64 protein-coding genes (2 of these 64 running past the window's edge) are annotated in these 53,937 nt (G+C 61.9%); 32 read left to right on the top strand and 32 right to left on the bottom strand.

The features are described from left to right. The 7 genes from V5N13_RS05780 to V5N13_RS05750 all read right to left on the bottom strand — a co-directional run. Positions 1-650, bottom strand: the 5' portion of a protein-coding gene (locus V5N13_RS05780; RefSeq protein ID WP_336359985.1) for an NAD-dependent succinate-semialdehyde dehydrogenase. Its footprint begins 748 nt before the window's first position; 650 of the gene's 1,398 nt are visible here — the first part of the coding sequence; it begins with the start codon at positions 648-650; the stop codon falls past the left edge of the window. A gap of 42 nt (positions 651-692) precedes the next feature. Beyond that, positions 693-989, bottom strand: coding sequence for an MOSC domain-containing protein (locus V5N13_RS05775; RefSeq protein WP_336361418.1), 297 nt, complete (start codon positions 987-989; stop codon positions 693-695). 5 nt (positions 990-994) lie between these two features. Next, entirely contained in the window at positions 995-1,135 is a 141-nt protein-coding gene (locus V5N13_RS05770; protein ID WP_336359984.1) for a hypothetical protein, read from the bottom strand. A gap of 32 nt (positions 1,136-1,167) precedes the next feature. Continuing rightward, a complete protein-coding gene (locus tag V5N13_RS05765) occupies positions 1,168-1,869 on the bottom strand; it encodes an SDR family NAD(P)-dependent oxidoreductase (protein ID WP_336359983.1) in 702 nt (233 codons plus the stop codon). 75 nt (positions 1,870-1,944) lie between these two features. After that, a complete protein-coding gene (locus tag V5N13_RS05760) occupies positions 1,945-2,535 on the bottom strand; it encodes an NUDIX hydrolase (protein ID WP_332899902.1) in 591 nt (196 codons plus the stop codon). 23 nt (positions 2,536-2,558) lie between these two features. Then, on the bottom strand, positions 2,559-3,491 hold the full coding sequence (locus V5N13_RS05755) for a diacylglycerol/lipid kinase family protein (RefSeq protein WP_336359982.1): 933 nt from the start codon (positions 3,489-3,491) through the stop codon (positions 2,559-2,561). Between the two features lie 30 nt (positions 3,492-3,521). Next, entirely contained in the window at positions 3,522-4,418 is an 897-nt protein-coding gene (locus tag V5N13_RS05750; RefSeq protein WP_336359981.1) for a diacylglycerol/lipid kinase family protein, read from the bottom strand. Between the two features lie 54 nt (positions 4,419-4,472). On the opposite strand from V5N13_RS05750, the gene V5N13_RS05745 reads away from it, so the two are divergent. Continuing rightward, the gene (locus tag V5N13_RS05745; RefSeq protein WP_336359980.1) at positions 4,473-5,186 is read left to right on the top strand and encodes a CehA/McbA family metallohydrolase; all 714 of its coding nucleotides are present in this window, start codon (positions 4,473-4,475) and stop codon (positions 5,184-5,186) included. Here V5N13_RS05745 and V5N13_RS05740 read toward each other — a convergent pair. After that, positions 5,183-5,596, bottom strand: coding sequence for an Lrp/AsnC family transcriptional regulator (locus V5N13_RS05740; protein WP_332899898.1), 414 nt, complete (start codon positions 5,594-5,596; stop codon positions 5,183-5,185). The two genes, V5N13_RS05745 and V5N13_RS05740, sit on opposite strands and share 4 nt — an antisense overlap. A gap of 102 nt (positions 5,597-5,698) precedes the next feature. Here V5N13_RS05740 and carA point away from each other — a divergent pair, with 102 nt between their 5' ends. After that, on the top strand, positions 5,699-6,769 hold the full coding sequence (gene carA / locus V5N13_RS05735) for a glutamine-hydrolyzing carbamoyl-phosphate synthase small subunit (protein WP_336359979.1): 1,071 nt from the start codon (positions 5,699-5,701) through the stop codon (positions 6,767-6,769). A 104-nt stretch (positions 6,770-6,873) separates the two neighbouring features. Continuing rightward, on the top strand, positions 6,874-7,785 hold the full coding sequence (locus V5N13_RS05730; protein ID WP_336359978.1) for a prenyltransferase: 912 nt from the start codon (positions 6,874-6,876) through the stop codon (positions 7,783-7,785). On the opposite strand, the gene carB is transcribed toward V5N13_RS05730, so the two are convergent. From carB to V5N13_RS05715, 3 genes are all read right to left on the bottom strand, one after another. Further along, positions 7,779-10,871: a carbamoyl-phosphate synthase large subunit gene (gene carB, locus V5N13_RS05725; RefSeq protein ID WP_336359977.1), complete on the bottom strand. Its 3,093-nt coding sequence runs from the start codon at positions 10,869-10,871 to the stop codon at positions 7,779-7,781. The genes V5N13_RS05730 and carB overlap by 7 nt on opposite strands. A 135-nt stretch (positions 10,872-11,006) precedes the next feature. Further along, complete coding sequence (locus V5N13_RS05720) at positions 11,007-11,234, bottom strand: hypothetical protein (protein ID WP_336359976.1); 228 nt, start codon at positions 11,232-11,234, stop codon at positions 11,007-11,009. Between the two features lie 71 nt (positions 11,235-11,305). Next, the gene (locus V5N13_RS05715) at positions 11,306-11,836 is read right to left on the bottom strand and encodes a DUF5815 family protein (RefSeq protein ID WP_332899893.1); all 531 of its coding nucleotides are present in this window, start codon (positions 11,834-11,836) and stop codon (positions 11,306-11,308) included. 90 nt (positions 11,837-11,926) lie between these two features. Here V5N13_RS05715 and V5N13_RS05710 point away from each other — a divergent pair, with 90 nt between their 5' ends. After that, entirely contained in the window at positions 11,927-12,184 is a 258-nt protein-coding gene (locus tag V5N13_RS05710) for a hypothetical protein (RefSeq protein WP_336359975.1), read from the top strand. Between the two features lie 27 nt (positions 12,185-12,211). Here V5N13_RS05710 and V5N13_RS05705 read toward each other — a convergent pair whose 3' ends face one another. Together V5N13_RS05705 and V5N13_RS05700 are read right to left on the bottom strand one after the other, a co-directional pair. Then, a complete protein-coding gene (locus V5N13_RS05705; protein ID WP_336359974.1) occupies positions 12,212-12,619 on the bottom strand; it encodes a DUF7124 domain-containing protein in 408 nt (135 codons plus the stop codon). Between the two features lie 42 nt (positions 12,620-12,661). Then, positions 12,662-13,924, bottom strand: coding sequence for an NAD(P)/FAD-dependent oxidoreductase (locus V5N13_RS05700; RefSeq protein WP_336359973.1), 1,263 nt, complete (start codon positions 13,922-13,924; stop codon positions 12,662-12,664). A gap of 121 nt (positions 13,925-14,045) precedes the next feature. Between V5N13_RS05700 and V5N13_RS05695 the strand changes: the two genes are divergently transcribed. Then, positions 14,046-14,636, top strand: a complete 591-nt coding sequence (locus V5N13_RS05695) for a DUF6149 family protein (protein ID WP_336359972.1) — start codon at positions 14,046-14,048, stop codon at positions 14,634-14,636. A 13-nt stretch (positions 14,637-14,649) separates the two neighbouring features. Here V5N13_RS05695 and V5N13_RS05690 read toward each other — a convergent pair whose 3' ends face one another. Together V5N13_RS05690 and V5N13_RS05685 are read right to left on the bottom strand one after the other, a co-directional pair. Beyond that, positions 14,650-14,856: a hypothetical protein gene (locus V5N13_RS05690; RefSeq protein ID WP_336359971.1), complete on the bottom strand. Its 207-nt coding sequence runs from the start codon at positions 14,854-14,856 to the stop codon at positions 14,650-14,652. A gap of 53 nt (positions 14,857-14,909) precedes the next feature. Further along, positions 14,910-16,217: an NAD(P)/FAD-dependent oxidoreductase gene (locus V5N13_RS05685; protein WP_332899887.1), complete on the bottom strand. Its 1,308-nt coding sequence runs from the start codon at positions 16,215-16,217 to the stop codon at positions 14,910-14,912. A 100-nt stretch (positions 16,218-16,317) separates the two neighbouring features. Here V5N13_RS05685 and V5N13_RS05680 point away from each other — a divergent pair, with 100 nt between their 5' ends. Further along, the gene (locus V5N13_RS05680; RefSeq protein ID WP_336359970.1) at positions 16,318-17,196 is read left to right on the top strand and encodes a homoserine kinase; all 879 of its coding nucleotides are present in this window, start codon (positions 16,318-16,320) and stop codon (positions 17,194-17,196) included. 69 nt (positions 17,197-17,265) lie between these two features. Here the strand turns inward: V5N13_RS05680 and pdxS are convergent, their stop codons facing one another. Next, entirely contained in the window at positions 17,266-18,174 is a 909-nt protein-coding gene (pdxS, locus tag V5N13_RS05675) for a pyridoxal 5'-phosphate synthase lyase subunit PdxS (protein ID WP_332899885.1), read from the bottom strand. Between the two features lie 143 nt (positions 18,175-18,317). Here pdxS and V5N13_RS05670 point away from each other — a divergent pair, with 143 nt between their 5' ends. Both V5N13_RS05670 and V5N13_RS05665 read left to right on the top strand, forming a co-directional pair. Continuing rightward, a complete protein-coding gene (locus V5N13_RS05670) occupies positions 18,318-18,506 on the top strand; it encodes a hypothetical protein (RefSeq protein ID WP_332899884.1) in 189 nt (62 codons plus the stop codon). 49 nt (positions 18,507-18,555) lie between these two features. Next, positions 18,556-19,275 carry a DUF1405 domain-containing protein gene (locus V5N13_RS05665; RefSeq protein ID WP_336359969.1) on the top strand — a complete coding sequence of 240 codons (720 nt, stop codon included), beginning with the start codon at positions 18,556-18,558 and terminating at the stop codon, positions 19,273-19,275. Positions 19,276-19,285: 10 nt separating this feature from the next. Here the strand turns inward: V5N13_RS05665 and V5N13_RS05660 are convergent, their stop codons facing one another. The 4 genes from V5N13_RS05660 to V5N13_RS05645 form a co-directional block, all read right to left on the bottom strand. Beyond that, positions 19,286-20,194 carry an HFX_2341 family transcriptional regulator gene (locus tag V5N13_RS05660; protein ID WP_336359968.1) on the bottom strand — a complete coding sequence of 303 codons (909 nt, stop codon included), beginning with the start codon at positions 20,192-20,194 and terminating at the stop codon, positions 19,286-19,288. After that, positions 20,194-21,660, bottom strand: a complete 1,467-nt coding sequence (locus V5N13_RS05655) for a sodium:solute symporter family protein (protein WP_336359967.1) — start codon at positions 21,658-21,660, stop codon at positions 20,194-20,196. Before V5N13_RS05655 ends, V5N13_RS05660 begins: the two co-directional genes overlap by 1 nt. Next, complete coding sequence (locus V5N13_RS05650; RefSeq protein ID WP_336359966.1) at positions 21,653-21,874, bottom strand: DUF3311 domain-containing protein; 222 nt, start codon at positions 21,872-21,874, stop codon at positions 21,653-21,655. Before V5N13_RS05650 ends, V5N13_RS05655 begins: the two co-directional genes overlap by 8 nt. Positions 21,875-21,950: 76 nt before the next feature. Further along, positions 21,951-22,298 carry a tRNA-binding protein gene (locus V5N13_RS05645; RefSeq protein ID WP_336359965.1) on the bottom strand — a complete coding sequence of 116 codons (348 nt, stop codon included), beginning with the start codon at positions 22,296-22,298 and terminating at the stop codon, positions 21,951-21,953. A 192-nt stretch (positions 22,299-22,490) separates the two neighbouring features. Here V5N13_RS05645 and dnaG point away from each other — a divergent pair, with 192 nt between their 5' ends. Further along, entirely contained in the window at positions 22,491-23,786 is a 1,296-nt protein-coding gene (dnaG, locus tag V5N13_RS05640; protein WP_336359964.1) for a DNA primase DnaG, read from the top strand. Here dnaG and V5N13_RS05635 read toward each other — a convergent pair. Continuing rightward, a complete protein-coding gene (locus V5N13_RS05635; protein ID WP_336359963.1) occupies positions 23,775-24,182 on the bottom strand; it encodes a GNAT family N-acetyltransferase in 408 nt (135 codons plus the stop codon). The genes dnaG and V5N13_RS05635 overlap by 12 nt on opposite strands. After that, positions 24,179-25,498: a DUF92 domain-containing protein gene (locus V5N13_RS05630; RefSeq protein ID WP_336359962.1), complete on the bottom strand. Its 1,320-nt coding sequence runs from the start codon at positions 25,496-25,498 to the stop codon at positions 24,179-24,181. The genes V5N13_RS05635 and V5N13_RS05630 overlap by 4 nt, the downstream gene beginning before the upstream one ends. Before the next feature lie 98 nt (positions 25,499-25,596). Between V5N13_RS05630 and V5N13_RS05625 the strand changes: the two genes are divergently transcribed. Next, positions 25,597-26,205, top strand: a complete 609-nt coding sequence (locus tag V5N13_RS05625) for an undecaprenyl diphosphate synthase family protein (protein WP_336359961.1) — start codon at positions 25,597-25,599, stop codon at positions 26,203-26,205. Between the two features lie 90 nt (positions 26,206-26,295). Here V5N13_RS05625 and V5N13_RS05620 read toward each other — a convergent pair whose 3' ends face one another. Both V5N13_RS05620 and uppS read right to left on the bottom strand, forming a co-directional pair. Further along, entirely contained in the window at positions 26,296-27,183 is an 888-nt protein-coding gene (locus V5N13_RS05620) for a DMT family transporter (protein WP_336359960.1), read from the bottom strand. A 75-nt stretch (positions 27,184-27,258) separates the two neighbouring features. After that, positions 27,259-28,182: a polyprenyl diphosphate synthase gene (gene uppS / locus V5N13_RS05615; RefSeq protein WP_336359959.1), complete on the bottom strand. Its 924-nt coding sequence runs from the start codon at positions 28,180-28,182 to the stop codon at positions 27,259-27,261. Positions 28,183-28,312: 130 nt separating this feature from the next. Here uppS and V5N13_RS05610 point away from each other — a divergent pair, with 130 nt between their 5' ends. The 12 genes from V5N13_RS05610 (at position 28,313) to V5N13_RS05555 (ending at position 36,004) form a co-directional block, all read left to right on the top strand. Next, positions 28,313-28,507: a cold-shock protein gene (locus tag V5N13_RS05610; RefSeq protein ID WP_332899871.1), complete on the top strand. Its 195-nt coding sequence runs from the start codon at positions 28,313-28,315 to the stop codon at positions 28,505-28,507. 2 nt (positions 28,508-28,509) lie between these two features. Continuing rightward, complete coding sequence (locus V5N13_RS05605; protein WP_332899870.1) at positions 28,510-28,704, top strand: cold-shock protein; 195 nt, start codon at positions 28,510-28,512, stop codon at positions 28,702-28,704. Between the two features lie 2 nt (positions 28,705-28,706). After that, on the top strand, positions 28,707-28,901 hold the full coding sequence (locus V5N13_RS05600; protein ID WP_332899869.1) for a cold-shock protein: 195 nt from the start codon (positions 28,707-28,709) through the stop codon (positions 28,899-28,901). Positions 28,902-28,990: 89 nt separating this feature from the next. Continuing rightward, positions 28,991-29,389: a DUF5778 family protein gene (locus V5N13_RS05595; protein ID WP_336359958.1), complete on the top strand. Its 399-nt coding sequence runs from the start codon at positions 28,991-28,993 to the stop codon at positions 29,387-29,389. 157 nt (positions 29,390-29,546) lie between these two features. Beyond that, the gene (locus tag V5N13_RS05590; RefSeq protein ID WP_336359957.1) at positions 29,547-30,995 is read left to right on the top strand and encodes a DUF7289 family protein; all 1,449 of its coding nucleotides are present in this window, start codon (positions 29,547-29,549) and stop codon (positions 30,993-30,995) included. Between the two features lie 43 nt (positions 30,996-31,038). Further along, positions 31,039-32,094, top strand: a complete 1,056-nt coding sequence (gene ahbB, locus V5N13_RS05585) for a siroheme decarboxylase subunit beta (protein WP_336359956.1) — start codon at positions 31,039-31,041, stop codon at positions 32,092-32,094. After that, positions 32,091-32,747, top strand: a complete 657-nt coding sequence (locus V5N13_RS05580) for a precorrin-2 dehydrogenase/sirohydrochlorin ferrochelatase family protein (RefSeq protein WP_336359955.1) — start codon at positions 32,091-32,093, stop codon at positions 32,745-32,747. The genes ahbB and V5N13_RS05580 overlap by 4 nt, the downstream gene beginning before the upstream one ends. Next, positions 32,740-34,059: a glutamyl-tRNA reductase gene (hemA, locus tag V5N13_RS05575; RefSeq protein WP_336359954.1), complete on the top strand. Its 1,320-nt coding sequence runs from the start codon at positions 32,740-32,742 to the stop codon at positions 34,057-34,059. The genes V5N13_RS05580 and hemA overlap by 8 nt, the downstream gene beginning before the upstream one ends. Before the next feature lie 102 nt (positions 34,060-34,161). After that, positions 34,162-34,596, top strand: coding sequence for a CBS domain-containing protein (locus V5N13_RS05570; RefSeq protein ID WP_336359953.1), 435 nt, complete (start codon positions 34,162-34,164; stop codon positions 34,594-34,596). A gap of 49 nt (positions 34,597-34,645) precedes the next feature. Next, a complete protein-coding gene (locus V5N13_RS05565; protein ID WP_336359952.1) occupies positions 34,646-34,921 on the top strand; it encodes a 4a-hydroxytetrahydrobiopterin dehydratase in 276 nt (91 codons plus the stop codon). Then, positions 34,918-35,289: an LWR-salt protein gene (gene lwrS / locus V5N13_RS05560; RefSeq protein WP_336359951.1), complete on the top strand. Its 372-nt coding sequence runs from the start codon at positions 34,918-34,920 to the stop codon at positions 35,287-35,289. Before V5N13_RS05565 ends, lwrS begins: the two co-directional genes overlap by 4 nt. Before the next feature lie 40 nt (positions 35,290-35,329). Then, positions 35,330-36,004: an HAD family hydrolase gene (locus V5N13_RS05555; protein ID WP_332899860.1), complete on the top strand. Its 675-nt coding sequence runs from the start codon at positions 35,330-35,332 to the stop codon at positions 36,002-36,004. Here the strand turns inward: V5N13_RS05555 and V5N13_RS05550 are convergent. From V5N13_RS05550 to V5N13_RS05540, 3 genes are all read right to left on the bottom strand, one after another. Beyond that, positions 36,001-36,213, bottom strand: a complete 213-nt coding sequence (locus V5N13_RS05550; RefSeq protein WP_332899859.1) for a hypothetical protein — start codon at positions 36,211-36,213, stop codon at positions 36,001-36,003. The two genes, V5N13_RS05555 and V5N13_RS05550, sit on opposite strands and share 4 nt — an antisense overlap. A gap of 66 nt (positions 36,214-36,279) precedes the next feature. Further along, positions 36,280-38,172: a molybdopterin biosynthesis protein gene (locus tag V5N13_RS05545; RefSeq protein ID WP_442905063.1), complete on the bottom strand. Its 1,893-nt coding sequence runs from the start codon at positions 38,170-38,172 to the stop codon at positions 36,280-36,282. After that, entirely contained in the window at positions 38,160-39,377 is a 1,218-nt protein-coding gene (locus tag V5N13_RS05540) for a molybdopterin molybdotransferase MoeA (protein WP_336359949.1), read from the bottom strand. The genes V5N13_RS05545 and V5N13_RS05540 overlap by 13 nt, the downstream gene beginning before the upstream one ends. Positions 39,378-39,467: 90 nt before the next feature. Here V5N13_RS05540 and V5N13_RS05535 point away from each other — a divergent pair, with 90 nt between their 5' ends. The 5 genes from V5N13_RS05535 to speB all read left to right on the top strand — a co-directional run bounded on the left by V5N13_RS05535 (position 39,468) and on the right by speB (position 43,949). Further along, entirely contained in the window at positions 39,468-39,824 is a 357-nt protein-coding gene (locus V5N13_RS05535; protein ID WP_332899856.1) for an Hsp20/alpha crystallin family protein, read from the top strand. A gap of 15 nt (positions 39,825-39,839) precedes the next feature. Next, positions 39,840-41,498 (top strand): ABC1 kinase family protein, encoded by a 1,659-nt coding sequence (locus V5N13_RS05530; RefSeq protein WP_336359948.1) that lies wholly within the window; start codon positions 39,840-39,842, stop codon positions 41,496-41,498. 162 nt (positions 41,499-41,660) lie between these two features. Continuing rightward, positions 41,661-42,728 (top strand): aminotransferase class I/II-fold pyridoxal phosphate-dependent enzyme, encoded by a 1,068-nt coding sequence (locus V5N13_RS05525; RefSeq protein ID WP_336359947.1) that lies wholly within the window; start codon positions 41,661-41,663, stop codon positions 42,726-42,728. 42 nt (positions 42,729-42,770) lie between these two features. Then, on the top strand, positions 42,771-43,148 hold the full coding sequence (locus V5N13_RS05520; protein ID WP_332899853.1) for a translation initiation factor IF-5A: 378 nt from the start codon (positions 42,771-42,773) through the stop codon (positions 43,146-43,148). Further along, positions 43,149-43,949 (top strand): agmatinase, encoded by an 801-nt coding sequence (speB, locus tag V5N13_RS05515; RefSeq protein ID WP_336359946.1) that lies wholly within the window; start codon positions 43,149-43,151, stop codon positions 43,947-43,949. 11 nt (positions 43,950-43,960) lie between these two features. Here the strand turns inward: speB and V5N13_RS05510 are convergent, their stop codons facing one another. Next, complete coding sequence (locus V5N13_RS05510) at positions 43,961-45,241, bottom strand: RNA-guided endonuclease InsQ/TnpB family protein (protein ID WP_336359945.1); 1,281 nt, start codon at positions 45,239-45,241, stop codon at positions 43,961-43,963. 368 nt (positions 45,242-45,609) lie between these two features. On the opposite strand from V5N13_RS05510, the gene V5N13_RS05505 reads away from it, so the two are divergent. Further along, the gene (locus V5N13_RS05505) at positions 45,610-46,371 is read left to right on the top strand and encodes a Nif3-like dinuclear metal center hexameric protein (protein WP_336359944.1); all 762 of its coding nucleotides are present in this window, start codon (positions 45,610-45,612) and stop codon (positions 46,369-46,371) included. A 1-nt stretch (position 46,372) separates the two neighbouring features. Here V5N13_RS05505 and V5N13_RS05500 read toward each other — a convergent pair whose 3' ends face one another. Next, on the bottom strand, positions 46,373-46,582 hold the full coding sequence (locus V5N13_RS05500) for a hypothetical protein (protein ID WP_336359943.1): 210 nt from the start codon (positions 46,580-46,582) through the stop codon (positions 46,373-46,375). An 87-nt stretch (positions 46,583-46,669) separates the two neighbouring features. On the opposite strand from V5N13_RS05500, the gene V5N13_RS05495 reads away from it, so the two are divergent. Beyond that, positions 46,670-47,686, top strand: a complete 1,017-nt coding sequence (locus V5N13_RS05495; RefSeq protein ID WP_336359942.1) for a deoxyhypusine synthase — start codon at positions 46,670-46,672, stop codon at positions 47,684-47,686. Between the two features lie 282 nt (positions 47,687-47,968). Next, entirely contained in the window at positions 47,969-48,454 is a 486-nt protein-coding gene (locus V5N13_RS05490; RefSeq protein WP_336359941.1) for a histidine kinase, read from the top strand. Between the two features lie 6 nt (positions 48,455-48,460). On the opposite strand, the gene V5N13_RS05485 is transcribed toward V5N13_RS05490, so the two are convergent. Further along, entirely contained in the window at positions 48,461-48,646 is a 186-nt protein-coding gene (locus tag V5N13_RS05485; RefSeq protein ID WP_336359940.1) for a hypothetical protein, read from the bottom strand. A gap of 235 nt (positions 48,647-48,881) precedes the next feature. Beyond that, the gene (locus tag V5N13_RS05480; RefSeq protein WP_336359939.1) at positions 48,882-49,730 is read right to left on the bottom strand and encodes a type II CAAX endopeptidase family protein; all 849 of its coding nucleotides are present in this window, start codon (positions 49,728-49,730) and stop codon (positions 48,882-48,884) included. A gap of 516 nt (positions 49,731-50,246) precedes the next feature. Here V5N13_RS05480 and V5N13_RS05475 point away from each other — a divergent pair. After that, the gene (locus V5N13_RS05475; RefSeq protein ID WP_336359938.1) at positions 50,247-51,356 is read left to right on the top strand and encodes a glutamate-cysteine ligase family protein; all 1,110 of its coding nucleotides are present in this window, start codon (positions 50,247-50,249) and stop codon (positions 51,354-51,356) included. Between the two features lie 74 nt (positions 51,357-51,430). Here the strand turns inward: V5N13_RS05475 and V5N13_RS05470 are convergent, their stop codons facing one another. Further along, on the bottom strand, positions 51,431-52,282 hold the full coding sequence (locus tag V5N13_RS05470) for an alpha/beta fold hydrolase (protein WP_336359937.1): 852 nt from the start codon (positions 52,280-52,282) through the stop codon (positions 51,431-51,433). Positions 52,283-52,439: 157 nt separating this feature from the next. Between V5N13_RS05470 and V5N13_RS05465 the strand changes: the two genes are divergently transcribed. Beyond that, positions 52,440-53,937 carry the 5' portion of an amino acid permease gene (locus V5N13_RS05465; protein ID WP_336359936.1) on the top strand. 875 nt of this gene lie beyond the right edge of the window, so only the first 1,498 of its 2,373 coding nucleotides appear in the window; it begins with the start codon at positions 52,440-52,442; the stop codon falls past the right edge of the window.

Below are 53,937 nucleotides of genomic sequence, written 5' to 3'. Positions count from 1 at the left end.
GCCGTTTCGGCTACCGAGCGCCCGGCAGCCTCACTCCCGGTGAGCGTGACGGCTGCAACCCGGTCGTCTGCGATGACATCGCCAACCTTCGCAGAGCCGACGAGGAGCGTCTGGAAGACGCCCTCGGGGTAGCCTGCCTTCCGGAACACGTCTTCGATGGCGAGGGCGCACTCGGGGACGTTCGAGGCGTGTTTGAGCAGGCCAACGTTCCCCGAGGTCAGGTGCGGGGCGGCAAATCGGAACACCTGCCAGAACGGGAAGTTCCACGGCATGACCGCGAGCACCGCGCCGAGTGGCTCGTAGGTGACTTTCGACTGGGCGTGTGGCTCGCTGCCGATGACCTTGTCCTGTAACTGTTCGCCCGCGTGCTCGGCGTAGTAGTCGCACACCCACGCGCACTTTTCGACCTCGGAGACGGAGGCGGCGATTGGTTTGCCCATCTCTCTGGTCATCACGTCTGCGTACTCCTGTTTGTTCTCGCGAAGCACGTCTGCGGCGTTCGAGAGCAACTGTTGGCGCTCTCGAGTCGACACGTTTCGCCATTCCGCGAAAGTGTCCATCGCGGTATCGAGTGCCGCGTCCACCTCGTCGTCGCTGTGTTCGTCGATTGTACTCAGCGGCTCGCCGGTGGCTGGATTCACGCGTTGCATGTGTTATGCTTGAACAAACAGACGGGTAACTCTGCTGGCGGCCTACAGCGGCTCGACCGCATCACCGACTCGGATGACGCCGTCAGAGAGGATGCGCACTTCGAGGCCGCCGCGGTCTGTCATGGCGACCTGCAGCCCGTCGCGCGCGGTCAGTGATTCGAGGTGGGCACACGGCGGGCAGTCTGCGAGTCCCTGACAGCGCACCTCGCCAATCGTGAACTCCGCGCCGATGAGCGAGTCTAAGTCGATGCCGGAGACGGTCACGTTGCGCCGGTGTTCGCCGGGTTTGAGTTCGACGCCGAGGTCCTCGCCCGCCGCGGCGAATGCGGCCCCGTCGATGAGCGTCAGGTCTGGTTTCTCGTCGCCGGGGAGAAATGGCGGTCACCGCGCAGTCCCCCACCGGCGACAGCATCGGCGGAGTCAACGGCTTCGGCGGGGGCGCTTTTCTCGCGGGCGATGTGGATGTCGGTGACGCGTCCGGCCATACGTAGCGGGAGACGGGAATCGAGTTAGGTGTTTACCAGTCGATGACTTTCCGTGAACGCCAAAACTTACCTGACGGACTTCCCGGCGCGAAGCGCGCGAGCCACGCCGGCGTGTCCGCGCCTTCTTCGACGCTTCGAGACGCCCCTGACCCGCCCATGTCGGTGCGCACCCAGCCCGGACACACCGAATTTGTAAGCAGCCCACGTCGGTTGTACTCGCCGTGCAGATATGCCGTGAGGCCGTTGATACCGGTTTTCGAGATGCGGTAGGCCGGATAGCCGCCAGACATGCGCTCACCGAGTGCGCCCATCCCCGAGGAGAGATTCACGATGCGGGGCGCGTCAGTTTCGAGCAGGAGTGGGAGACAGGCCCGCGCCACCAACGTCGCCCCGCGCAGGTTGACCGAGAGCGTGTGGTCGAGCGCGTCGATGTCGATTTCGTGGAGCGCGCGTCCGCTTCCAACCACCCCAGCGTTGTTCACGAGGATGTCGAGTTTGCCGTGTTCGTCGCGGAGTCGGTCTGCGGCGGCTTGAATTTCGCCTCCATCGGTCACGTCGAGGCGAATCGGATGCTGGGTGTCTACGGTCACGTCGTCCACGTCGCGTGCCCCGGCGTAGACGGTCGCGCCGTGGCTTGCGAGTATCGACGCCACTTCCTCGCCAATGCCACGTGTGGCCCCGGTCACGAGCGCGACCTGCCCGTCAAGCGTGTCGTAGAGTTCGGGTTCGTTCATGGCTGAAAGAGGCACGGAATCAGCAAAAGCGTGTGGCGCGAGCGTTCATCTCTCGCGCTCAAAAAGGTGCAGGTGCTACTGTTTGAAATCACGCCGCATCGCAATCTCGAACCACGGACAGAGACGCAGTTGGCGGTAGAACCGTGGGTTCTCGTGGAGGTACTCGTATGGAACCCACATCAGCCCGGCCACTTCTTCGTCGTTCACGTCGAGGCTGGTGTCTTGGAGGGTGCACTTGAGCACCGAGCAGACCTCCCATTCGAGGCCTTCGTTCTCGTAGTAGCGCTTGTACTCGAACTTGTCCGTGACCCGGAGGTCGTCGTACTGGTCTGGCGTGATGCCGAGTTCCTCTTCTAAGCGCTCCATCGTGGCTTCCTCTTGGGTCTGGCCATCGACGGGGTGGGAGGCGACGGTGCCGTCCCAGTGGGTGTCCCAGAGGCGCTTGCCGAAGGCGCGCTGGGCGAGCAGGATGTTGTCGTCTTCGTCGAAAACGAGCGCGGTGAACGCTCGGTGTCGGATGCCGTCGCCCATGTGGGCGTCGAGTCGGTTGACGAGTTCGAGTTCGTTGTCGTCTTCGTCGACCGCAATCACGTCCTGCATGGCATTTTTGTGGCGTTCGCCCTCGGCCTCGGCCGCAGAATCCTCAGGAGAGTTCGTGGTGCTCATGATGCTACAGACAACGACCCCTTTCAAACACCCTTCGGATTTGGTTTGACACCCCACTCTTCGGGGGAGGGGTCGTAGGTCGGCCCGACGTGGAATCGCATCGCACCGCGACGACTTTGCGCAGACAGCGTGTTCAGTTTCAGCATCTCACCGTCGAGACTGAAGTGGACGGGGTCACCTTCGTGGGTGAGCGTGAGTTGGGGCACTTTGAGCCGCGTGAGATGCGACGCCCCGCGCTGGAGCAGACGGTTTGCCGCCCCGTGGGTCAGATAATCAATCGTCGGCACGCGCTTGAGGATAACGACGTTCAACAAGCCGTCTTCCATGTTCGCTTGTTTTATCTGCTCGCCGGGAAAGCGCCGTCCGTTGCCGATGAGGAGCATGATGGCTTCGCCCTGCCAGAGCACGTCGCCGTTCTCGCTCGCGCGCACGTCGATTTGCAGCCCGTCGAACGTCTGCGTCTGCTGGAGCGTGTTCATGACGTAGGCAAGCACCCCGAGGCGGCGTTTCTGGGCGGGCGTCGTTGCGGCACTCGCTTCGGCGGTGACGCCCGCGACACACGAGTTGATGAACGGGCGGTCTGCTGCCCACCCGAGGTCGAGCGTCCGGACGTTTTCGTTTTCGAGCACCCTGAATGCGTGGGGAACGCTTTTGATGCCGATGTTGTCAGCAAAATCGTTGCCCGTGCCGGCGGGAATCACGCCAAGTTCCACGTCTGAGAGGGCGTCAGCCTCCTCGACGCCGCGCACGACTTCGTTGAGTGTGCCGTCGCCCCCACAGGCGACGACGAGGGCTGCGTCCTCGGCCGCGTCGCGCGCGAGGGTGTGGGTTTCGCCTTTCTTCGTGCTGTTCCAGATTTCGTAACCGCGCTTTTCGCCAATTTCGCTCGCTCGCTTGCTGCGCTTTCGGTCGCCACTGTTCGGGTTTCGGACGATAATCCGTCGCGCGTCGCTCATGGGCAAAAATCAGGCGGCGGTGTGAAAGGTCTACGCCTCATCCGGCACTGGCTCGTATCCCTCGCCCACGAACACCGAGAGCACTTGTGGAAGTGTTTCGATGGTTAAGTGGTTGGTTTCGAGCATCTCGCCATCGAGACTGAAGTGTGTGGTTCCGTCGAGAACGGAGATGGTGAGCGACTTGCTTTTCAGCCGATGCAGGTGGGCGGTTTCACTCCCCAAAAACCGAGATACTGCCGCCTCGCCCATCAGTTCCATCGTCGGTCGTTCTTCTGCAATCGTCACGTCGAGCAGGCCGTCTTCGACGTTCGCCTGGGTGCCCCCATTTGCGGGGAAGCGCCGGGCGTTGCCGATGAGGGCGACGAAGGCCTTTCCCGACCACGACCCGGTGACGGCGTTGTCGGTTTCGATGGCGAGGCGCATCCCCTCGTAGTCGTTCATCGTCCGGAACGTCGTGAAGACGTACGCGAGGATGCCGTATTTCGATTTAAGCTCGGGCGTGGTCTCTGCGCTCGCCTCTGCGGTCAGCCCCGCGACACAGGAGTTGACGAACGGACGGTCGTTTGCGAGCGCAAGGTCGATGTGGCGCACCTCGCCTGCGTCCACGAGGTCGAAGGCGGTTTCGATATTCGGAATGCCGAGTTGGCTGGCGAAGTTGTTGCCCGTGCCAGCGGGAATCACGGCGAGCGTCGTGGTGTCGAGGCAGTCGGCTTCGTAGAGGCCGGTGACGACCTCGTTTATTGTGCCGTCGCCACCACACGCGGCGACAATGTCGGCGTCAGGACCGAACTCGCGAGCGAACTCGACCGTATCGCCTTCCTGTTCGGTTTCGTGGAGGGTGAAGCCGTGTTCGTCGGCCAGTTCGCGCACCTGTGGCGCGTGGTCGCCGCTCCCGCTAATCGGGTTACAGATGCAGATGCGGGACATTGCCACAGGGCAGACGCCAGAAGACAAAAGGGCTGTTGGCCCCCATCGATAGCTGTGTACGCCATCGACCTCCACTCGCACACACGATTCTTCCACGGCCATCGAACGCTCGGGGACGCGTTTGACCCCCTCGGGGTTCGCCTGCTCACGAAGGCCGCAGAGCTGCGCGGGTTGGACGCGGTGGCGACGACCAACCACGACTACTACACGCCGTTTTCCGGGTCGGTGGACATCCTCCCGGGCATCGAAGTTTCGTCGTCGAAGGGCCACATCCTCGTCGTCGGCCCGAACCCCCCAACCGAGACGACGCCGGGCGAACTCACGCCCGAAGAGGTGGTCGATATCGCTCATTCTCGCGGCTGTGCGGCCATCATCGCCCACCCGTACCGCAACAGCACCGTCCGCGACGTGAAAGCCGACTTCGACGCCATCGAAATAAATGGCAAGCACCCGCGCACGCACGAGTGGGTGCGGCGACTCGCGCGCAAGCGTGACCTCCCGCTGGTCGGTGGCTCAGACGCACACTACCCGGTCGAAGTCGGCCGCGCCTACACCACGGTCGATGTCGAGACTCCGACGCCAGAGAATATCGTTGCGGCCATCCGCGACGGCCGGGTCGAACCCCACGTCTCCATCAATTTCATCAACCGCCTCGCCCACCGTGGCTACAAACTCACTCACGGTCACAAAGGCTGGATGACGCCGCCGGACGCTGCGACGCCGGGGATTGGCGACCCGCCGGGCGAGACGCCGAGGGAGTCGGACTAGCCGAGACGCTCGTCGAGAATCAGCCGCGTTTTCGTCCGCACGACCTCGTCCATCTCGCGTGCCTGCGTGATGAGTTCGTTTACCCCCTGCGTGTCCGCGGCGTCCACGATGAGGACGATGTCCTCTTCGCCCGACACCTGCCAGACGAAGTCCACTTCCTCCCATTCGGCCATCTTGTCCGTCACCGTGCGCGTGTCCACGTCCACGGCGACGCGCACCTCTATCATCGCCTTGATGTTGCCCGTGCGGGTGGTGACGGTGAACCGTTCGATGACGCCGTCTTCGGTCATCCGATCGACGCGATTTCTGACGGTACCCTCAGACGTACCGACGGTTGACGCAATCTCGGTGTACGGCGTTCGGGCGTCGCGGCGCAGAATACTCAGAATCTCTCGGTCAAGCGCGTCCATGGAGATTAGCACCTACACTGTGGCAACACTTGACGATTACGAAATTCGTAGCGATTCTACGAAAGCAACACTTATGGTGGGGGCTTTCATACGTATCTCGTAATGTCGGACGCCTACGTGGCACTGGAGGGCGGTCGCGTCGTTGAGGCGCGGTCGCGTGCTCCGGGTCAAGCCCGCGGGGAACTGGTCTTTACAACAGCGTACACTGGTTATGAGGAGAGTCTCACTGACCCCTCGTACGAGGAACAAATCCTCACTTTCTCATACCCACTCATCGGTAACTATGGCGTCCGAGCGGAACGATTCGAGTCCGACCGAGTCCACCCTCGTGCTGTCGTTGCTCGTGAGCTCACCGACGACGTCGCAGACTGGCTCACCCACGAGGGCGTTCCAGCCGTCGATAACATCGACACGCGCGACCTCGTCATCACCATCCGCGAAGGCGGGGCCATCAAGTGTGGCATCTCCGCTGGACCGGACGCCTCCCCCGAGAAAGCACTCGAAGCACTCGACGAGTGCAAGGGGATGAGCGAGCACACGAACATCGGCGCACAGGTAAGCGTGACAGAACCGAAAGTCGTGAACGCAGACGGCGACGGCCCGTCGGTCGCGCTCGTTGACTGTGGCGCGAAAGGCAGCATCATCGACTCGCTCGCAGAGCGCGACGCCGTCGTCCACGTCTTGCCCCACGACGCGACGCCGGAAGACGTGACGGCCGTCGACGCGGACATCCTGTTCATCTCGAACGGACCGGGTGACCCCGCGAACTTCACCGACGCACAGGCACTCGTCAGCGAGTTCGTCGGTGACCTGCCAATCGCAGGCATCTGCCTCGGCCAACAGGTCGTCGCGGGCGCACTCGGCGGCACGACCGAGAAGATGGCCTTCGGGCATCGCGGCGTGAACCAGCCCGTCCTCGACCTTGAGACGAAGCAGGTCGTCATGACGACGCAGAATCACGGCTACACGGTCGCAGACCCCGGCGACAAACTCGACGTGACCCAGATTAACGTCAACGACGACACGCCGGAGGGGCTCGAAAACGAGGAACTCGACATCCTCACCCGTCAGTACCACCCTGAAGCCCATCCCGGCCCACTCGACACGCTCGGGTTCTTCGACGACGTGCTCGCGATGGCGAAGTCAACACGCCGTCTCGTCACCTGCGACTAACCCCCCCTTCTTTCGGTATTTTCACCCGTTGAGTGCTGACGCCCGTGAGAACGTGGTTTTACGAGATTCGAAGACACTATTTAGTCGTGACTGGTTCCCCCGGTATGGACCGCGCTCCGTCCACCATCGCGTGGGCTGTCCTCGTGATGAGCCGTCCCATCCACCTCCTGATCGTGGCGGTGGTGTACGTCCTCGGTGCAGGGATTGCGTTCGCTCACGGCGCAGTCTTCGATCGGCTCTCGCTCGCGGCTGGTCTCGCTGCGCTCGTTCCCGTCGCCGTGAGTATTCACTACGCGAACGAGTACGCAGACCACGAGACGGACGCGCTGACGACGCGTACCCGATTTTCTGGCGGCAGTGGCGCACTCCCCGAGACGGAGCTGTCTCCGACCGTCGCGCTGTACGCCGCCTGCGCCTCGCTGGCCGTCGGTGCGGTCGCGGCTGGCTATTTCTACGTTCGCGGCTGGCTCCCGCTGCACTCCGTCGCTATCCTCGCGCTCGGCGCGCTGCTCGGCTGGTCGTACTCGCTCCCACCACTCGCGTTCGCGTGGCGCGGCCTCGGTGAACTCGAACACGCGCTCCTCGGCGGCATTCTCTTGCCCCAGTACGGCGTCGCGGTGGCCTCTGGAACCTACAGCCGTGCGGCCGCGCTCGCTACCGCACCGCTCTGCCTGCTCGTGTTCGTCAACCTGCTCGCGCTAATGTGGCCAGACCGCGAGGCGGACGCCGAAGTCGGCAAACACACCCTCGCCACGCGGCTCTCTGCGACGTGGCTCCGTCGCCTGTATCTCGTCTTCGTCCTCGCCACGTTCGGTTCGCTCGCGGCGCTCACGGGGTCTGTGCTTCCGCGTCCGGTGGCGCTTGCGAGCTACGCCATCGTGCCGCTGCTCGCGTGGGGTGCGAGCACGTACACCAAAACAGAAAATCCGTTACCCACCGTGCTAGCGATGGGCGTCCTCGCGGTCGCCCAGAGCGCCGCGTGGTTCCACGTCGCCGGGTTCTACCTGATTTACTGAGGCGTGCCCCAGTTGCGCACCTGCTTTGGCCGCTTTTCGACAGTTTCCACGTCGAGTGGGTCGTCGCGGGCCGCGAGCGCTTCGAGCGCTGCGTTCGCGCTCTCTGCGGTCGAGAAGTACGGAATGTCCTCTTCGACGGCCATCTGGAGCGCTTTCACGTCGCGGGAGACGATGAGGTCGACCTCGCCGTTGCGTATCGCGGCGGCCACGTCATCGAACTCAACCACGTCGTAGAACGCGTCGAAGCCGTCTACGTCGAGGTCGACGACCACGTTCCCACCTTCCGGAAGCGGCTGGCCAGCGGCGGCCTGTGCCTTCTCGTAGGCTTTGGCAAACGAGCGCGCAGAGCCCATCACTTCGCCCGTCGATTTCATCTCGGGGCCGAGGCGTGGGTCGCTGCCTTCGAGGCGGTCGAACGGCAGGACGACTTCCTTGACGCTCACGTGCTCCGGAACCTGTTCTTTCACGTCTAATTCTGCGAGCGTCGCCCCGCCCATCACCTTCGCGGCGAGCTTCGCAATCGGGACGCCCGTCGCCTTCGAGACGAACGGGACGGTGCGCGAAGAGCGCGGGTTGGCTTCGAGGACGTACACTTCGCCATCCTTGACCGCCAATTGGACGTTGAGCAGGCCCACGGTTTCGAGCGCGCGGGCGATGTCGACCGTCACCTCACGGACGCGGGCGAGCAACTCGTCGTCAAGCGAGCGCGGCGGAATCATACACGCCGAGTCGCCCGAGTGGACCCCTGCCGTCTCGATGTGCTCCATGATGCCACCGATGAGCACGTCCTCGCCGTCAGAGACGGCGTCCACGTCGAGTTCGACCGCGCCGTCTAAGAACTGGTCTACGAGAATCGGCTGGTCTGGACTCACGCGAACCGCCTCTTCGATGTAGGTTTTCAGCTCCTCGTCGTCGGAGACGATTTCCATCGCACGGCCACCGAGCACGTAGCTCGGGCGGACGAGGACGGGGTAGCCGAGGTCGCTTGCGAGGGCGAGGGCTTCCTCCTCAGAGCGCGCCGTGCCGCCTTCTGGCTGGGCGATACCGAGGTCGTTCATCAGCGCGTTGAAGCGGTCGCGGTTCTCGGCTAAGTCCATCGCGTCGATGGAGGTGCCGAGGACCTGACAGTCGAGGCCGCGGCGTTCGAGTTCTGCTTCGAGTGGGTGGCCGACGTTCACGGAGGTCTGGCCGCCGAACTGCACCATCACGCCGTCTGCGTTGGTGCGTTCGACGATGTCCGCGATCTCCTCTGCGGTGATTGGCTCGAAGAAGAGCCCGTCGGAGGTGTCGTAGTCCGTGCTCACCGTCTCCGGGTTGTTGTTCACGACGTGGGCTTCGATGCCCATCTCGCGCAGCGCGCGGACGGCGTGGACCGCACAGTAGTCGAACTCGACGCCCTGTCCGATGCGGATGGGGCCGCCGCCGACCACGACGACGCTTTCGACATCTTCGTTCACTTTCACCTCGTTGTGGCGCATCTCGCTTACGGGGTCGCGCGCCGAATAGTAGTACGGGGTACTCGCGGCGAACTCACCGGCACAGGTGTCCACCTGCTTGTAGGTGCGCTCTGGGGCGACCGACTCGACTTCACCGACGCCGACGCCGGCGATGGCCGCGACTTGGGCGTTCGTGTAGCCCGTTTGTGCGGCCTCTGCGAAGTTGCCGTTCTGGGCGGCGACCGTCGCGTCTGCGATGCGCTCGAAGCGCTCTGCGTACCACTCACGAATCCCTGTGAGCTCGCAGATTTGGTCGACGGTGTAGCCGCGATTGAACGCCTCGAACAGCGCGAACGGGCGGTCTGGCGTCGGCGCCTTGAGGTAGTCGGTTTCGAGCGTCTCGTCGTCTACGTCGTCCCAGTCGGCGCTTGGCTCGTACTCCGTCGAACGCAGCGCTTTGAGGAAACTCTCCTCGAAGGTGCGCCCAATGGCCATCGCCTCGCCGGTCGATTTCATCGCCGTGCTGAGGGTGAAATCCACCTCGGGGAACTTGTCCTTTGGCCACCGTGGAATCTTGCTCACGACGTAGTCGATGGCTGGCTCGAACGCCGCCGTCGTCTCGCCGGTAATCTCGTTTTCGATTTCGTGGAGGCGCTTGCCGAGGGCGACCTTCGCGGTCACGCGGGCAATCGGATAGCCCGTCGCCTTCGAGGCGAGCGCAGAGGAGCGAGACACGCGCGGGTTCACTTCGACGACGCGGTACTCGCCGCCGGGTGTACCGTCGTCGTGCCACGCGAACTGGATGTTACAGCCGCCTTGAATCCCGAGTTCGCGGATGACGTCGAGCGCAGCGGTGCGCATCTCCTGGTGGCCCTCGTCGGGGATGACCTGACTCGGGGTGACGACGATCGACTCGCCGGTGTGGATGCCCATCGGGTCGATGTTCTCCATGTTGCAGATGATGATACACGAGTCGTCTGCGTCGCGCATCACCTCGTATTCGAGTTCGATCCATCCGGCGATGGATTCGGTGATGAGCACCTCGCTGTTGCGCGAGAGGCGAAGCCCCTTGCGCGTGCGCTCTCTGAGTTCGTCCATCTCACCGACGACGCCCGACCCACTCCCGCCGAGGGTGTAGGTCGTCCGCATGATGACGGGAAGCCCGCCAACGGCGTTGACGGCGTCTTCGAGTTGGTCCATGTCGTCGATGGTCTGCGAGCGCGGGACTGGCTGGCCGATATTCTCCATGCGCTGGCGGAACAGGTCGCGGTCTTCGGTGGCGTAGATGGTGTCGAGGGGCGTTCCCATAATATCGACATCATACTTCTCTAAGACGCCTTCCTCTGCGAGTTCCGCCGTCACGTTCAGTCCGGTTTGGCCGCCCAGCCCAGCGATGACGCCGTCGGGGCGCTCTTTTTCGATGATTTCGGTGAGCGCCTCGGTGTTGATTGGCTCAATGTAGACGGCGTCTGCCATCTCCGGGTCGGTCATGATGGTAGCCGGGTTGGAGTTTACCAGAACAACTCGGGCCCCCTCTTCTCTGAGTGCACGGCACGCCTGCGCGCCGGAGTAGTCAAACTCCGCGGCCTGCCCAATCTGAATTGGCCCACTCCCGATCAAAAGAATCGTCCGGTCGTCTCCGTCGGTCATTGGTTACTCGGCTCAAGTCCGTACATCGTAATAAGTCCGACGATAAATTACGAATAGCGAAGCCAGATTTCGAAATTCGAATTATGCAGTGCGTGGGGCTGTCACTCGGTGTGGCTGGCAAATTCTCCTCTCGTGTCAGGCAATTTCTGGGATTCGGTACCGGTAGGGTTGGCCCTCGATGACCTCTATATCGCCCCCGTGTGCGCGACGGCCGAGCACCGTCGCCACGCGGTGGGCACTCTCGAACTCCTCCCCGTGCTCCGAAAGAATCGAACAAATCTCTTTTGCCGTCAATGCCCCCTCTGGCTCGACTTCGGCCAACACTGCCCGAATCCGCTCGAAGTCACCCCCCTGCTGTCGCATAGGTCAGTGTACGTGTTCTTCCTACAAAGGTACTAGTCAAAGCGGTAAGCAACCTGATGAAAACTGGGCGCTCAAACCGGCTGGTCGGACGCCGAGTGGAAATCGCGCTGGCTGCGATACTCTTCTACGAACGCTGCCACATCGAACGACAGCATCTGCTCTTCGAACTCGCTCATCGCGGAGTCGTCTTCTGCGTGGCTCACGGCGTGTTCCATGAGTTCGACAATCAGCTCGACGACGATTTCGTGGAGTCTGCGGTCGTCGAAGTCGCTCACCCAGAGCATCGAACAGCCAACCTGCCCGTCGTTCGAGACATCCTTGCTCACGACTTTCTCGGGGAACTCTTCTTTGACGATGCCCATCATGTGGAGGGTGCCAAAGTCGGCCCCGGAGGTGGTGTCGATGGTCTCCTGGAGGATGGTTTCGAGGAACTCGGGGACGAACCGCCCAAGTGGGTGGACGTCCATCACGAGCGCGTGAACTTCGCCACAGTCACAGCGAAACTCGCGCATCCCCATGTCGAGGCTGCGAACATCGACAGACTCCCCACAGGGGAGCGTGAGGCTGGCGTCCCGGCTTCCGGGCACGCGCGGTTCTGACATACGCGCTCTTTTGGGTCTCTGCCGTAAAAACGCCGCGGGTACGACCCGTCCACCCCAAACGCTAAGCAACCGTTGTGCGTGGGTCTGCGTATGTCAGGCGTTCGTGATGTCGTGGCGTCCGCCGTCTACCGAACCTCGCTGTTCTTGGACGACCACTGGGCGTTCAAATACTACGTCGTCCCGATTCTCCTGATGGCTTCAGTGCTGTTTGCCCTCGCAATGGGTGCGTCCCGACTCACCACGAGCCAGAGCGTCGAACTTCTCGCTGCGTTTCTCTTTGTCTGCCTCTCCGTTGCAGCAAGCGGCGTCCTGCTAGAGAAGGGGATTCGGTGGGTTCGAGAGCGATAACGCAGTCGGCCAACGAAAAGTCTCGTCTCAGGGCCAGTCGTCGCGGACTGGTTCTTCTGTTTCGTCATCGGGTTGGTCTCGTGCGAGCGGCCAGTCTGCGGCGGCTGCGGCGTCTTCGACGTGGAGGAACTCCCAGTCAAGTTTTGCTGCGAGCGCCTTGTCTTCGTCGTCAGTGCCAACGAGGACGTGGCGGGCGGTGTCGAACTGGCGTTTGACGTTCTCCAAACTCTCCTCTTTGCCGCGCGGCCCGGAGAAGAAGTCCTGACGGATGCGGTTTTTGCGCGTGAAATTCGTCACGACGTACGTTGGTTTCTCGGAGACGACGCCCACGTATTTGCTCCACGTTCGGGCGTCCGCGAACGCCTCCGAGGGTTTTGCGAGCTCTTTCAAGGCTTCGAGCTCGAATGCGAGGGTCATCTCGCCGTCGGTACTCATATCCAACCTTCAGGTAGAGCGCGAGAAAACGGCTTCGGTCTTTTACTGTTCGGTCGGCGTCGCGAGCTTTTCTGGCTCGAACATCTTCTCTAAGAGGATGTCCTTCTGGTCAGAAACGACCGTCTGCTCGCGGATGAGCTTCTTGTACTTGCCCTGTGGCGAGAGGTCGCCAATCAGGACGCCACCGACGATTTTGCCGTCTTTGAACGCGATTCGCCGCCACTCGGTGTCAGAGTACTTTCGCTCGGCTTCGTCGTCGCCAATCGTTGGGTGGCCAAAGGAGAGGAACGGGAAGTCAAAGTGCGTAATCGAGTACGAGGAGACCCAGCGGAACTCTTCTAAGTCCGCTTCTGCTGGCTCGCCGTTCGCCTCTTTGACCATGTTCTTTCCCGCGACCATGCCCTGCTGTTTCGCGCTGCCCCACGCCCCGTTCTGGGCGTACTCCTCTAGGATAACATCGTAAAAGCGGGTGATGTCACCGGCGGCGTACACGTCCGGGTCGTCGGTGCGCATGTACTGGTCGACGACGATGCCGTCGTCCAGTTCGAGGCCGGTTTCGACGAGCAGTTCGGTGTTGAAGTCGAGGCCGATGGCGATGCCCACGAAGTCGCTCTCGTAGCGCTCGCCGTTCGGGTCGACGGTGGCGACGACCTTGCCGTTCTCGTCGGTTTCGAAGTGGTCAACGCCGGACTGGAAAACGGGCGTCACGCCGCGTTCGTCGAGTGCTTTGTGGATGATGTCTGCACCATCTTCTGAGAGGGCGTAACGCCACCAGGCGTTGCCGCGCATGAGGTAGTTCGCCTCGACGCCCTGGGCGGCGCAGATGGCCGCGAGGTCGATACCGAGCAGTCCCGCGCCGATGACTGCGCCGGTTTCGGCCTGCTCTGCGTGGTCACGGATGTTGCGGGCATCCTGGAAGGTCCAGAAATGGTGGATACCCTCAGCGTCGGAGTTCTCGACGGGCAGTTGGGTTGGCGTCCCGCCCGTGGCGAGGAGGAGTTTGCCGTACTCGATGGTCTCGCCCTCGTGGGTCACGATCTCCTTTGCGTCGCGGTCGACGCTCGTGACGAGCGTGTTGAGCTTGAGCGTGATATCTCGCTCGTCGTACCAGCTCTCGTCGTGAATCGAGATTGGTGCCTCAGGGAGTTTTCCTTTGGCAAACTCTTTTGTCAGAATGCGGTTATACAGCGCCTCACCCTCATCAGTGACGACGATGACTTCCGCATCCGGTTGCTCCTGCCGGATTGTTTCGGCTGCGGAACTACCCGCAATCCCGTCGCCGATGATGACGTACGCCTCGGTCATGGCAGGAAGGTTCGTTTCGGGGGTTAATGTGAATTGCTATCTTCATGACTGTGCAAATTTCGCCGTGGGCAGGGCTGACACAGGCGAGCAGTTTTTACCGACCAGTCCTAAGGCCCCGCCAATGAAACTCCGTCAGAACGTCCGCCACTTCGCTGCGAAACAGGCGCTGACCATGCCAGTCGTTGGGGACGTCGTCTCGGGCAAACTCGTAGACCTCCACACGGGTATCTTCCTCAAGAAGGCTCCCGAGGGCCAGCGCGAAGAGCGTCGGGCGCATCTTGATGCCTTCTTCGACGCGACGATGGACTCCTACGTCGCCGGACTCGAAGCCGGGCTCCCCGAGGCAGAGGCCCGTGAACTCACGCATATCCAAGCCAACTTCGACTTCTTCAACCACGGTTGGACCGAGATGATGGAGATTCCCGGCGACGAACTCGAAGCCCACTACCGCCGCTACGAGAACTTTTTCAAAACCTACGACATCACCATCGACGACCCGCTTGGCGCGTTTACGCCCGCAGACGGCATTCCCGACGCGCCGAAAACGCTCGAAAAGCGCGAAACTGCTGAGTACGAAAACGCCATCGCTGGCTTCGCAGACGACGTGTACGTAGAAGACGGCGACGGAGACCTCAGAAAAGGGGGCGATGTTGCGGAGCCAGAAAACGTTGATGTGAGCGACGCGCCCGGACTGCGCGGAAACGACAACTAGATGTCAATATCTCTCAGGTTCGGTCCTGCTCGGCGATGCGTTTGAGCGCGCGAGCGATTTCTTCGAACGCGCGAAGAAAGCGCACCGAAAGATAGACGAAAAATCCGATGGCGACGAACGCAAAGCCGAGTAACAATTCCTGGATAATCACGATGCTATAGAGGAGAACGCCCACGCTCACGAGGGCGAAGATGGCGGGTAGTGTCTTATTGCGTGCCACACCGTCGAATACTCGACACATCAATATAAACGTGAGTCACGGTAACACACCAGTCAGTTTTGGTGAATCGCGTCCGCGCACTCGAATCCGGCGACGATGCCGCCGTTGAGCGAGCGCTCTGGGTACTGCGCTTTCGACGCCATCCCGGCGTAGTAGATGCCATCCGCAACTTCGTCGCCGAGGTCGTAGGGGACGACCATGTCGAGATAGCCGCGTTCGTAGACGGGCGCGGTGCGTGGGTTGCGCGCGGTCTTGATCCAGTTGACCGACTCGCGGTCGAAGTCGGGGAATAGGTCCTCTAAGCCAGAGAGCCAAATTTCCTCGACCTCGTCGTCGCTCGCCTGCCAGAGGCGCTCGCTTGGCTCTTGGATGTACATCGGCGCATACAGGATGTGCTCGCCGCCGTAGCGTTCGGGCGGGATGTAGTTCGTGTGCTCGATGAGCGCCCCGAACGGCGCGTCGTCCGCGATGTTGAGCCAGTAGGTGTCGGTGAGTTTCTCGTCCATCGAGATGACCGAACAGACGGTGCCCTGGAAGTCGATGTCGCAGGTGTAGCCGGTGAGGTCCTCTAAGACGTTCGGCATCGACGCGACGATGACGGAGTCGACGTCGTGTTCTTCGCTTCCCTCCTCAGTTTCGACCGTAATCGAGCGCACTTCATCGTCGAACGCGACTTCGGTCACGCGCGCACCGGTCGTGATGTTCTCACGGCCAACTTCGTCTACGAGTGCGTCGAGCAGTTGTCCGAAGCCGCCCATGAGGTAGCCAAGCGGTTCGCCGCGCAGCAGGTCGCGCTCGCCGCGGAACTTGATGCGCCCGAGGAGCCACGCCGCCGACACGTCCTCTTTTTTGCTCCCGAACTTGGCGTCGAGCAACGGCTCGAAGAAGTTCTCGTAGACGCCGCGGGTGGTGTGCTCGATGAGGAACTCCTTGATGGGAACGTCCTCGAAGTCTTCGAGATTCTCGTAGGTGTCGAACTTCGGGACGCCCCCGCGCACGTCGATTTCCATGGTGAGCATCGTGAGGCGGAACTTGTCGTAGACGCTCATGTGCGGGTAGGCTGCAATCTCCCACGGCTTGTCGAGCGGGTGGATGACGCCATCGACGTAGTAGGCGTTTTTGCCAATCGGCCATTCGAGGTTGTCATCGAGGCCCAACTCGGAGATGAGGTCGATGATGGTCTGTTCTGAGGCCGAAAGGTGGTGGTAAAACTTCTCGATGCGGTCGCCGCGCGTCTCGTAGACAGCCGCGAGACCGCCCACGTCGTCGCTCGCTTCGAAGACGTGGACATCGTGACCGTGGTTCTGCAGGCGATACGCCGCTGCGAGTCCGGCGATACCGCCGCCGACGACCCCTATCATGCTCGGAGCTATTTGACCGGCGCAGATGTACGTTTTGGCTTCCTGTCAGGCGAAACGACGCTCCGCTAATTATAAACAGGCCCTCACACAACCCTGTGCCATGCTTACCGTGCGAGCGCCTGCGACGAGTGCGAATCTGGGGAGTGGCTTCGACGTGTTTGGGGTGGCGCTCGAACGGCCCGCTGACATCGTCCGCGTCGAGAAGGCAGACCGGACGACCATCGAAGTGACGGGTGCCGGGGCGCAGTACATCCCCGAAGACCCGGACAAGAACACGGTCGGGGCCGTCGCGCGCGCCCTCGACGCACCCGCCCACATCCACATCGACAAGGGGATTCGACCCGCCTCCGGACTCGGGTCGTCGGCCGCGAGCGCCGCCGCCGCCGCGGTTGGCCTCAACGAACTGTACGACCGTGGCCTCTCGCGCAAAGAACTCGTCCCGATTGCCGCGAAAGGCGAGGCCGTCGTCTCCGGCGACGCCCACGACGACAACGTCGCCCCCTCGATTTTGGGCGGGTTCACCATCGCTACTCCCGACGGCATCACCCAAATCGACGCCACCATCCCGCTCGTCGCCTGCCTGCCTGACATCGTGGTCTCGACGCGTGACGCCCGCCGCGTCGTCCCGGAGCAAACGTCGGTTTCACAGCTCATCGACACCGTTGGCAAGGCCGCGACCCTCACCGCGGGGATGGCCCGAAACGACCCGGAACTGGTGGGTCGAGGCATGCACGACACCGTCGTCACGCCCGCTCGTGCCGAACTCATCACGGGCTACGACACCGTCCGCGAGAACGCCCTCGAAGCGGGCGCGACCGGCGTCACCGTTAGTGGCGCAGGCCCGACGGTCATCGCCGCTTGCTACGAGCGCGACCAGCGCGAGATTGCGAATGCGATGATAGAGGGCTTCGCCCGCGAAGGCGTTGAGGCCCGCGCCTTCCAGACGAAGATGGGGCGCGGTGCGACGATTTTCCGCTGAACTTTTAGCTTCGAAGCCGTCGCTCTCATCGCCACTGACCGCACACCACGAAAGAAAAAAGGTGGGAGGTTAGACGCCGCGACCCTGCAGTTTCTTCTCTTCGGGGAGGTCGACGTTCGCCTCGCCTTTCATGCCCTTGCCGATGTTCGACGAGATTTCTGCAAGCTTTTCTGGGTTGTCCCAGTTGTTGACCGCTTCGACGATTGCCTCGCCCATCACGGCGGGGTTCTCTGCGCCGAAGATACCGGAGCCGACGAAGATGCCGTCACAGCCGTGGTGCATCATGAGCGCCGCGTCTGCGGGCGTTGCGATGCCGCCTGCGGCGAAGTTGACGACGGGAAGCCGACCCATCTCAGCCGTCTCGTGGACGAGTTCTGCGGGCGCGCTGATTTCGCGGGCGTACGCCTCGCGCTCTTCGAAGGTCATCCCTTCGAGTTCGCGGATTGCCCCGCGGATGGCGCGCTGGTGCTTGACGGCCTGGTTCACGTCGCCCGTGCCGGCCTCACCTTTCGTTCGAATCATGGCCGCGCCCTCGTTGATGCGCCGGAGCGCCTCGCCGAGGTCGCGTGCGCCACAGACAAACGGCGAGGTGAACTCGCGCTTGTCGATGTGGTAGGCGTCGTCTGCGGGGGTCAGCACCTCGGACTCGTCGATCATGTCCACGCCGATGGCTTCGAGAATCTGTGCCTCGGTCGTGTGGCCGATACGGGCTTTGCCCATCACCGGAATCGACACTTCGTCGATGATTTCGTTGACGAGCGCCGGGTCTGCCATCCGCGAGACGCCGCCGCGTTTGCGGATGTCCGCGGGGACGGCTTCGAGCGACATGACGGCGACCGCACCGGCGTCTTCTGCGATACGGGCCTGTTCTGCGTTGACGACGTCCATGATGACGCCGCCTTTCTGCATCTTTGCGAACCCACGCTTCACCAGTTCGGTGCCGCGCTTTAGTTCCTCAAGATTGGTCTCCTCAGGCATACGCGACTCTAGCGGTTGGGAGGGTTAATGCGTACCGATTGTGTCACCCCAACGCACGAGGCGGACAGTGGTGTCGTCCGGCCATCTTTTATTCCCACGAGAGCGGGCAGAACGATTTTCGCGCTCGGGGTGAATGAGGGGGTATGAGTAAACCGTGTCCCGACTGCGACGGCACGCTCCAGTCCGTCGAGTACGACACCGACGTGAACGGCGACATGATTCGCCTCCGCGAAGGCAGCGGTGTGTTGGGAAAATTCGGCTACAAAGGCGCGACGAACGTCAACGCCTACGTCTGCACTGAGTGTCGGCGCGTTCTCTTTTACGCCGACTAATCTCGCCTATCAGTAGCGTTTTTGCCCCACCCGTCCCTTTCTGTGCCCAATGTCCTCAGAAACCGGGCGCGGACTGCTTTCTCGCCTCTTCTCTAAACCGGTTCCAGAACCCGACGACCTGCCGTGGTACGTTGCGCCCCTCCCGAAATGGCTCGAAGACTTCGGCCTGCGAATCGCGTGGCTCATCGTCCTCATCAACCTCGCCGGGACGGCCTTTGGCTTCTACTACTACCTGTTCCAGTTCTCCCTCGAACCGGTCGTGATGTGGCCCTTAGTCCCCGATAGCCCCGTCGCTACCCTGTTCATCGCCCTCGCGCTCGGCGCGTGGCTGCTCGGCAGGCAGAACGACTACCTCTCGGCGCTGGCCTTTTTCGGCTGTTTGAAACTCGGCGCGTGGACGCCGTTCGTCCTCGGGATGTTCATGACCGAGTTTGGCTACCTCCACTGGGCGATGTACAATTTCCTGTTCTGGAGCCACCTCGCTATGGTCGTGGAGGGCTTTCTCCTCCATCGCATCACCAACTTCCCCGTCAAGGCCGTGGCCGTCGCTGCCGGGTGGTATCTGCTCAACGACCTCGTGGACTACTTCATCCCGCTCGTGGGCAATGCCCACCACACCTTGCTCCCGCCCGCGGTCGAGCCAATCGTCAACGGCGTGGTGCAACACGCGAGTCCGGGCCACGAAATCGCCGCCGCAGGTGCGGTGACACTCACCGTGCTCGCAACGTTTCTCGCGCTCGCAACCCGCGTGAAAAAACTCGAAGCCTAACACTCGACGCCTAGTCGCCGTTTGCGTGGGCGCGCACCCACAGCGTCCCGATTCTGGATAACTTCGTCCGGTAGGATTTCCCTTCCTCTTGTTGCTCGATGTAGCCCTTCCCGCCCGGCCCGAGGCGGTCTACTGTGTAGATCACCCGCGAGCGAAAGCTGTCCGAGTACTCCTCGCCCAAATCGCGGGCGAGCGCCTGAGCCAACTCGCTCACACTCTCAAACTCGCCGTCTTCACCGAGTTTGAATAAGATGACTTCCTCGAACGGTTTGACGCTCGAAAACGAGGCCACCGGCAACTCCACGATATGGCTGCCCTCGACGGATTTCGCGCCGATGGTCGTCCCGCGCTCGTCGAACTCGGAGAGGAGCGATTCTGCCTCGCTCAACCACGCCGAGACGCGGTCGTTTTCTGCGTCGTGCAGTTCGGTGACGAGGTCGGTTCCCCGGCGCAACACCTCCGCCAACTCGGTTTCGAGATACTTCTCGGGGGCGGTGTAGTAGGTGTGAATTCGCTCGCGGTCTTCCTGGCGTTCGACCATCACCGAGTGGGCGGCCATCGCAAAGGCGAAACTCACAGTGCGGGGCATCGCAGAGAGGTTCACCCACACCTCGTTGCCAGCATCGAGTTCCTCGTTCACGAGGTCGTAGGCCTGCTCGAAGGCCGTATCATAATCGTACACGTCCGCGATGACGAGGCGTTCTGTCTCCGCACCGAGGAGGTTCGAAAAATCGCGCTCCAACTTCTTTGCGAGACGCTTGCTGTAGGCGACGTTCGCCTCGCTGCCCACCGCGCCCTCTAGGAGAATCACCCGGTCAACGGTGTGCTGGTCGCGCACGAGCGGCGCGATGAGTCGGTCGTAGTCGAAGCCGACGGGCACGACGTGCGTCTGGTCGTAGCTAGTCTCAGCGCGCGCCATCAGTCAGCGCGGACCTCCTCGAAGTAGACCGACCGCTTTTCTGTCGGAGCGGAGGTGGTGATGAGCGACAGGCCGACGGTGAGGACGAGTCCGAGCGCCATGCCGTACAGTGACGTGTCCCACGTCATGATGGTTGCGGGCACCTGCGGGATGAACACGCTTGCGAGGTAGAACGCTTGCGAGCCAATGACGCCCGCGAGCATGCCCCACTTCGTCGTCCGCGCCCAGTAGAGCGCGACCATGACGGGGAGGGCGAGCTGGGCGAACCCACCGAAGGCGGTCTCACCGATTTCGATGAGCGTCCCCGGCGTGTAGATGCTCGCCACAAACGAGAGCGTGGCAAACACGGCGACGCCGACGCGGGCAATCGTGTCCTCGCGCTTCCCCGCCGCGCTCACGAGCGGGCGGTAGATGTCGCGGGTGAGGTACGACGACCCCGACAGGAGCATCGAGTCAGAGGAACTCATCATCGCGGCCATCGCCCCGGCGACGACGAGCGCGGCGAACCACGCGGGCGTGGTGTCACGGAGCAGTACCGAGAGGACGTTGCCGCCCTCTGGCACGTTCAGGTTCAGGCCCACCGCCCACGCGCCGAGCATGAACGCCGGGACGAACAGCAAGACGACGAGAACCGGCCAGAGGACGAACGTTTGTTTGAGCACAGTCTTCGAGCGGGCGACGAAAAAGCGCTGGTTCACCTGCGGGAACATGGTGACGCCGAAGGCGATGCTGATTGCGGTGCCGATGATGAACTGGGGCGTGTAGAGGCCGCCGCCGAGCGAGAGGAACTCGGAGTTCGCTGCGCCCATCCCGGCGGTTGCAGCGCTCGGGCCACCGAGGGCGGCGAGAATCCAGAGCACCGCGGCCCAGATCATGAGGAGCATGAACGCGCCCTGCATGGTGTCGGTCCACGCCACCCCGCGCATCCCGGAGGCGACGACGTAGGCGATCATGAACAGCGTGATGCCGCCCGCGCCAACCCAGTAGGGCACCGCGCCGTCGGTGAGCGCGACGAGCGCCGTCCCCGCGCCTTTCTGCTGAAGCATGACGTAGGGGAACAGCCAGAAGATGCTGATGGCGGCCACGAATACCCGGAGCGCCTTCGAGCCAAAGCGGTCGCCGAGCATCTCACCGAGGGTGACGTAGCCGTGGGCTTTGCCGACGGCCCACTGCTTGTAGCCGATGACGTACCAGAGAATCCCGAACAGGACGCCGTCCATGAGGCCCATCACGAGAATCCATTCGGGACCGGCGGCGTAGGCGAGGTTCGGGCCGCCGAAGAAGGTGAACGCCGAAAGGAGGGTTGCGAACGTCGTGAACAGCAAGACGACGGTGCCGAAGGTGCGACTGGCGAGGTAGTAGTCCTCTGCGGTTTTGTCGGTCAGCCGGTAGGCGACGAGGCCGATGACGAGCGTGAGCAGCAGGTAGCCGCCGATGATACCGAGTTGGAGGCCGGTCTCAGCCATGGGTCACCCCCTCTACGCCGAGGCCCCAGGCGCGCTGGGCGAAAACGTAGAACACGCCGGCGGTCACGCCCATCCAGCCAATATGCCACCAAATCCACAACGGGAGGCCGAAGGCGACCCGCGAGTCGTCCCAGAGGAACCATGGGACGGAAAGCGCCACGAGCACGAGGGCGACCACCGTCCACAGAATATACTTCGAACTATTGCCGTTCATCACTGACTAATATCTCCTACTAGTATCTAAACGTTGCTAATTCTGAACAAAAAGCGAATTTGAAGAAAAATTTCCTTCAATATACGCGAGTGCCATTTTCGACGGATCGTTCGGGCTGGAGGTGGACGACGTTGCCCGATTCGTCGTCCACGCCGGTCACGAGACACTGGCTCTCGAAGCCCGCGATGTTGACAGTACCAAGATTCACGACGGCGACGACTTGGCGGCCGAGCAACTCGGCTTGGGTGTAGTTGTCGGTGAGTCCCGCGGCGGACTGGAGGACGGTGTCACCGAAATCAACGCGCAGCTTGTACACGTCCTTTCGCGCCTCTGGAAACGGGTTCACGTCGATGACTTCACCGATGCGCATCTCTACGTTGGTGAGAAACTGTGCCGGGTCGATGTCGGGTTGGTCGATACCCATGTGGAAGCCTCTCACGGGCGGAGAAGGAGTAGTTTTGCCCGCCGGAAACTGTCGAAAATCGACCACTGCGAGCGCGATGGCTGCGGCGACGACAAGGTATATGAATCGCGCGTAGCGAACGTATCTAGGTGTCCATGACCGCACTCATGGTCCCATCATCATCCAGCCCCGCGCAGGGGCAGTTCATCACTCATGGAGGATTCAGCAAAATACCTCATTCACGCAGACATCACCGCCGACGGGGTGGTCGAACGGAGTGACGTCGTCGGGGCTATCTTTGGCCAGACCGAGGGACTCCTCGGCGACGACTTAGACCTCCGCGACCTCCAGAACTCATCGAAGGTCGGCCGGATAGACGTCAGTATCGACTCAGAACGAGGCAACTCGTTTGGCAACATCACCATCGCAAGCAGTCTCGACAAGGTCGAAACAGCCATCCTCGCCGCCGCGCTCGAAACCATCGACCGCGTCGGGCCATGTCGCTCGACCGTCGAGGTCTCGAACATCGAAGACGTGCGCGCCGCAAAGCGCCGTCGCGTCGTCGACCGCGCGAAAGACCTGCTCGTGAGCGCCTTCGACGACAGCGTCCTCTCCAGTGAGGAACTCATCGAGGAAGTCCGCCGCTCGATTCGCGTCGAAGACATCACCGAGTACGAAGGGCTTCCCGCGGGGCCGCGCGTCGAGACGAGCGACGCCATCATCGTGGTCGAAGGCCGCTCAGACGTGCTCACGCTGCTCAAATACGGCATCAAAAACGCGATTGCCGTCGAAGGAACGAACGTGCCGAAAGCGGTGGCGGCCCTCACGAAACAGAAAACCGTCACCGCCTTCTTAGACGGCGACCGCGGCGGGGAACTCATCCTCAAGGAACTCTCGCAGGTGGGCGACTTAGATTACGTCGCCTTCGCGCCCTCTGGGCTCTCGGTCGAGGACTTAGACCGCCACGAGGTCATGGCCGCGTTGCGCGAGAAGGTGCCCTACGACGAAGTAAAAAACGCCCCCGCCGCCCCCGAAACAGTGGCCGTGACCGACGGCAGTGTCACGACCGTCTCACCGGAGACCCCCGCTCCGGTCATCGAGGACGTGGACGGAGAAACCGACGAACCACTCGTCGAGTACGCGACAACTGCCGAGGAACCGGTCGAAGAATCGGCCGTCGAAGTCGAAGCCGAACCCACAGAAAAACCCGAACCCGAAACGCTGCTCGGACACGTCAAAGCCGTGATTGGCGACGACACCGGGACGGTTCGCTTACTCGACGGGGACTTCAAAACGGTGGCAGACGCACCCGCCGCAAATGCGTTCGACCTCATTAAGGACGCGGACGTGGCGCCACACGCGGTCGTTTTAGACGGCGAACTCGGGCAGAAAGTGCTCGACGTGGCTGCCCAGCGCGGTGTCGAACAAATCGTCGCAAAGAGCGAAGGCGAGTTCGTCAAAAAGCCCGCAGCCGTGCGGATTCGCACCGCAGACCAGCTACTCGCCTGACTCGGAGACGAGCAGCAACCCGTCGCCACTTTTATAGTAGTCTTCGAGCCGTTCTGCGACCGTGAAGCCGTGGCTGTCGTAGAAAGCGCGTGCGCCGTCGTCTGATTCTTGGACGGTGAGTTCGAGTCGGCCCGCGGTGCGCTCTCTGAGCGCTTCGAGCAGTTCGGTTGCGTACCCCTTTCGTCGGGCAGCGGGCGTCACCGCCAGCTCAGCGAGATACGTCTCTGCCTCTCCGGGAATCGCAACGAGGTAGCCAACCGGCTCGGGGTCTTCTGCGACGAGAATGAGGGGGCCGTCTGCGGTGGTTGCAAGCAGATCAGGCCACGGCTCATCGAGGGAGGCCTGTTGAATCGCCCGGAGTGCGGGCAGGTCTGCGTCGGTCGCTCGTCGAATCATAGCACGATGGCGTTGGTGGCGAGTGCCAGTCCGACGCCGACGAGCGCTGCCGCGAGCGTTGCGAGGAAGTTGACGCCCTGATTCGAGAGGTTCACTCCTTCGAGGGTGGCTCCAAGAAGGCTATCGACGGTCATTCCGGCCACGCCCGCGAGGACGATGATGCTCGCGCCCGTGGTGCTGACGGTGTCGAACAGCACGAACGCAATCGCCGCGATGAGCGCGGCCCCACCGACTCCCGCAACTTCGCCTTGCCACGTCACGCCGCCGTCGGTTCCGGCGGGGACGGGTTTGAGCGTCGTGATGAGTCGAGGCTGGTCGAACAGGCCGCCAATCTCACTCGACAGGGTGTCGCTCATCGCGGCGGCAATCGACCCGGCGAACGCAAAGAGAAACAGATCGGGCGAAAGCGTCGTCAGCGCCGGACTCGCGGCGTAGCCGACGACGGCGGCGATGGCCACCGCGGAGTTTGCGAGCACGTTCCCGCTCCCGCGCGCGCCGTCGTTCTCCTCTGCGATGCCGCGCTGTTGTTTTTCGTCGTAACGGAATTTCGTCGAGAGGCCACCGATGCCGAAAAACGAGATGAGCATGGCGAACCAACCAAGCCCGCCGAGAACGATGGTGAGAAGGCTCAGTAGGACGCCCGTGAGCATCCCCGGAATCGACGCGGTTTCGAGCGCGTAGGAGACGTAGCCGAGGATGACGGTGAGCGTGAGCGCGAGGACGATTTGCTGGCCGGTCACCTCGATGCCGAGGTCGACGAACAGCCAGAGGAGGAAGCCAATCGTGAGCATGACGAGCGGGTCGTCGCGCTCAAACAGCACTGCGCGGAGGAGCGCCCCGAGCAACGCGCCACTCGCCGCGAGAAACGCGGCGACGGGGACGGTGGTCATCGAAATCTCGGCGGCGGTCAGGCCGACTTGGCTGAGGAGGCCCGCGAGAAAGCCGCCGGTCGAAAAGCCCACGGTGGCCATGAAGGGGTTGTCGCTGTACTGGCGCAGGAGTTCCTGGGTGAGGTTCCCGAAGGCGAGAATCAACACGCTCGTGATGAACACGGAGACGGGGAGAGCAAACAGCGAGGCGAGGATGGCGAGGCCCGCGGCGGCGAGCGAAAACGAAGCGAGACCGTAGAGTCGTTTGTCCTGATGGTCGCCCGGGCGGGCGAACAGTTCGAACAGGGTGCCCTCGCTCACGACGAACAACGCGAGCACCGCAATCGCGACGAATGGTAGGGCGGCGGCTTGTCCCAGCACCGGCGCGGAGAGCGAAAGCATTCCAACGAGGGCGAATGCGCCGGCCCGTCGGACGGTCGAAGTCACGTCTCCGTTTTTCCGGCGTCGCTTATTTAACCTTCCTGAACCACGGTCAGCGCGCCAACCCGTGAGTTTTACCCCATCGCCATGGAAACGTGCGGACAATGGGTCTGTACGACCGCTACCTCGCCATGCGAATCCGCCGTCACGACGCGCCCGTCCCCGAACGGGTAGCGGTCGTCCTCACGGAGCGCGACCTCTTAGAGCGCGGGGCCTACCGGACGCTCGAATCGTTCCTCGGGTGGGCGTTCGAACTCGGTGCGGAGCGAATCATGGTGTACATCAGCGTCCTAGACCCCGCCGCGGTGCCGGCGCTCCAGCGTGCCTTTTCCCAACTCCAGAGTCCGCGCCCGCTCGCGGTCAGGGGCCGCGACGACACCGAGCGCGCAGACACACCGGTACAGGTGAGCATCGGGCTAGGCGGGAAACACGAGTTCGCAAAGGCGGTTCAGGCCACCGCAGAGAGCGTCGCTGAGGGGGACCTCTCTCCGGACGACATCGATGAGGCGGTCATCGAAGACCACCTCGTGTTCCCGACCGACCCCGACCTCGTCATCAAAACCGGCGCAGAGCGCCTCTCTGATTTCATGATTTGGCAGTCAGTCTACTCTGAACTCTACTTCACGGACGTGAACTGGCGAGACTTCCGGCGGCGCGACTACCTGCGCGCGGTGTTGGATTATCAGAATCGCCAGCGGAGATTCGGCCGCTAGGGCGAATTATGCCGCGAGCGAAGCGAGAGGCGGTAATTCGGACTGACAGCCGAACGTTGTTTCGAACCCTGTGAGCAACAAGGAAACGAATTACGCCACCGCACCCCGTATCTCGCCCACCAGCTCGGCGATTGCCTCGCGTTTCAGGACGAGGAACCCCGCAAACACGACGAGAAAACCGAGGATCGTGAGCGCGGTGAGCGTTTCGTGGAGGACGACGACACCGGTAATCGTGGCGACGATGGGCACCAGATAGGTCACGAGTGAGGTTTCGAGCGCGCCGCGCACTTCGAGGAGCGTGAAATAGATGATGAAGGCGAGTGCGGTTGCGATGACGCCGAGATACGCGACGGCGGCGGCCGCTTCGAGCGTCGTGGGGAGCGAAAACGGTTCGCCAATGGCGGTGCTCATGGCGTGGAGAATGACGCCGCCGATGAGCATCGACCAGCCCGAGAGGGCGGATTTATCGAGCGTTGGGTTTGCCCGCTGAATCAGGACGCCACCGAGGGCGACGCCCGACACTTGGACGAGAATCATGAGTCGGCCAACGACTGAGGAGCCAAGCAGGTTTCCGGGGTCGGGACGGATGATGAGGCCAACGCCGACAAAGCCGAGGAGGATGCCAACCGCGCCGACGGCCGAGACGCGCTCTTCGGGGAGCAAGCCAAACGCCCAGAGTGAGGTCAGGATAGGGATGAGACTCTGCATGATGGCGGCGACGCCGCTTGGCACCGTCTGCTGGCCAATGAACAACATCCCATTCGCGGCGACGAGAAACAGCCCGCCTGCGACGATGGCACTCAGATTCGCGCGGCTGGTCGGTCGCCACGTCGCCCGCGAAATGAGGGCGTAGGCGAGCAACAAGATGGCTGCCGTGTCGTAGCGAAACGCCGCGAACAGCACGGGTTCGAGCGATTCGAGGCCGACGGCGATTGCCAGAAACGAAAAGCCCCAACAGAGCGCGAGGGTTGCGAACATGCCGATTGCACGAAAACGGTGGTTCACGAGTGCGCTGATGGTCGCCGGATAATTATTGCTCTCGGTTGCGGGGAATTACTCGATCTGTGTCTCGCGCAGGTCGTCTGCTTCGACACCCTCTAGCTCGCCGTTCGGAAGGTGGTCACGGAAGCGCGTGATGATGCGCTTTGCTTCGTCGAGTTCCGTCCCGCCGAAGGATTTGACGAGCGCGACGGCGCGCTGGGCGCGGGTGCGCCGCCAACTCGCTTCGCGGGCTTCGTAGGTACGAATCGAGCGCAGGAAGTCGATTTTCGAAAACTCCGGCCAATAGGGCGTACAGAAGAACACGGCAGCCTCGTTGCCGTTTGCGTGCCACGGCAGGAAGTTGCTCGTGCGCTCGTCGCCGCCGGTGCGGATGATGAGGTCTACGTCGCGGGCGGGGCCGTCGTAGATGCGTTCTTCGAGGGTTTCGACCGTGATGTCCTCGGGCGAAAGGCTACCGGCTTGGACCGCGCGTGCAACGTCGCGGCTGGCTTCGAGGAGTTCTGCCCGCCCGCCGTAGGCGAGCGCGATGTTCAACCGAAGCCGGTCGTAGTCCTTGGTTCGCTCGTGAGCGTAGTTGATGGTCTCTTGGACGCGTGGGGGCAGCATGTCGAGTTGCCCAATCGCGCGGATTCGCACTTCATTTTCGTGGATGCGGTCTGCGTCTGCGAACTCGGTGAGTTTCTCACAGATGAGGTCGAAGAGGGCTTCACGCTCCTCTTCGGGGCGGTTGAAATTCTCGGTCGAAAAGGCATAGAGGGTGAGTTCCTCGATGCCGAGGTCGTCACACCAAAACAGCAGGTTCTCGGTGGTTTTTGCGCCCTGTCGGTGGCCGTCGGTCGTCTCGTCGCCGTTCGCGTCTGCGTAGCGACGATTCCCGTCTTGAATCACGGCGACGTGCGTTGGCACGCCCGAAATCTCGCGTTCGAGCAGTCGCTCGTACGTCCGTCTGAGTTGCGACCGAACCCACGTGCGCATTCACCTGAGTGGTCTTGCTCTGACTCTATGAGTCTTGTGACCTAACCAGTCGAACGTGCTGACAGTCACGATGGACAGTCGAAAACAGGTGCGCAGGTATTTATGTGTGGGACTACTCACAACGGTTGCAATGGCAAAAGGTACGGTTGACTTTTTCAACGATACCGGCGGCTACGGCTTCATCAAGTCAGACGACTCTGATGAGGACGTATTCTTCCACATGGAAGACGTCGGTGGCCCGGACTTAGAGGAAGGGCAGGAAGTCGAATTCGACATCGAGCAGGCAGATAAAGGTCCCCGCGCAAAGAATCTGGAGCGGCTCTAATCATGGCGAAAGGTACGGTTGATTTCTTCAACGATACTGGCGGCTACGGTTTCATTAAAACGGACGACGCAGACGACGACGTATTCTTCCACATGGAAGACGTCGGCGGTCCTGACCTTGAGGAAGGACAGGAAGTGGAGTTCGATATTGAGCAGGCTGACAAAGGCCCACGCGCAAAGAACTTGGAGAGACTCTAACCATGGCGAAAGGCACGGTTGACTTCTTCAACGACACTGGCGGTTACGGCTTTATCAAGACCGAAGACTCCGACGACGACGTGTTCTTCCACATGGAAGACGTCGGCGGCCCAGACCTCGAAGAAGGGCAGGAAGTCGAATTCGACATCGAGCAGGCCGACAAAGGCCCTCGTGCGAAGAACGTAAAGCGGCTGTAAGGCGGCTTTCGAACGAGATATTTTCACATTTTCACACCCGCCGAGTGGCGACCGTGACGTGTAAACCCCCCCAGTGCTGACTGCGGGGTATGAGCGACGTGCTTGACGAGGACTTATACAAGCGAACGAAGGCGCTGTTAGAGCCGGGTGACATCGAGTTAAACGGGGCAATCGTCCACACCGGCCTCACGAGCGACCAAGACATCGAGATGCACCAAGCCACGCTCGATGTCGGTGACATCATCGCCACCCGCGCGGGCCTTGCAGGCGACACCTACGTCTATTCGGGCAACGATAACCCGAAGTTTTCCTCGAACCAACACCAAGGGTTGACCATCGAAGAAGACGAGTTCGTCTGGGAGTGCCAACAACTGCTTCGGAAGGGTACCTTCCACATCGTCATCTACTACGAGGCGGCGCATAACCACGAGGCAATCCTCGACGACATCCGCGACCTCGGCTTTGAGGTCACGGGCGTGCTCGGCTAACCACCCACGGGGCGACTATTTCACTGTTAGGCACTGAAACCGAGAGGCGCCGCTGTCTTCGTCACTTTGGGTAGGAGTCGATTAACGCCTGAACAGTCAGCGGAAATACGCTTGTAACAATGACCATCTCACGCATAGGTATGTCCGGGGAACTTACATGGGAACGAAGGGGGGAATGGGGGCCCAACAGCGGGCGCAGTCGGAGCTACTTGGATTCTTGCTCGTCACGGTGCTGTCCATCGCGATGGTCAGCTTCATGGTGATTACCGCATCTGGCGGGATTGCAAGTGTTCAAGCCACGGCGGAAGTGAGCAAAGCGGAGACCGCAATGGGGGTGTTCGATATGCGAGCAAGCGCGGTCACGCTCGGAGAATCTGACCTTCAGACGGTCGCCTTTGGCAACACCGGCGAGGGAGAGCTGTTCGTCGACGAAGACGAAGGCTCGATGGTGATTATTCACACCGACTTAGACGGCCACGACACTGTGCTGTACAACAACAAACTCGGCGCGCTCGTCTACAGACAGGGCGACACCGAAATCGCCTATCAAGGCGGCGGCATCTGGCGGCTTGATGAGAGTGGCCAGGCGCGCATGGTTTCTGCGCCCGAGTTCCACTACCGCGAGGCAACGCTCACGGTTCCGGTCATCCGGGTGACGGGTGACGGATCGGTATCCGGTGACAATGCACAGATCCAAGCCACGCGCGGGGCGACCGGTCAAACGGTGTTCCCCGACGCGAGCCGGACTCTCGCGAACGGTGAGCCGTGGTCGAACCCCGGTGCAGAGGGGTCGATGACGGTCGTCGTCCAGTCGCGCTACTACGAGGGCTGGGCGCAGTACTTCGAAACCCGCACGGAGGGGACGGTGACGGTCGATGCGGCGACCCAGACCGTGACGCTCGACCTGACGGTGCCCTACGACATGGGCTGGTTCCGGATGCCTGAAGAGGGTGATTCGCTCCACCTCCGGGCGGTCGATGAAGACCACCCACTCTCTGAGTTCACGGTCACGATGTATCCAGACGACAGCGACAGCGCGTGGTACAACAACCTGAAGTGGTCGTTCGTCTCGAAGCAAGTCGATGAGGAGTTCGAGATTCACCTCAGAAGCACCGGCAACGCGCCCGACGACGGGGAAGCCTGCGATAAGAAGTGGGTGGGGATAACCATCTACTACGAAAACGGCCCTACCTACGAGGGCTGGCAGAACGACGAGGCGTTCAAAACCTCGTGCTACGACGCCGACAACGACGGCGTAGCGGACGAATCGTACCTGTACGCCGATCTCAACTCGATGGACGTCACGATGGACTACTCGTCTATCAGCAACAACGACGTCGTCGGTGGCGCAAGCGGCGTGAGCCTCGACGCAGACCGCCGCGCTGCGAGCGACGCCTTCAACGAAGGGCAAGACACCGAACTCGGCTTGGTATTGAGCAACTATCTCGGTGAGGTTGGCCCAGACATCGACCTCACGGTCGTTGATAAGAGTGCGCAAACCATCAACGAAAGCATCTCTGAGGGCACCATCCACTACGACCAGCGCAGCTACACGCTCTACTTCCTCCACATCACGGAGAACACAGTCGACGTCGAGCTACGCTGACCCAAGCGAGGTGCTTATGCCTGCCGCCTGCTGAATGGCAGGCATGACAGAGGCGGACCTCGGCCCGACTGACCGCGCCATCGTCAACGCCTTCCAGGGCGGGTTTCCCGTTACCGAACGGCCGTTTGAACCCGCCGCCGCGGCACTCCGCGAGCGCGGTATTGACATCTCCGCTGACGACCTTCTCACACGCATTCAATCGCTCGACGAGCGCGGCGTCCTCACGCGCTTTGGGGCGCTCATCAACGCCGAAGCCATCGGCGGAACCGCAACGCTCGTCGCCATGCACGCCCCGCCAGAGCGCTACGACGAGGTCGCAGAACAGGTCAACTCCTTTCGCGAAGTCGCGCACAATTACGAGCGCGAACACCCGCATCTCAACATGTGGTTCGTCGTCTCCGTTGGCGACGCCGCCCGCGTCGAGGAAGTGCTCGCAGAAATCGAGGCAAAAACCGGCCAGCAAACGTACAACCTCCCGAAACAACAGGAGTTCCGCGTCGAAGCCAAGTTCCTGCTCTCCGGGCCACTCTCCGAGGGTGACGTAGACCTCTCGCACCTCGGCCCGGACGTGACGCCCACAGCCCGCACCACGCTCACGCCCGCAGAGCGCGACCTCGTGGTCGAGATTCAAGGCGGCCTCCCTATTACTGCGACGCCGTATGCGGACGTGGCGGCGGCCATTGGTCAGGACACCGAGTGGGTCGTCTCGACCATCAAGCGGTTCAACCAAGAGGGCAAAATCCGTCGCGTTGGCGTCATCCCGAACCACTACAAACTCGGCTACACGGAAAACGGCATGACCGTCTGGAACGTCCCCGACGAACTGCTCTCCGAGGTTGGCCCCGCGATTGCGAGCCTCGACTTCGTGACCCACTGCTACGAACGCCCCCGCCACGAGGGTGTCTGGCCGTACAACTTCTTTGCCATGACCCACGGCCGCACCGAAGAAGAAAGCCAGAAACACATCGGCCTCGTCAAAGAACGCATGAGCGAGTTCTGGGATGTGGGCGACGACGACTGGGATACGCTGTTCTCTTCGCGCATCTTGAAGAAGACGGGCATCCGTATCACCGAACGCGCAACCGCAAACACCGAATGATACCTCTGTTCCACGACTTCAGCGGCGAGACAGTCCTCGTGTTTGGCGGCGGCTCCGTCGGCGCGCGCAAGGCTCGACGCTTCGCCCGCGAGGCGGACGTGGTCGTGGTCAGCCCGGAATTTTCCGATGATTCGTTTGGCGGGACCGCGCGGATTCGTGCCGCGCCGTCGATTCCCGACGTTGGCGAGTGGCTAGACCGCGTCGAACCGGTGCTCGTCGTCGCCGCGACGGACGAACCCGCGTTGAACGAAGCCATCGCGGCAGCGGCCGGAGAACGCCAGACGCTCGTCAATCGCACCGACCAGTCGGGCGAACGCGAGGCGGGCAGCGTCGTCGTGCCCGCGACCGTCCACGACGACCCCGTGACGGTGGCGATTTCCACCGGCGGGGCGAGTCCGGCGCTCTCGAAACTGCTCAGACAGCGCATCGAAGCCGACATCGCGGGTGCCGGTGCGATGGCAGAACTGACGGGCGAACTCAGGCTCGAACTCCAGTCTGCGGCCGTCGCCCCCGAGGCACGCCGCGAGGCCATCCGCGCGGTGGTCAAATCTGACCGCGTTTGGAAGGCTTTAGGTACTGGGAAAGCAAAAGCGCGCAACGAGGCACAGAGCGTGATAGACGAAACAGTCGTTGGCGGTGATTTTGATGCGTGAGGCAGGCGTCATCTCGGGCGTGAGCGTGTCGCACAAAAACGCGTGCGTAGAGACGATTGAAGCGGCGTGTGCAGACGACCAGCGAACCGGCGTTGAGTCGCTGCTCGCGGAAGAGGGCGTCAAAGAGGCGTTCGTTCTCCAGACGTGCAATCGCGCCGAGGCGTACGTCGTCACGGCCACGCCCGAACTCGGCGGCCGCATCCTCGCAGACTACGTCGAAGCCGTTCCTGAGGACGCCGTTGTCTCGCTCACCCACGAAGACAGCCTGCGCCACCTCATGCGCGTGGCAGCGGGCTTAGAGTCGCTCGTCATCGGTGAAGACCAGATTCTCGGCCAGTTGCGCACCGCCTATCTCGACGCGAGCGGTGTTGGCGGCCTCGGCCGTCTGCTCGACGACGGCATCGCCAAGGCCATCCATGTCGGCGAGCGCGCCCGCACGGAGACGGAAATCAACGAAGGAACCGTCTCACTTGCGAGCGCGGCTACGTCCCTCGCCGCCCGCGAATGCGACCTCGAAGACGCCACCGCCCTCGTCATCGGCGCGGGCGAGATGGGATCGCTCGCGGCCACGTCACTCGCAGACACCGTTTCGACGCTCTACGTTGCGAACCGAACCGTCCCCCGAGCAGAAGCCATCGCAGAGGTGCTCGAAACCGAGGCGACGGCCATCTCACTCGACGACGTTCCCGCCGTCGTCGCGGACGTGTCGCTCATCATCACCGCGACCGGTAGCCCGGAACCGGTGCTCTCTGAGAAGACGCTCTCGAAGGCAGCGGAGACGCTCATCATCGACCTCGCCCAACCCCGTGACGTCGCCCTTTCTGCGGCGTCGCTTCCGGGGATCACCATCTTCGACTTAGACCGGCTCGAATCGGTCACCGACGAGGCCCACGAACAGCGCAAAGCCGCCGCTCAGCGCGTCTCTGAGATGATCGACCGCGAGTTCGACCACTTACTCGCCCAGTACAAGCGAAAACGGGCAGACCGCGTGATTGCGGCGATGTACGAGAGCGCAGACCACCTAAAGACCCGCGAGTTGCAGACGGCGTTCTCCCAACTCGAGGCAACCGGCGACCTGACCGACGAACAGCGCGAGATCGTCGAATCGCTCGCCAACTCGCTGGTCGGCCAGTTGCTCGCCGCACCGACCAAAAGCCTGCGCGACGCCGCAGAAGAGGACGACTGGACGACCATCAACACGGCACTCCAGCTGTTCAATCCCGAGTTCGGCGCAGAGCCGCCGGCGTTCGTCAAAGCGATGTCCGAGCCTGACCGCCCCGATTCCGCCGCGACGAGCGCCGAAGACGACTGATTTGCCGACTATCGCCCGGTGGTGAATTAGCTATTTCTCCAGCGAACGCGTACGTTTCTCCGACCGTTCGGCCGCAAGACGCGGCGACCGGAGAGGAATGGTATGACAATCAGAGATATTGCGCGGCCACGAGAGGAACTCGTCTCCGCGACGAAGGAGACGCCGGTAACAGAACTCGCGACGATGATGCGAGAGCGAACCGTCGGGAGTGTCGTCATCGAAGAGCGCGGGAAACCAATCGGCATCGTCACCGACCGTGATTTGGCGATGAAAATCGTCGCCGCGGGCAAGAACCCTCGTGACCTGACCGCCGCGGACGTGATGAACGGCAACACCATCACCGTGGATGCCGACGACGGTGTCTTCGACGTCTGCCGGACGATGCGCGAGAGCGGGGTACGACGGGTGCCCGTTATGGACAACGGCGAGCTTGCAGGCATTCTGACGCTCGATGACATTATCGTCTTACTCGAAGACGAGCTCCACGACCTCTCAGAGGTTATTCGGTCTGAGTCGCCGCCATACGCGCTTCCGTAGGCACACCACTAGCAAAAACGGTTATTTCAATCGAGCGAGTGGTTAGGGTATGGCAGACCTGCTCTCCGACGACGAAATCGCCTCCCGGCTCCCGAGCGGGTGGGAGCGAGACGGCGACGAGATTACGCGCACCTACGAGTTCGACGACTACCTAGATGGCGTCGAGTTCGTCACGAACATCGCAGAAATCGCCGATGATGAGTTCCATCATCCGGAAATCACCATTGGTTACAAGCAGGTCGAAGTGCGGCTCACGAGCCACGAAGAAGGCGGCATCACTGAGAAGGATACGCACCTCGCGGGGCGGTTCAACGACGAGCAGTGAGCCACGCACGCTACGTGTTCGAGATTCGCGTTCGCCCAGAGAGCGCCCGTGATGACCTCACGCTATCACCCGCGGAGATGTCGGTCAAGCTCTACAAGGATGCAGCACAACCGGGTGAAGACGGCTGGTTGTTCTTCAGAGACTACCTCTGGCGTGGCAACCTGAACGACGCAACCGCGTTCACACGCGACCTTGAAAACGCATTTTCGCTGCGCGTCGTCGGCGTTGAGTTCAAAGGTCTCCAGACCTCGACTGCGTATCTCGACGCGCTGAAAGACGAGATCCACGGCCATCTCGACCTGTTCAACGCGGATTCGGTGGACGAAGTGGTCTCTAAGTATCTCGGCAGTTCGATTCAGGTCACGTAAGCGGAAAAGGACTTATCGGCCCATGTCGTAGGTTCCGTGAATGGTCGTCGCTGACTACGACTTTTGGCTGTTTGATTTAGACGGCACGCTCATCGACGTGGAGTGGCGCTACACCCGCGAGGTGTTCGACCGGGTTGGCGACCGCCTCGGCCGGCAGTTCTCAGACCGCGAAGCCGAAATCCTCTGGCACGGCCTCGGCGGGAAGCGCGAGGACAAACTCACCGAGTGGGGCATCGACCCGGCGGCGTTCTGGCCGGCGTTTCATGCGGTCGAAGACCCGACTGCTCGCGCCGAGGCCACGTATCTCCACGACGATGCCACCTTCGTCGCAGACCTTTCGACGCCGGTTGGCCTCGTCACGCACTGTCAGCCGTTTCTCGCCCACCCGGTGCTCGCGCATCTCGACATCGGTGACTGGTTCGACACCATCGTTTGCTGTAGCGATGATTTAGGGTGGAAGCCAGACCCCGGCCCCGTCTCGTTCGCGATGCGCGAACTCGGTGTGTCACCTGACGCACACGGCGTGCTCGCAGGCGACGGCTCGAACGATATCGGCGCGGCGTGGAACGCTGGGCTTGACGGGATTCACGTCGAACGCCACGACCCCCACCGGCGCGGTGAGTGCGTTCTCGGGGATTATCGCATCACGTCGTTCGAGGAGTTGTGGAAAAACAGCACACTGAATCGTTCGAAACAGCCGCCCGCAGAAGATTAGTCGTAGGTGTCTTGTGGGTCTTCGAGTCGCGCCCCCATCACGGTTTCTTCGACCGTTGTGACCGTCGAATTGACACGCAAGTCGTGACCGCACTCTGGACACGGGAGTGCCAGTACGACGACGACGTCACCGTTTCGATGTTCGATGCCTAACACTTCTGTGTCTGAGGGGTACAGGTATTCCGCCTCAAGTGGATGCGCGCAGCTCATGTGCCACCACCGGAATCCGGCGTATGGTATAACGTCGCACGACTGGTTATAAACTTCGGCGGCCGGTTAGGGCCGGTCGTAGCCGGACAACGCGGCGAAAACGTCATCCGCCGCCGCAATCGCTTCAGATAGCGCGCGAACACCCGGTTTTTCCACACGGTCAGGATTTCCGTACACGTTGACCGTCTCCGTTCCGAGCGAGACGAAGCCAAGTTCCAGTTTCTCGGCGGTGACCCGAAGGCCGAGGCCGACATCTGCACTACCGGTCGCAACCTTCCGTGCCGGACTCTCGTGGGCTTTCACGGTGTGGTCGAAGCCCACAATCGCCGCTACGAGGTCGTGGCGCGTCTGGCCGCGGTCGGCTGCGAGCGCCGCCAGCGCCTCCGTGAGCGAGGTTCTGAGCCCGGATGCAGACGAGCGGTTGCTGAACCGGAGGTCGCGGTCGACGAGGTCTGCAAGCCCGGTCACTTCGTTCGGATTCCCCGCCGGAACGACGAGTCCCCACTCGCGCGTCCACGACCCGAGCGAGACGGCGTCGAACTCCGGCTCGCCACCCATCGACGTTACCGCAACATCGGCGATGCCGTTGCGGAGCCGTCTGAGCCCTTCGCGGCTCCCCATCGAGAGATAGCGCGGTCGCGTCACGTTGTCGAGTAGCCGAGATAGTGCGGGGTCGTCTTCGCCCACACCGAACACGGTCGGCGGGACGATGTCCGGCGAGAACAGCGACACCGAAACGGCTTCACCCATATCGAGAAACGAGGTGTCGGGGTGTACTTCGACGACGCCGTCTGCTTCGACAAGGCTCGTCGTCGCGCCGCTTCCTTTGTCCACCGGGTAGACGAGCAGGTCGCCCGCGCCGTTTTCGACCAAGCCGACGGGCATGAGTCGCATCCGACCTTCAGCGTAGCGCTCGCGGACGGCCATTTTTCCAGAAACAGTCGCCGCCGCGGGTTCGGGAAGCCCTGCCGCCGCGCGGATGGCGGGTGCGACAAAGGCTTGGAAAATGGTGAGCGCGGACACCGGATACCCCGGCAGCCCGATGTACGCAGAGTGTTCGAGGCGGCCGATGAGCATGGGTTTGCCTGGCTTTACGGCCACGCCGTGGAGCACCAGCTCGCCCTGGTCATCGATGACGCGGTAGATGACGTCCACCGCGGATGCGCTCGTGGAGCCAGAGGAGAGGACGAGGTCGCACTCGCTCGCCGCCTTCGTCAACAATCGCTCCATCTCGTCGTAGTCGTCGCCCGCGTGGGGGTACAACACGGCTTCGCCGCCCGCGTCCTCGACGCCCGCGGCGATGGTGGTGCTGTTCACGTCGAAAATCTGCCCGGCGGCGCTGTTGAGCGACTCGCCCGGTCGGACGAGTTCGTCACCGGTCGAGACGATGCCGACGCGCGGCTTTGCCCGGACGGGAACCTCGTCTATTCCGAGCGCCGACAGTAGGCCAATCTCGCGGGGCGTGATGCGGGTTCCGGGGCCAAGGGCGCGTTCTCCGGCCGCGATGTCTGCTCCCGCGAGCATCACGCTGTCACCGGGCGCGACGGCGGTTCGAAACGCGATTTCGCCGTCGCGTTCGTCGGTGCGCTCGACCATGACTACGGCATCCGCACCGGGTGGCATCACCGCGCCGGTCGAGATCTCGACGCACTCACCTTCACCAACTGAGACGGCTGGTTCTGTGCCTGCGTGCACTTCACCGACGAGCGACAACACCGCCGGATTCGCTTCGTCCGCGCCGAAGGTGTCGCGCGCCTGCACCGCGTAGCCGTCCATACTCGCGCGGTCGAAACCGGGCACGTCGAGGTGGGCGTCGATGCGCTCTGCGAGCACCCGACCGCGAGACGCTGCGAGCGACACGGTTTCTGTGCGCCCGCCAAGTTCCAGCGACGCAATCGAGTCGTGGGCCTCGTTCGGCGTGGCGAGGTCGTGGAACTCTTTTCTGCTCACGCGAGCCACTCCCAGTTCTGTACCGCGACGGTTTCCCCGCTCGCAATCCCCTCACTCGATTCTGGCACTTCGACCCAGCCGTCTGCGAGCGCGACGCTCGACAACACGCCGGAGCCACTCGCCCGCGTCGGGGTGGCCACGCGCTCGCCGTCTTCCTCGCTGAGGCGTACGCGGACGAAGGTTCGGTCGCCCACGTCGCTGTGTATCTTTCGCCCGAGGCGGGCTTCGACCGTCGGGAACGAATCGAGTGGCAGCCCGCCAGCCCACTTGAGCGCCGGACGGAGGAACTGGACGGCGTTGATGATGCACGCGACGGGATAGCCCGGCAGCATGATAATTGGGGTGTCAGCAACGACGCCAAGGGCGACCGGGTGGCCGGGCTTGAGCGCGACGCCGTGGACGACCACCTCACCGATCTCTGCGATGACTTCTGGAATCAGGTCGCGCTCCCCGACTGACGAACCGCCGGTCGTGACGATGATGTCCGAATCGAGATTATTGTCGACCGCTTCGCGGAGGCTTGTCTCGTCGTCAGTCACGATGTCGTGGTAGCTCGCATCGCCACCCCAGCGTTCGACCAGTCTCGAAATCGTCAGCCCGTTTGTCTCGATGACCTCGCCGGGTTCGGGGTTTTCCTCCACAAGTTCTTCGCCGGTCGGGATGACGGCCACGCGAGGCGGTTCGTACACCGTGACCTCGCGCACGCCGGTCGATTTGAGCAGGCCGAGGTCGGAGGGGCGCAGTCGGTGGCCCGCTTCGTAGAGTTGTTGGCCCTCCTCGACGTCCTCGCCTTCGGGAGCGACGTTCTCGCCTTCTGCCACGGCGTCGAACACTTCGAGGTCGTCGCCAACCAGCTCTGCATGTTCGACCATTACGACGGCGTCCGCGCCGGGCGGGATTTCGCTCCCGGTGTGCACCCGGACGGCGTCGCCGGGCGCGACTTCGTCTGAGGCCACGCGTAGGAGGTTCGGCGCTCTGCTTGAGGCGCCGAACGTGTCTTCAGCCCTGACCGCAAACCCGTCCATCGCCGCGCGGTCGTAGTGAGGCACGTTTTGCCCGCTCGTCACGGCTTCGGCCAGCACACAGCCGTCTGCCTCGACGAGCGAACGGCGGACAGTCCGCTCGTGTCGTGTGGTTACGTCCCGAAGACGGGTGCGGGCGGTGGAGACGCGGGTGAGCTCTTTGAACCCGGCGTCTCGGAGGAGGTCGCTCATGGCTGGCCCCTACGTCGCGGCCGACAAAAAGCACCCGGGCGAATTCCCGCTACCGGGGGCTTTTTCGCTCCTGCGTCCATAGCCATGGGTATGTCAGCGCTGCGCGATGCTCTGCGAGACCTTCCAGACGCAGTGTTCGCAGACCTCCTCGAAAACGACGACTCGTACCTCCTCGTGATTGACTTCCCCGGCGTCACGAAAGACACCGTGGATGTGCGTGTTGAGAACGGACGACTCCACATCGAGGCGCGCCGAGAGAAAGACCTCCCGACCGAATACCGGTATCTTCGGGAAGACCGCTCTATGTTCCTCGACGTAGACCTGCCGCTCCCGCCGAAGGTGACCGGGACGGAAGCAGAGGGGTCTGTGTCGCGTGGTGTGCTCGAAATCACCCTCCCGAAATGGCGTGCCGCTCCCGGGACGAGCATTCCCATCAGTGACGAATAGGGGGTTCCAAAGTCAGTGAACCTTCGTCCGTACCGACGGTTTTTCACCGTCGCCAGACAGTTTTTACCGCTGCTCCTCGCCTACGCGCGTGACCGACGCCGGTTCTTGCTGTTCGGTGGGCGTAGAACCGTCACCCCGGAGATTCGCCGCCAGCGAGCACAGGCGCTCCTCGATGCGATGCTGACACTCGGGCCGACGTTCATCAAGCTCGGCCAGTTGCTCTCTACGCGCCCGGATATTCTCCCACCGGAGTACATACACGAGTTCACCAAACTCCAAGACAGCGTCCCGCCCGCGCCGTGGCCGGAGGCCAAACAGGTCATCGAAACCGAACTCGGCCCAATAGACGCGGAGTTCGATACCTTCGAGACAGACGCCATCAGCGGCGCGAGCCTTGGACAGGTGTACTACGCCGAACTCAACGGCCAAGCCGTCGCCGTCAAGGTGCGCCGACCCAACATCGAAGACCTCGTCGAAGCCGACCTGCGGGTCATCCGCTGGAGTCTGCCGGTGCTGATGCGGTTTACCGGCACGGCGCGGGCGTTCTCGCTCGAAAACCTTGCAGACGAATTTGCGAGAACTATTCGCGAGGAGATGGACTACCGCCGCGAGGGGCAGATGCTCACGGAGATTCGCGCGAATTTCGAAGACGAAGACCGAATCGTGATTCCCCGCGTCATCGAATCGCACTCCGATTCGCGCGTCCTCACGATGGAGTACGTGAGCGGGACGAAAATCAACGATATCGAAGACATCGACGCGATGAACGTCGACCGCTCGGTGCTCGCCGAGACCCTCCAGCGCATCTATCTGCAGATGATTATCGACGATGGCGTGTTCCACGCAGACCCACATCCCGGAAACCTCGCGGTGCGCCCGGACGGCAAAATCGTCTTCTACGACTTCGGGATGAGCGGGCGGGTAGACGAGTTCGTCCAGCAGAAAATCATCGAGTTCTACATCGCGGTTGCGAACCAAGACATCGAAGGCATCCTCGACGCGCTCATCGAGATGGGGACGCTCAGCCCGGATGCAGACCGCCGGGTGATGGGCGACGTAATGGAACTCGCCATCGCTGATGCACGCGGTGAGAACATCGAACAGTATCGCGTCCAGCAAATTGTGAGCCAGGTCGAAGACACCATCTACGAGTTCCCGCTTCGCCTGCCGTCGAATCTTGCGCTCGTGTTGCGCGTGGCGACGGTGGTAGAGGGCGTCTGCGTGACGCTCGACCCCGATTTCGACTTTATCTCGGTTGCGACGCAGTATCTCACCGAGCAGGGCTACCGCGAGGCGGGGGTCAAGCAGTTCCTAGAAGACCGCAGCGACGAGGTGAAACAGGCGGCGTGGTCGGGGCTTCGTACGCCACCGAAGCTCGAACGCGCGCTTGACCGTGTCAACCGCGATGACTTCTACGTGCGTGCGGATATCGAGGACTCTGATGGTCACCTCACGCGCCTCGCAAAGCGGCTTATCTACGGCATGTTGCTCTCGGTTGGGCTGATTGCGACCGCGGTGCTCTACGCGTTTGCGACGCCCGAATCGAGCGCGGTGGCGGGCGTGTTCTCGCTCGCAATCGCTGGGTTGCTCTATCTCTCCTTTCGCAAACGTCGTGGGATTCGGGCGACTCCGCAGTTTACGCGACAGAACCTTCGCCAGCGCCAGGGCAAATAGGGGCGAACAAACGACACGGTCGTGGGCGCGAAGCGGTGTGTCGTACACCCGCGGGACGCTTCGCGGTTGTCAGTCAGGACATGGCGTCGCTGGCCGCTCCTTTGGCTAAAAACGCTTGGCAAAACCCCGTTACTTTTCTCCGACTCGGCTGTTACTCTGGGTATGCAAATCGACTCGTTCGGCCTCGAACGCTGGTTCGCCCGGTACGAAGCGGATGCCGACATCATGCTCGCAGAGAGTGGGATTCGGTCGCTTTCGGCGAGCCGATTCGACACCGATCCCGGGAAACTCGGTTACGTCATCCCGACCAACGGCGACGAGGAGTTGCGCGAACAGCTCGCCGCCCGCTACGACCGAAGCGTGGACGAAGTCATCTTCACCTGTGGTGCACAGGAGGCGAACTTCCTCGTGTTCCTTGCCTTGCTCGGGCAGGGCGGCCACGCGGTGACGGTCACGCCCACCTACCAGTCACTTCACGCGATTCCGGACGCCTTTGGCGAGGTGACGACGGTCGAACTCGACGCGCCGACGTGGGAACTCTCCGTGGACGCCGTCACCGAGGCAATTCGCGAGGACACTCGCCTCATCGTCGTCAACAACCCGAACAACCCCACGGGGAAATACCACGACGCGGAGACGATGGCTGCGCTGTACGACCTCGCCGTCGAACACGACGCCTACCTGCTCGTAGACGAAGTCTACCGGCTGCTCGCAGAGAATCCGCACCCGCCAGCGGCGAGCCTCGGCCGACGCGCCATCAGCACGGCCAGCCTCTCGAAGGCGTACGGCCTCGCAGGCCTGCGCTTTGGGTGGATTGTCGGCCCGCCAGAGGTCGTGCAAGCGGCGTGGCACTGGAAAGATTACACGACCATCTCGCCTTCCCAGTTCGGCCAACACGTCGCCGGGCAAGCGTTCGAGCGCGAAGACGAACTGCTCGCAGAGAGCCGCGAGATTGCCGCCACGAACCGTGCGCTCGTCGCAGAGTTCGTCGATGCGTGGGACTTAGCGTGGTTCGAACCGGTTGGCGTGAACGCGTTTATCGAGATTCCCGACGCGTTTTCGAGCGGAAAAGAGTTCTGTCAGGCGGTCGTGGGAGAAGAAAGCGTTGTCCTCGCGCCGGGTGAGTTCTTTGGCTATCCAGACCGATTTCGACTGGGATTTGGGTTGCCCACGGCGGAGTTGCGAGAGGGCCTCTCACGGCTTGAAACCTGTCTCCGGCGGCACGAATAGCGTTCCAAACCGTTTATACAGTCTCGTGGAAAAAGCAGACACATGGCGAAGCAACAAGGCGAGGTCCGCGACCTCCAGGAAGGTAGCTACGTAATGATCAACAACGTTCCGTGTCTCATCACTTCCTACAGCACGGCAAAGCCCGGCAAGCACGGCAGTGCAAAGGCCCGTGTCGAGGGGAAGGGCGTCTTCGACAGCAAAAAGCGTAGCTTCTCCCAGCCAGTCGACGCAAAAGTCTGGATTCCAATTATCGAGCGAAAACAGGGACAGGTCGTGAGCGTCGAAAGCTCCGACGTCGCTCAGGTCATGGACCTCGATACCTACGAAACCTTCTCCATCAAGGTTCCCGGCGACAAGACGCTGACGCCGGAAGACGAAATCGAATACCTCGAGATGGACGACCAGCGCAAAATTATCTAAATGTTCCCGGGCGCGCTGGCTTCTCGCACCGACGCTTCGTACGTCATTCTCGGCGCGCCGCTTGACATTTCTACTTCGTTCCAGCCGGGGGCCCGATTCGGCCCCGGACGCATCCGGCAGTACGCGGAGAACTTTGACGACTACGACCACCGGACGGACGCGCATTTTACTGACTTGCAGGTTGCAGACGAGGGCGACCTCCACGCGTGGGACGACGCGGTTGACTACCTCAACTTCTTACAGGGGATGGTCACCGATATCGAGCGTGACGAGGCGCTTCCCATCCTCCTTGGCGGCGAGCACACGGTGACCGTGGCGGGCGTGCGAGCAACCGCCCCCGACACGTTCGTCTGTCTCGACGCCCATCTCGACCTCCGCGAGGAATATGCTGGAAACCCACTCAGCCACGCGACCGTCACCCGCCACGCCCTCGAAGTCACAGACGAGGCCATCATCCTCGGCGCGCGAACGGGCAACAAAGCCGAGTGGGAACGCGCCGCAGACGGCGACGTGACCGTAATTCCCCCCGAAGACGTGGCCGAGTGGACGTACGAGGGCGACGGTGCGGTTTACCTGAGCGTGGACATCGACGCCGCAGACCCCGGCTTCGCCCCGGGGACGGGGACGATGGAACCGTACGGCCTCACACCGCGTGAGATGCGTGATGTTGTTAGAGAGGTCGCCCCACATGCCGTCGGCTTCGACGTGGTTGAGGTGAACGACCGCGACGACGGGCAGACGGCGACGCTCGGGGCGAAACTGTGCAGAGAATTCGTCTTCTCACACGCCGATTCAGCGTGAACTACCCCGCCCTACTCAGTAACGCTTCGCGTTGCTTCCTTGAGGACGGGGCTTCCTGCTTCTGTGACGCGACTTGCATCCACAACGATGGACGAGGAATCGCCACCGTCGGTGGACATAGCGGTTGCAGTCTCCACAGGCGTGTCTTCGGAGTGAACCACTCCTAGTTTCTTGAGTCCTCGACTGAGGACGTTGAGAGACGCATTCCAATCCCTATCCGTTTCAAACCCACACGACGGACACGAATGCCCACGAACCCACAACGGCTTGTACACCGATGTTCCACATGACGCACAATCTAAGGTCGTGTTCTCTGGTTTGACTGTGACCACGTAGCACCCGTTCTTCCGACCGTGGTGCTTGAAAATAGTGATGAGGTCACGCCACCCGACTTCGGCCTTGTTGCGGGCGTTCTGCGCCCCTTCGAGCATCCCTTTAACGTTCAAGTCTTCGAGGAACACAGCCTTGTAGTGCGTCGTGTAGTAGTGTGCGAGTTTGTTCTTGAAGTCCCACTTCATCTCGTTCATCCGAGCGTGGACTTTCGCCACTCGCCGACGTTGCTTATCCCAGTTTTTCGACCCGTATGTTTTGCGAGACGACGCTCGTTGCTCGCGTTCGAGTCGGTCTCGGTCGTCGGACAGGTCAAGACGGTCAACGACAACACCGTTTGAGTCGTGGATGTAGTTGAAAACTCCGAGGTCGATACCCACACAGTCGTCCACTGAGAGTGATTCGACTGGTGGTTTCACGGGTTCTTCTACGTCGATGCAGAACGAGGCGTACCATGCGCCAGTGGGTTCTTTCTTTACCGTGACTTCCGCGATTTCGGCGTCTTCGAGGATGTCGCGGTGGAGGCGGATTGGAATCCAGCCGATTTTCGAGAGGTACAGCAACCCACGTCCGTTCGGGCCACTCTTGTGGTCGAGTTTGAAGCCTGATTGGTTGTACGTGAAACTGCGGAACTCTCGTGGTTTCTTCCAGTTCAACGAGCCGACGTTGTAGCCTTTCGCTTTGAGTTTCCCGAGATTGGTGATGTTTCGAGCGATGCGCTCGATGTGGGTTTGCAAGACCTTCGAGTACACGTCTTGCAGGTCTGTCCACCACGTTTTGAGTTCGGGTAGCTCATTTCTGAGTTGTCGGACTCTCTGTTTCACGGTTCCCTCGGATTCGGGGATTTGATTGAATCGGTAGAGGCCGTGATTGTAGACTTGTCGTACGGTGTTTCGAGTCCAGTCACGGTCTTCGCGTTGCTTCTCGGTGGGCAACAAGCGGAAGTGTGGACTGTACTCCATACGACTTGTCAAAATATACGAAACAGAGTGTATTTATGGTATGGATTAGGATGTTTGCAACTCGTGCGGGTGCTGTATCCCCTCCGTACTCGCTCACTTCGTTCGCTCCTTGAGGGAGAGGGCTTAGCACTCTACTTTTCAACCTAAAAACGGGAACGGGGCCGGCTATTACCCGGGGGTCACCCGGCGTGCGAGTCCCCGTGCTGTTCGGACAATCCGATTCTTTGTTCGTCGAGGTAATCGACGCCAAACGAATGCGGCTTTGCGGAATTTTCCCATTGGGAATCAACTCCGTTGTCCGACCCGCGAAGGCGGGTAGTCGCTTTGTCATCGCCGCATTTCTTAACGTTGGTGGCTAATTTGAATCCATGAAACTCACTGACCTCGTCTCGCGCTACGATGAGCGCCTTCGCACCGCAGACTACGCGTTCGACGTGAGCGCGAACGGATTGCAGGTCGGCCCCGACGAGAAGGACGTCTCAACCGTCGCCTTCGGCGTGGACGCCGCCGTCTCGACCATCGAAGCTGCGGCCGACGAAGGGGCGGACGTGTTCGTCGTCCACCACGGCCTCTCGTGGGGCGGTATCGAGCGCGTGACCGGCGCGACTTACGAGCGCATTCGCCTGCTCTTGGAGAACGACATCGCCCTTTACGCCTCACACCTCCCCCTTGACGGGCACGAAGAACTCGGCAACGCCGCCGGTATCGCAGACTTGCTTGCGCTCGAAGACCGCGAGCGATTCGGTGCGGAGGCTGCAGAATACATCGGGCTTCGTGGGTCGGCTCCCGACCCGCTTTCCGTGACTGACCTCCGCGAAGCACTCGTTGGCCTCGACAATGGCGGGCAGGGCGTGCAGATACTCGACCACGGTCCCGACGAAATCGAGCATATCGGCATCATCACCGGGAGCGGAACCGACTGGCTCCCGGAAGCAGAAGCGGTGGGCGTAGACGCGCTCATCACGGGCGAGGGGAAACAGCCTGCCTACCACGAGTCGAAGGAAGCGGGCATCCACGTCGTGCTTGCTGGCCACTACGCGACCGAGACGTTCGGGGTGCGTGCGCTCCAGAGCCTCACCGAACAGTGGGGACTGGAGACAGCGTTCATCGGTGAACCGACGGGACTCTAGCCTACGGATTGCGGCCGTATTCGAGGTGGTCTATCTGCTGTTCTAAGTCGTGGACAGACTCATCGAGGACGGCTCGCTCCTCATTGACGCCGCGCATGAACACGAGGCCGACGGCGAGCGGGAGGCCAAAGACCACCACGCCCGACAGCACGATGAGGAACAGGTCGGGGGCAGAGGGGAGCACCGACAGGGGAGGGACAGCGGGTGCCATACTGCATGAGTCTTGCTACCATCTCATAAGCGTTGTAGCCGCCACAGACCGCGCCGTTCAAACCTTCGCAACCCACACCCTGTGACAATGAGCGACGACGCAGATCACGAACTCCCACCCAGAGAGGAGTTCCACCACGACCCAATCGGCCACACCGACGTGTGGGCGGGCATGACCGTTGGCGAGCTCGTCTCCGAGTACGGTCACGCCGGAATCGGCGCAGCAGACCTCCACGAAGCCGTGGACATCTACGCTGAGATGATTGGCAACGATGACGTGACCAACTTCTTCGGCCTCGCAGGCGCGATGGTTCCCACGGGGATGCGAAACCTCGTGGCCGACCTCATCCGCGACGGCCACATCGACGTGCTCGTGACGACCGGCGCGAACCTCACCCACGACGCCATCGAGGCTATCGGCGGCAAGCACCACCACGGCCGCGACCATGACGGCGAATCCACGCCACGCGACTTCGACGAAAAACTCCGCGACGAGTGGGTCGACCGCATCTACAACGTCTATCTCCCCCAGGAGCATTTTACTGCCTTTGAAGGCCACCTCCGCTCCGAAGTGTTCCCGAACATCGACCGGACGGTGACCATTCAGGAACTCACCGAAGAACTCGGCCGCGCGAACGCCGAGATAAATGAGCGCGAGGGCATCGAGGAGGACGCAGGTATCGCTGCCGCCGCCTACGAGAACGACGTGCCAATCTACGTCCCCGCGATTCAAGACTCCGTGCTCGGCCTGCAGGCGTGGATGTACTCGCAGGTCAACGAGTTCAGCCTCGACGCGCTCTCGGACATGACCGGCCTCACCGACATCGCATTCGACGCAGAGCAGGCAGCCGCGATGGTCGTCGGCGGTGGCGTCCCGAAGAACTTCGTCCTCCAGACGATGCTCGTCGTCCCCGACGCCTACAACTACGCCGTCCAACTTACGATGGACGCGCCGAACACGGGCGGTCTTTCCGGGGCAACCCTTGATGAAGCCCGCTCGTGGGGCAAGTTGGAGAAGGCAGCGCGAAACGTCTCGGTGTACGCAGACGCCACAATCACCCTCCCACTCGTGGTTGCGGGAGCACGCGAGAGGATTCAGGAGTAGATACGCTTCTACCGCGAGTGAGGCTTCCGAACGAGCGGGACAACGCGTGACCACCGGGAACGCGGCAGTCTTTTTGGTCCAGCTTTTTGCCCGACCGAGCCTCGCGAGGGAGGTGAAAAAAAGGTGGGAGGTGACGATAACCTTGCCACTCGTGGTTGCTGGGGCGCGCGAGAAGATTCAAGCCCAGTAATACGCCCGTAAATACCACGACCGACTGGGCGCGTGTGTTGCATTTTCGCCCGTCCGAGGTGCGCTTTTCTCCCACGTCCGAGACGCCAACGTATGGCTTCAGAAACACAGACGAATTCGGTCACACGAACCGTCTCGACCAACTGGCTCGGCGCGGCCGTCGCCGGACTCCTCGCAACGCTTGCCTTCGGCGGGTTCCAAACTGCGATGGGGAGCAGCGGCGTCATCGCAAACGCCCTCCCCGCCCTCTACGGGATTCAGGGACCAGCCCTCGCCGCTGGCTGGGGAATCCACCTAGTCCACGGCGCGATATTCGGCATCGTCTACGCCGCGTTCGTCTCCACGGAGCCACTCCGGGAGTACGCCGCAAAACTCCCGACGGGAGCCGTTCTCGGCATCGCTTTCAGCGTACTCCAGACGATCGTCGCGGTTGGCTTCATCATGCCCCTCTGGCTGCAAGCGGTGGGCTTCCCCGCCGCGCCACCCGTTCCGAACCTCGCACTGTCGAGCTTCATCGGGCACGCTGTCTACGGCGTCGTCCTTGGCGCGCTTTACCCAGTCCTCGCCACGAAATTCTAATCCCCATCAGTCCGCTTTTACCACGTCGAGCAACTCCTCAGGATAGAGGGGTCGCTCGCCAAACTCCATCCCACCGCCGAGCGGCCGCCAGAACACCTCGTCCGCCTCGGGGTCGTATCCCCGCCCCACGAGCACCTCGTCGTTTCGCCGCACGAGTCCGAGCACCACCGGCCGAATCTTGCGCCAGCTCATCGCTCGCTGGTTCTCAGGTCGCCTCGAAAAATGTTCCCCAGAAGAAAACTGACTTGCTCGTTCGCTGGATAACTGCAGGTGGCCAATGACGAGGCACCGACTCCGAACCAACCTAGGCAGTTGGTGATGCGGAGCCCTATGAGTGCCGAGGCCTGCTTTCTAACCAACACATCTCACCAACAAGTCTGACCCTGAAAAACGAGACCAGAACCGCTGCTTACCATGCCACAGAACCCTATCTTTCAAACGAGCGAGTGGACACAGAAACGCCACCACGCCGAAGTCTACGTGGCCCCCAGTACGCGACGATTGCACCGGTCGTAACGACAAGTAGGACGACCATCGTGAGGCTTGCAGGGTCGGATTCGAGAATTGGGAACATCCCCTGTGACCAGTTCCACGTCGTGTGAAAGAGCAGTGCGGGCAGGAGGCTCGCGTTCGTGTTGTTGTACACCCACGTCATGAGGACGGAGAGCAGGGTTACCGAGACGGTGAACCCGACGAACGAACTCTGATAGTAGATCGTCTCACTCGGGATGTAGAACAGCGGGACGTGCCAGAGTGCCCAGATGAGCCCCACCGCAATCCCACCGCCGAGTGCAGAAAACCGTGCTTGCAACGGCCCGAGCAGGTATCCTCTCCAGCCGAACTCCTCCTGAACGGGGCCACCCAACAACAGGATGACCACGAATGCGATAGGGAGGATGAGGAGGCTCCCGGCCCACGGGAACGACGGCACCGTCTCGGTCACGACTGCCACCCCAAGCGAGAGCAACACGATTGCTGGTGCGAGAACGAGTGTCGGGATGAGCCAGCGCTTCGGGAAATCCAGTTGCACGGCTCGCCTTGCGAGATGCCTTGCTCCACCGACCCCGTTCGCATACGTTACGAGGACGAACGCGGCCAGGGTCGGGCCAAACGCGCCGATACTGGGGAGCGTTGGAACACTTTCGAGGACCCCCTCGGCGACAAGTGCTTGTGGCACCCACATCCCCCACGAGAACCCGAATGTGAGCACGAGGAACGCGACAACCCCTCCCCATCCGACATCGGCAGAGTCGGCTGATGGGGCACCGGCTTTCACACCGCTAGTTCGACTACTGAGAGCTTATAACTGCTGCGCGCGGCGGTTTGGTCGCATCTAGCCCACTCGATACCCTCCTCGAAAAAAGCGTGCCCCGGTCGTAATTATGAGATGCTTCTGTCCCTTCTCTGGATTGCGTGCGAGTCGTGAGTGCCGGGAGTTGTTTTCTAGCTATATACTCTCGCCCGTTTTGTTCTGGCAGGTTGTCGAGTTCGAGCACCGCCTCGTCAATCCCTTGTTCGAACACGACGATACACAGGCGCGTTTCCTGCTGAGAGTCGGCCTGGACAAATGAGCTATTTATCTCGACAATTCCCTACAAACTACTTGCCCGACAGAAATAATGGGGTAAATGTATTTATTAATACCCTATATCCGGGGTTCCACACAGAAACTATTTATAAGCGACCACCGTCACTACATGCAACCGTGTCAATTGTTAGCATATGTTTGTGGGTGGGGTGTAGCGACGGTGGACCACGCGAGGAAGGCGGGTCAACCTGACCGGTCGTTATCGTGTCATCACACACCACACAACCGATTCGGCGGAGCATCGAGGTCGAATACTGGGTCGTAGACGAGCAGGGGGAACTGACCGAGCCGGGCGAACTGGTGTCGGCGTCTTCCAGGGTCGAACGGGAATTCGTCCGCCCGCTGCTGGAAATCAAGACGACGCCCTGCGAAACGACGGGGCAACTCCGCGAGGAACTGTTCGCACAGCTGCGAGTGGTACTCGACCGGGCCGAAGCGGCTGGCAAGAGACTTGTCCCACTGGCGACGCCGCTGGCTGGCGAAGAGGTCACTGAGATACCCAGCGAACGCACGCGCATCCAAAACGCGGTGGTCGGCGGGGACTTCGAATACGTCCGCCACTGTGCCGGGACGCACATACACGTAGAACAGCAACCCGGGCACGAGGTCGACCAGATGAACGCGTTCGTCGCGCTCGATCCAGCGCTGGCGCTGGTCAACTCCTCGCCATACTATCGGGGAGAACGGCTGGCGACGGGCGCGCGCTCGAAACTATACCGACGGAAGGCGTACGACAGCATGCCACATCAGGGACTGCTGTGGTCGTACATCGACGACAAGCGAGAGTGGACGCGCCGTCTGGAGCGTCGCTACGAGGAGTTCGTCGCCGCCACGCTGGACGCGGGTGTCGACCGGGCAACCGTTGAGGCGAATTTCGACCCAGAGAGCGCGGTCTGGACACCGGTTCAGTTCCGCAAGCAGTTTGGGACCGTCGAATGGCGTTCGCCGGACGCGGCACTGCCGGGCCATGTCGTCCAGCTGGCCGACCGGTTGGCTGACGTGACCGCCACCGTCCGCGACGGCGAGGTGCGTATCGAGGGCGAGACCGGCCGGTGGACCGAGGCGGAGGTTGTCCTCCCGTCCTTTGACACTGTCCTCGAATACGTCGACGCCGCCATCGAGGACGGCCTCGACTCTGAGGCGGTCCGTGGCTACCTCGAACGGATGGGATTCGATATCGCGGCGTACGACCCGCTCACCGAGCATGTCGACGACGGGCCGACGATCACCGCCGAGTCGGCCCGGAACCGACGACTGGAGTGTGCCGACCTGCTCGAACAAGAGGTCCGTCACCAGTCGGTCGATATCGACTGACAATGCGGGGAGTTGCTCCGCCACCATCTTGTCTGCATCCCTGCACAAGATTTTCCTCTGGGGTTGCCCTCTCGCTACAGCGAGACTTGCTCTAAAAACGACCGCAACACCGCATCGAACTCCCCAGATTTCTCCAGTGACGGCAGATGCGCCGTCCCTTCAATAACTTCAACCTGCACATCCGCCAAGCCCGCTTCCAACACCGACGCAATGTCTGCCATGACCGGCGCATCGAGTGCGCCCGAAATCAGTAATACGGGCACCGAAACGTCACCCAATCTGCCAATCGCTGGCGGCTCGCCCTCCGATTCGCTCGCGTCGTCGGTGGCCAGTTCGTAGCTCTGGAGCAGCATCTTCCGAACCAGTTCTCGACTCGCTTCATCTACCGCATCGAGCGAGCGCGATGGCCCGGCGAGCCACATCTCGCTCTCGATGGTCGCCGTCCGCTCGAAATCGCCTGCCTCGAAGGCCGCTTCGACTTCGTCCCAGCGGGCGCGGAGGTCCGGGTCGTGGACTTCGTACCCGCTTAGCCCCGGTGCGACGAGGGTGAGGCTCCTGACGCGATGGGGTTGGTCGAGGGTGAAATCGAGGGCGGCCGCCCCGCCCATCGACGCGCCGACGAGATGTGCAGATTCGACATCGAGCGCGTCGAGCACGGCGGCGAGGTCGCGGTAATGGGCGTAGGGTGCTGGCGGAAGTTTCGACCGGCCGAACCCTCGCAGGTCGTAGGCGATGGTGCGGTAGTCCGCAGCGAACGTGTCGAGTTGCTCGTTCCACAGGCGGCTGTCCGCGACGCCCGCATGCACGAAGACGAGTGGTGTACCACTTCCAGCGGTTCGGTAGAACAGGCGGGTGCCATCCACAGTCACGTAGCCCGTGTTGAGCGTGGCGTGGCCCTCGGGTGGCTCTGCGTGGGGCGGTGTCATCTTTTCGACTATGCGTGCCGGCGCAATAGCCGTTGTTGACCCGCTCGCTGCGAACAGCTTTCCGGTGAAAAACGTCACAGAATCTATCTATACTCTGGGTTCGTACTACTGGGTATTCTTCACGTTGGCTATCACCGGTAGCCAGACGACGAGTGCCATGAGTCAGGAATCTACGCCCGAGAGAGTGGTTGAGGAGGAGCTTGACCGTCAAATCGGGTTCATCGGGGCGTCTGCGATCGGCATCGGAACGATGATTGCGGCGGGTATTTTCGTTCTCTCCGGGCTGGCGGTAAGCAAGGTCGGAGCCGCCGCTATCGTCGCGTTCCTGCTTGCTGCGGTCGTCGCAGCCTTTACCGCCGCCGCGTACGGTGAGTTCTCCTCAATCTATCCGGAGAGTGGCGGCGGCTACATGTACGTCGCAGAGACGTTCGACACCGACCTCACGTACATCATGGGCTGGACGATGATTCTCGGCTATCCAGCCAGTGCGGCGTTCTATCTCGCCAGTTTCTCGGAGTGGTTTTTCCGCTTCATCTATCCAGTGCTCAACATCCCCCAAGCAATCCCGTTCTGGGTCGCCGGGGTCGTCATCCTCCTCTTGCTCGTCGGGCTTAACCTCAAAGGGACGGAGGAGTCGAACACCTTCCAAATCGTCGTGACCGCCCTCAAAATCGTGCTCATCGTGCTGTTTCTCTACGGCGGGCTGCAGGCAATCGATTCGAGCACCATCACGGCGTCGATGGCAGAAAACATCACCCACGTCAGGGACATCGGGCTGACCAGTGCGCTCGTGTTCATCACCTTCTTTGGCTTCTCGGCTATCGCGACGAACGCAGAGGAAATCCAGTCGCCCGCTCGGACGGTTCCCCGCGCGATTTATTTCAGCATGGGCTTTGTCACGCTCATCTACACGCTCGTCGTCCTCGTCATCGTGATTGCCGTAAACGATGTTGGGTTCCTGTCGTTCCTGTCTGACCAACTCACCTTGGGTGGCAACGAGGCCGCCCGCGACTTCGTGGGCCAAAACGGCGAGGTAGCGATGGGACTTGCCGCCCAGTACTACCTCGGGAGCGTTGGCTTCTACGTCATCATCGTCGGCGCGCTGTTCTCGATGCTGTCTGCGGCGAATGCGACGATTATGGCCGGCTCGCGCGTGAAACTGGCGATGGCCCGGCGCGACCACCTCCCGGCGCAGTTCGAGGAACTCCACCCGCGACTCAACACGCCGTATAAGACGGTGATGCTCACGGGCGGGTTCATCCTCATCTACGTCGTCATCTTCACCGTCATCTTCGGTGGCGTACCGGGGAGCGAAACCACGACCACACCGTTTGGCCTCCACCTCGGTCTGGAAACGCTCGCTGGGTTTGCGAACTTCCTGCTCCTTTCCGGGCTGACCATCGTGAATGTCGCCATCATCGCCTCTCGACGCAAGTTCCCGACCATCGAGCGACCCTTTAGAGTTCCTGCAGCGCCGTGGGTGCCGCTGCTCGCCATCGCCGCAAACCTCGTCTTGCTCGCAAACGTCGAACCGCGGAGCTTCGCCATTGGCCTCGTTGCAGAATTCATCGGCGTTGGCCTCTGGTTCGCCGTCATCGGCAGCGCACCGTCTATCGAGCGGATTGAGGCAGAAACGCCCACCGCAATCGCAGACT

The organism is Haladaptatus sp. ZSTT2 (assembly GCF_037081775.1).
Classification (GTDB): Archaea; Halobacteriota; Halobacteria; order Halobacteriales; family Halococcaceae; genus QDMS2.
The sequence above is the reverse complement of the archived record's forward strand: the minus strand, read 5'-3'. Positions and strand labels throughout refer to the sequence as shown.

Coding starts and splice junctions, on each gene's coding strand:
- V5N13_RS05770 (WP_336359984.1), bottom strand. CDS start 1,135: ATGGCCGGACGCGTCACCGACATCCACATCGCCCGCGAGAAAAGCGCC.
- V5N13_RS05765 (WP_336359983.1), bottom strand. CDS start 1,869: ATGAACGAACCCGAACTCTACGACACGCTTGACGGGCAGGTCGCGCTC.
- V5N13_RS05760 (WP_332899902.1), bottom strand. CDS start 2,535: ATGAGCACCACGAACTCTCCTGAGGATTCTGCGGCCGAGGCCGAGGGC.
- V5N13_RS05755 (WP_336359982.1), bottom strand. CDS start 3,491: ATGAGCGACGCGCGACGGATTATCGTCCGAAACCCGAACAGTGGCGAC.
- V5N13_RS05750 (WP_336359981.1), bottom strand. CDS start 4,418: ATGTCCCGCATCTGCATCTGTAACCCGATTAGCGGGAGCGGCGACCAC.
- V5N13_RS05740 (WP_332899898.1), bottom strand. CDS start 5,596: ATGGACGCGCTTGACCGAGAGATTCTGAGTATTCTGCGCCGCGACGCC.
- carA (WP_336359979.1), top strand. CDS start 5,699: ATGTCGGACGCCTACGTGGCACTGGAGGGCGGTCGCGTCGTTGAGGCG.
- V5N13_RS05730 (WP_336359978.1), top strand. CDS start 6,874: ATGGACCGCGCTCCGTCCACCATCGCGTGGGCTGTCCTCGTGATGAGC.
- carB (WP_336359977.1), bottom strand. CDS start 10,871: ATGACCGACGGAGACGACCGGACGATTCTTTTGATCGGGAGTGGGCCA.
- V5N13_RS05720 (WP_336359976.1), bottom strand. CDS start 11,234: ATGCGACAGCAGGGGGGTGACTTCGAGCGGATTCGGGCAGTGTTGGCC.
- V5N13_RS05715 (WP_332899893.1), bottom strand. CDS start 11,836: ATGTCAGAACCGCGCGTGCCCGGAAGCCGGGACGCCAGCCTCACGCTC.
- V5N13_RS05710 (WP_336359975.1), top strand. CDS start 11,927: ATGTCAGGCGTTCGTGATGTCGTGGCGTCCGCCGTCTACCGAACCTCG.
- V5N13_RS05705 (WP_336359974.1), bottom strand. CDS start 12,619: ATGAGTACCGACGGCGAGATGACCCTCGCATTCGAGCTCGAAGCCTTG.
- V5N13_RS05700 (WP_336359973.1), bottom strand. CDS start 13,924: ATGACCGAGGCGTACGTCATCATCGGCGACGGGATTGCGGGTAGTTCC.
- V5N13_RS05695 (WP_336359972.1), top strand. CDS start 14,046: ATGAAACTCCGTCAGAACGTCCGCCACTTCGCTGCGAAACAGGCGCTG.
- V5N13_RS05685 (WP_332899887.1), bottom strand. CDS start 16,217: ATGATAGGGGTCGTCGGCGGCGGTATCGCCGGACTCGCAGCGGCGTAT.
- V5N13_RS05680 (WP_336359970.1), top strand. CDS start 16,318: ATGCTTACCGTGCGAGCGCCTGCGACGAGTGCGAATCTGGGGAGTGGC.
- pdxS (WP_332899885.1), bottom strand. CDS start 18,174: ATGCCTGAGGAGACCAATCTTGAGGAACTAAAGCGCGGCACCGAACTG.
- V5N13_RS05670 (WP_332899884.1), top strand. CDS start 18,318: ATGAGTAAACCGTGTCCCGACTGCGACGGCACGCTCCAGTCCGTCGAG.
- V5N13_RS05665 (WP_336359969.1), top strand. CDS start 18,556: ATGTCCTCAGAAACCGGGCGCGGACTGCTTTCTCGCCTCTTCTCTAAA.
- V5N13_RS05660 (WP_336359968.1), bottom strand. CDS start 20,194: ATGGCGCGCGCTGAGACTAGCTACGACCAGACGCACGTCGTGCCCGTC.
- V5N13_RS05655 (WP_336359967.1), bottom strand. CDS start 21,660: ATGGCTGAGACCGGCCTCCAACTCGGTATCATCGGCGGCTACCTGCTG.
- V5N13_RS05650 (WP_336359966.1), bottom strand. CDS start 21,874: ATGAACGGCAATAGTTCGAAGTATATTCTGTGGACGGTGGTCGCCCTC.
- V5N13_RS05645 (WP_336359965.1), bottom strand. CDS start 22,298: ATGGGTATCGACCAACCCGACATCGACCCGGCACAGTTTCTCACCAAC.
- dnaG (WP_336359964.1), top strand. CDS start 22,491: ATGGAGGATTCAGCAAAATACCTCATTCACGCAGACATCACCGCCGAC.
- V5N13_RS05635 (WP_336359963.1), bottom strand. CDS start 24,182: ATGATTCGACGAGCGACCGACGCAGACCTGCCCGCACTCCGGGCGATT.
- V5N13_RS05625 (WP_336359961.1), top strand. CDS start 25,597: ATGGGTCTGTACGACCGCTACCTCGCCATGCGAATCCGCCGTCACGAC.
- V5N13_RS05620 (WP_336359960.1), bottom strand. CDS start 27,183: ATGTTCGCAACCCTCGCGCTCTGTTGGGGCTTTTCGTTTCTGGCAATC.
- uppS (WP_336359959.1), bottom strand. CDS start 28,182: ATGCGCACGTGGGTTCGGTCGCAACTCAGACGGACGTACGAGCGACTG.
- V5N13_RS05610 (WP_332899871.1), top strand. CDS start 28,313: ATGGCAAAAGGTACGGTTGACTTTTTCAACGATACCGGCGGCTACGGC.
- V5N13_RS05605 (WP_332899870.1), top strand. CDS start 28,510: ATGGCGAAAGGTACGGTTGATTTCTTCAACGATACTGGCGGCTACGGT.
- V5N13_RS05600 (WP_332899869.1), top strand. CDS start 28,707: ATGGCGAAAGGCACGGTTGACTTCTTCAACGACACTGGCGGTTACGGC.
- V5N13_RS05595 (WP_336359958.1), top strand. CDS start 28,991: ATGAGCGACGTGCTTGACGAGGACTTATACAAGCGAACGAAGGCGCTG.
- V5N13_RS05590 (WP_336359957.1), top strand. CDS start 29,547: ATGGGAACGAAGGGGGGAATGGGGGCCCAACAGCGGGCGCAGTCGGAG.
- ahbB (WP_336359956.1), top strand. CDS start 31,039: ATGACAGAGGCGGACCTCGGCCCGACTGACCGCGCCATCGTCAACGCC.
- V5N13_RS05580 (WP_336359955.1), top strand. CDS start 32,091: ATGATACCTCTGTTCCACGACTTCAGCGGCGAGACAGTCCTCGTGTTT.
- hemA (WP_336359954.1), top strand. CDS start 32,740: ATGCGTGAGGCAGGCGTCATCTCGGGCGTGAGCGTGTCGCACAAAAAC.
- V5N13_RS05570 (WP_336359953.1), top strand. CDS start 34,162: ATGACAATCAGAGATATTGCGCGGCCACGAGAGGAACTCGTCTCCGCG.
- V5N13_RS05565 (WP_336359952.1), top strand. CDS start 34,646: ATGGCAGACCTGCTCTCCGACGACGAAATCGCCTCCCGGCTCCCGAGC.
- V5N13_RS05555 (WP_332899860.1), top strand. CDS start 35,330: ATGGTCGTCGCTGACTACGACTTTTGGCTGTTTGATTTAGACGGCACG.
- V5N13_RS05550 (WP_332899859.1), bottom strand. CDS start 36,213: ATGAGCTGCGCGCATCCACTTGAGGCGGAATACCTGTACCCCTCAGAC.
- V5N13_RS05540 (WP_336359949.1), bottom strand. CDS start 39,377: ATGAGCGACCTCCTCCGAGACGCCGGGTTCAAAGAGCTCACCCGCGTC.
- V5N13_RS05535 (WP_332899856.1), top strand. CDS start 39,468: ATGTCAGCGCTGCGCGATGCTCTGCGAGACCTTCCAGACGCAGTGTTC.
- V5N13_RS05525 (WP_336359947.1), top strand. CDS start 41,661: ATGCAAATCGACTCGTTCGGCCTCGAACGCTGGTTCGCCCGGTACGAA.
- V5N13_RS05520 (WP_332899853.1), top strand. CDS start 42,771: ATGGCGAAGCAACAAGGCGAGGTCCGCGACCTCCAGGAAGGTAGCTAC.
- speB (WP_336359946.1), top strand. CDS start 43,149: ATGTTCCCGGGCGCGCTGGCTTCTCGCACCGACGCTTCGTACGTCATT.
- V5N13_RS05510 (WP_336359945.1), bottom strand. CDS start 45,241: ATGGAGTACAGTCCACACTTCCGCTTGTTGCCCACCGAGAAGCAACGC.
- V5N13_RS05505 (WP_336359944.1), top strand. CDS start 45,610: ATGAAACTCACTGACCTCGTCTCGCGCTACGATGAGCGCCTTCGCACC.
- V5N13_RS05500 (WP_336359943.1), bottom strand. CDS start 46,582: ATGGCACCCGCTGTCCCTCCCCTGTCGGTGCTCCCCTCTGCCCCCGAC.
- V5N13_RS05495 (WP_336359942.1), top strand. CDS start 46,670: ATGAGCGACGACGCAGATCACGAACTCCCACCCAGAGAGGAGTTCCAC.
- V5N13_RS05490 (WP_336359941.1), top strand. CDS start 47,969: ATGGCTTCAGAAACACAGACGAATTCGGTCACACGAACCGTCTCGACC.
- V5N13_RS05485 (WP_336359940.1), bottom strand. CDS start 48,646: ATGAGCTGGCGCAAGATTCGGCCGGTGGTGCTCGGACTCGTGCGGCGA.
- V5N13_RS05470 (WP_336359937.1), bottom strand. CDS start 52,282: ATGACACCGCCCCACGCAGAGCCACCCGAGGGCCACGCCACGCTCAAC.